Source organism: Marichromatium sp. PS1 (assembly GCF_041155115.1).
Taxonomy (GTDB): Bacteria; Pseudomonadota; Gammaproteobacteria; order Chromatiales; family Chromatiaceae; genus Marichromatium; species Marichromatium gracile.
This window is the reverse complement of record NZ_BAAFHB010000002.1, coordinates 1132937-1189415: the sequence shown is the minus strand read 5'-3', so window position 1 is coordinate 1189415 and position 56479 is coordinate 1132937. Positions and strand designations below refer to the sequence as shown.

The 56479-nt window shown below is 69.9% G+C and carries 53 protein-coding genes and 1 tRNA gene (2 of these 54 cut by a window edge); 25 read left to right on the top strand and 29 right to left on the bottom strand.

Annotation, left to right across the window (positions count from 1 at the left end; all coding sequences use genetic code 11):
• On the top strand, nt 1–1135 hold the 3' portion of the coding sequence (locus ACAM26_RS06730) for a sodium-translocating pyrophosphatase (protein ID WP_369613332.1). 1061 nt of this gene lie to the left of the window's left edge; 1135 of the gene's 2196 nt are visible here — the last part of the coding sequence; its start codon lies off the left edge, out of view; its stop codon occupies nt 1133–1135.
• 42 nt (nt 1136–1177) lie between these two features.
• Here ACAM26_RS06730 and ACAM26_RS06725 read toward each other — a convergent pair whose 3' ends face one another.
• The 9 genes from ACAM26_RS06725 to nifH form a co-directional block, all read right to left on the bottom strand.
• Nucleotides 1178–1477: a hypothetical protein gene (locus tag ACAM26_RS06725; RefSeq protein WP_223806118.1), complete on the bottom strand. Its 300-nt coding sequence runs from the start codon at nt 1475–1477 to the stop codon at nt 1178–1180.
• A 173-nt stretch (nt 1478–1650) separates the two neighbouring features.
• Nucleotides 1651–2595, bottom strand: coding sequence for a hypothetical protein (locus tag ACAM26_RS06720; RefSeq protein WP_369613331.1), 945 nt, complete (start codon nt 2593–2595; stop codon nt 1651–1653).
• A 46-nt stretch (nt 2596–2641) separates the two neighbouring features.
• Nucleotides 2642–2905 carry a DUF6129 family protein gene (locus ACAM26_RS06715; RefSeq protein WP_123142865.1) on the bottom strand — a complete coding sequence of 88 codons (264 nt, stop codon included), beginning with the start codon at nt 2903–2905 and terminating at the stop codon, nt 2642–2644.
• Entirely contained in the window at nt 2902–3588 is a 687-nt protein-coding gene (locus ACAM26_RS06710; RefSeq protein ID WP_123140141.1) for a dinitrogenase iron-molybdenum cofactor biosynthesis protein, read from the bottom strand. The genes ACAM26_RS06715 and ACAM26_RS06710 overlap by 4 nt, the downstream gene beginning before the upstream one ends.
• Before the next feature lie 62 nt (nt 3589–3650).
• Nucleotides 3651–3851 (bottom strand): 4Fe-4S binding protein, encoded by a 201-nt coding sequence (locus ACAM26_RS06705; RefSeq protein WP_062275278.1) that lies wholly within the window; start codon nt 3849–3851, stop codon nt 3651–3653.
• A gap of 24 nt (nt 3852–3875) precedes the next feature.
• A complete protein-coding gene (gene nifT / locus ACAM26_RS06700) occupies nt 3876–4094 on the bottom strand; it encodes a putative nitrogen fixation protein NifT (RefSeq protein ID WP_005224876.1) in 219 nt (72 codons plus the stop codon).
• A gap of 310 nt (nt 4095–4404) precedes the next feature.
• The gene (gene nifK, locus ACAM26_RS06695) at nt 4405–5976 is read right to left on the bottom strand and encodes a nitrogenase molybdenum-iron protein subunit beta (protein ID WP_123140139.1); all 1572 of its coding nucleotides are present in this window, start codon (nt 5974–5976) and stop codon (nt 4405–4407) included.
• 132 nt (nt 5977–6108) lie between these two features.
• Complete coding sequence (nifD, locus tag ACAM26_RS06690) at nt 6109–7590, bottom strand: nitrogenase molybdenum-iron protein alpha chain (protein WP_123140138.1); 1482 nt, start codon at nt 7588–7590, stop codon at nt 6109–6111.
• 115 nt (nt 7591–7705) lie between these two features.
• The gene (gene nifH / locus ACAM26_RS06685; RefSeq protein WP_123140137.1) at nt 7706–8587 is read right to left on the bottom strand and encodes a nitrogenase iron protein; all 882 of its coding nucleotides are present in this window, start codon (nt 8585–8587) and stop codon (nt 7706–7708) included.
• Nucleotides 8588–8767: 180 nt separating this feature from the next.
• Between nifH and ACAM26_RS06680 the strand changes: the two genes are divergently transcribed.
• Nucleotides 8768–9619 carry an NAD(+)--dinitrogen-reductase ADP-D-ribosyltransferase gene (locus ACAM26_RS06680; protein ID WP_123140136.1) on the top strand — a complete coding sequence of 284 codons (852 nt, stop codon included), beginning with the start codon at nt 8768–8770 and terminating at the stop codon, nt 9617–9619.
• Between the two features lie 94 nt (nt 9620–9713).
• Entirely contained in the window at nt 9714–10301 is a 588-nt protein-coding gene (locus ACAM26_RS06675) for a L,D-transpeptidase (protein ID WP_123140135.1), read from the top strand.
• Between the two features lie 358 nt (nt 10302–10659).
• Here the strand turns inward: ACAM26_RS06675 and ACAM26_RS06670 are convergent, their stop codons facing one another.
• Nucleotides 10660–11652, bottom strand: coding sequence for an aldo/keto reductase family protein (locus ACAM26_RS06670; RefSeq protein ID WP_369613330.1), 993 nt, complete (start codon nt 11650–11652; stop codon nt 10660–10662).
• Nucleotides 11653–11743: 91 nt separating this feature from the next.
• Complete coding sequence (locus ACAM26_RS06665) at nt 11744–12316, bottom strand: cytochrome b (protein ID WP_123140133.1); 573 nt, start codon at nt 12314–12316, stop codon at nt 11744–11746.
• Between the two features lie 111 nt (nt 12317–12427).
• On the opposite strand from ACAM26_RS06665, the gene ACAM26_RS06660 reads away from it, so the two are divergent.
• Nucleotides 12428–13369 carry a LysR family transcriptional regulator gene (locus ACAM26_RS06660; protein ID WP_123140132.1) on the top strand — a complete coding sequence of 314 codons (942 nt, stop codon included), beginning with the start codon at nt 12428–12430 and terminating at the stop codon, nt 13367–13369.
• A 15-nt stretch (nt 13370–13384) separates the two neighbouring features.
• Here ACAM26_RS06660 and ACAM26_RS06655 read toward each other — a convergent pair whose 3' ends face one another.
• Entirely contained in the window at nt 13385–13750 is a 366-nt protein-coding gene (locus tag ACAM26_RS06655) for a helix-turn-helix domain-containing protein (RefSeq protein WP_123140131.1), read from the bottom strand.
• An 84-nt stretch (nt 13751–13834) separates the two neighbouring features.
• Here ACAM26_RS06655 and ACAM26_RS06650 point away from each other — a divergent pair, with 84 nt between their 5' ends.
• Nucleotides 13835–14434, top strand: a complete 600-nt coding sequence (locus tag ACAM26_RS06650) for an NAD(P)H-dependent oxidoreductase (protein WP_132230325.1) — start codon at nt 13835–13837, stop codon at nt 14432–14434.
• Nucleotides 14435–14622: 188 nt separating this feature from the next.
• On the opposite strand, the gene ACAM26_RS06645 is transcribed toward ACAM26_RS06650, so the two are convergent.
• Nucleotides 14623–14698, bottom strand: a tRNA-Thr gene (locus tag ACAM26_RS06645).
• A gap of 135 nt (nt 14699–14833) precedes the next feature.
• Here ACAM26_RS06645 and ACAM26_RS06640 point away from each other — a divergent pair.
• From ACAM26_RS06640 to ACAM26_RS06620, 5 genes are all read left to right on the top strand, one after another.
• Nucleotides 14834–16327, top strand: a complete 1494-nt coding sequence (locus tag ACAM26_RS06640) for an FAD-linked oxidase C-terminal domain-containing protein (protein ID WP_369613329.1) — start codon at nt 14834–14836, stop codon at nt 16325–16327.
• A 45-nt stretch (nt 16328–16372) separates the two neighbouring features.
• Nucleotides 16373–17362, top strand: coding sequence for a ribonuclease T(2) (locus tag ACAM26_RS06635; RefSeq protein WP_369613328.1), 990 nt, complete (start codon nt 16373–16375; stop codon nt 17360–17362).
• A gap of 74 nt (nt 17363–17436) precedes the next feature.
• On the top strand, nt 17437–18426 hold the full coding sequence (locus ACAM26_RS06630; RefSeq protein WP_123140127.1) for an adenosine kinase: 990 nt from the start codon (nt 17437–17439) through the stop codon (nt 18424–18426).
• A gap of 91 nt (nt 18427–18517) precedes the next feature.
• Nucleotides 18518–19195: a tRNA (adenosine(37)-N6)-threonylcarbamoyltransferase complex dimerization subunit type 1 TsaB gene (tsaB, locus tag ACAM26_RS06625; RefSeq protein WP_123140126.1), complete on the top strand. Its 678-nt coding sequence runs from the start codon at nt 18518–18520 to the stop codon at nt 19193–19195.
• 8 nt (nt 19196–19203) lie between these two features.
• The gene (locus ACAM26_RS06620; RefSeq protein WP_369613327.1) at nt 19204–20439 is read left to right on the top strand and encodes a glycerate kinase; all 1236 of its coding nucleotides are present in this window, start codon (nt 19204–19206) and stop codon (nt 20437–20439) included.
• A 6-nt stretch (nt 20440–20445) separates the two neighbouring features.
• On the opposite strand, the gene ACAM26_RS06615 is transcribed toward ACAM26_RS06620, so the two are convergent.
• Both ACAM26_RS06615 and ACAM26_RS06610 read right to left on the bottom strand, forming a co-directional pair.
• Nucleotides 20446–21369, bottom strand: a complete 924-nt coding sequence (locus ACAM26_RS06615; protein WP_123142855.1) for an SDR family oxidoreductase — start codon at nt 21367–21369, stop codon at nt 20446–20448.
• Nucleotides 21370–21561: 192 nt separating this feature from the next.
• The gene (locus ACAM26_RS06610; RefSeq protein WP_062275241.1) at nt 21562–21921 is read right to left on the bottom strand and encodes an HPF/RaiA family ribosome-associated protein; all 360 of its coding nucleotides are present in this window, start codon (nt 21919–21921) and stop codon (nt 21562–21564) included.
• Between the two features lie 369 nt (nt 21922–22290).
• Here ACAM26_RS06610 and ACAM26_RS06605 point away from each other — a divergent pair, with 369 nt between their 5' ends.
• Nucleotides 22291–22755 (top strand): EamA family transporter, encoded by a 465-nt coding sequence (locus ACAM26_RS06605; protein WP_369613326.1) that lies wholly within the window; start codon nt 22291–22293, stop codon nt 22753–22755.
• On the top strand, nt 22746–23225 hold the full coding sequence (locus tag ACAM26_RS06600) for an EamA family transporter (RefSeq protein WP_369613325.1): 480 nt from the start codon (nt 22746–22748) through the stop codon (nt 23223–23225). The genes ACAM26_RS06605 and ACAM26_RS06600 overlap by 10 nt, the downstream gene beginning before the upstream one ends.
• Here the strand turns inward: ACAM26_RS06600 and ACAM26_RS06595 are convergent.
• The 6 genes from ACAM26_RS06595 to ACAM26_RS06570 all read right to left on the bottom strand — a co-directional run bounded on the left by ACAM26_RS06595 (nt 23171) and on the right by ACAM26_RS06570 (nt 29538).
• Entirely contained in the window at nt 23171–23737 is a 567-nt protein-coding gene (locus ACAM26_RS06595; RefSeq protein ID WP_123142853.1) for a hypothetical protein, read from the bottom strand. The genes ACAM26_RS06600 and ACAM26_RS06595 overlap by 55 nt on opposite strands.
• A 20-nt stretch (nt 23738–23757) precedes the next feature.
• Entirely contained in the window at nt 23758–25698 is a 1941-nt protein-coding gene (locus tag ACAM26_RS06590) for a hypothetical protein (protein ID WP_369613324.1), read from the bottom strand.
• A 121-nt stretch (nt 25699–25819) separates the two neighbouring features.
• Nucleotides 25820–26953, bottom strand: a complete 1134-nt coding sequence (locus ACAM26_RS06585; RefSeq protein WP_123142203.1) for a RuBisCO large subunit C-terminal-like domain-containing protein — start codon at nt 26951–26953, stop codon at nt 25820–25822.
• Nucleotides 26954–26988: 35 nt separating this feature from the next.
• A complete protein-coding gene (locus tag ACAM26_RS06580) occupies nt 26989–27582 on the bottom strand; it encodes a GNAT family N-acetyltransferase (RefSeq protein ID WP_369613323.1) in 594 nt (197 codons plus the stop codon).
• A gap of 4 nt (nt 27583–27586) precedes the next feature.
• Nucleotides 27587–28594: a transketolase family protein gene (locus tag ACAM26_RS06575; RefSeq protein WP_190287900.1), complete on the bottom strand. Its 1008-nt coding sequence runs from the start codon at nt 28592–28594 to the stop codon at nt 27587–27589.
• Nucleotides 28594–29538, bottom strand: a complete 945-nt coding sequence (locus ACAM26_RS06570) for a transketolase (protein WP_123142204.1) — start codon at nt 29536–29538, stop codon at nt 28594–28596. Before ACAM26_RS06570 ends, ACAM26_RS06575 begins: the two co-directional genes overlap by 1 nt.
• Before the next feature lie 592 nt (nt 29539–30130).
• Between ACAM26_RS06570 and ACAM26_RS06565 the strand changes: the two genes are divergently transcribed.
• The 7 genes from ACAM26_RS06565 (at nt 30131) to nifM (ending at nt 35903) form a co-directional block, all read left to right on the top strand.
• Nucleotides 30131–30547, top strand: coding sequence for a hypothetical protein (locus tag ACAM26_RS06565; protein ID WP_369613322.1), 417 nt, complete (start codon nt 30131–30133; stop codon nt 30545–30547).
• A gap of 203 nt (nt 30548–30750) precedes the next feature.
• Nucleotides 30751–31629, top strand: a complete 879-nt coding sequence (gene nifU, locus ACAM26_RS06560; protein WP_062277399.1) for a Fe-S cluster assembly protein NifU — start codon at nt 30751–30753, stop codon at nt 31627–31629.
• 56 nt (nt 31630–31685) lie between these two features.
• Nucleotides 31686–32909 (top strand): cysteine desulfurase NifS, encoded by a 1224-nt coding sequence (nifS, locus tag ACAM26_RS06555; RefSeq protein WP_369613321.1) that lies wholly within the window; start codon nt 31686–31688, stop codon nt 32907–32909.
• 194 nt (nt 32910–33103) lie between these two features.
• Nucleotides 33104–34255 (top strand): homocitrate synthase, encoded by a 1152-nt coding sequence (gene nifV / locus ACAM26_RS06550; protein WP_123140116.1) that lies wholly within the window; start codon nt 33104–33106, stop codon nt 34253–34255.
• A gap of 13 nt (nt 34256–34268) precedes the next feature.
• The gene (gene nifW / locus ACAM26_RS06545) at nt 34269–34607 is read left to right on the top strand and encodes a nitrogenase-stabilizing/protective protein NifW (protein ID WP_123140115.1); all 339 of its coding nucleotides are present in this window, start codon (nt 34269–34271) and stop codon (nt 34605–34607) included.
• Complete coding sequence (locus tag ACAM26_RS06540) at nt 34591–35058, top strand: nitrogen fixation protein NifZ (RefSeq protein ID WP_123140114.1); 468 nt, start codon at nt 34591–34593, stop codon at nt 35056–35058. The genes nifW and ACAM26_RS06540 overlap by 17 nt, the downstream gene beginning before the upstream one ends.
• Nucleotides 35055–35903: a nitrogen fixation protein NifM gene (gene nifM, locus ACAM26_RS06535; protein ID WP_369613320.1), complete on the top strand. Its 849-nt coding sequence runs from the start codon at nt 35055–35057 to the stop codon at nt 35901–35903. The genes ACAM26_RS06540 and nifM overlap by 4 nt, the downstream gene beginning before the upstream one ends.
• A gap of 10 nt (nt 35904–35913) precedes the next feature.
• Here nifM and ACAM26_RS06530 read toward each other — a convergent pair whose 3' ends face one another.
• Nucleotides 35914–36360 carry a hypothetical protein gene (locus ACAM26_RS06530; protein WP_123140177.1) on the bottom strand — a complete coding sequence of 149 codons (447 nt, stop codon included), beginning with the start codon at nt 36358–36360 and terminating at the stop codon, nt 35914–35916.
• A 374-nt stretch (nt 36361–36734) separates the two neighbouring features.
• The gene (locus ACAM26_RS06525) at nt 36735–38303 is read right to left on the bottom strand and encodes an alpha/beta hydrolase (protein WP_369613319.1); all 1569 of its coding nucleotides are present in this window, start codon (nt 38301–38303) and stop codon (nt 36735–36737) included.
• 690 nt (nt 38304–38993) lie between these two features.
• Here ACAM26_RS06525 and ACAM26_RS06520 point away from each other — a divergent pair.
• The 3 genes from ACAM26_RS06520 to ACAM26_RS06510 are packed head-to-tail and all read left to right on the top strand — an operon-like array spanning nt 38994 to nt 40253.
• Nucleotides 38994–39200, top strand: a complete 207-nt coding sequence (locus ACAM26_RS06520) for a Trm112 family protein (protein ID WP_005222694.1) — start codon at nt 38994–38996, stop codon at nt 39198–39200.
• Nucleotides 39163–39732, top strand: coding sequence for a Slp family lipoprotein (locus ACAM26_RS06515; RefSeq protein WP_369613318.1), 570 nt, complete (start codon nt 39163–39165; stop codon nt 39730–39732). Before ACAM26_RS06520 ends, ACAM26_RS06515 begins: the two co-directional genes overlap by 38 nt.
• A gap of 26 nt (nt 39733–39758) precedes the next feature.
• Nucleotides 39759–40253: a Slp family lipoprotein gene (locus tag ACAM26_RS06510; RefSeq protein ID WP_369613317.1), complete on the top strand. Its 495-nt coding sequence runs from the start codon at nt 39759–39761 to the stop codon at nt 40251–40253.
• Here the strand turns inward: ACAM26_RS06510 and rapA are convergent.
• From rapA to ACAM26_RS06490, 4 genes are all read right to left on the bottom strand, one after another.
• Nucleotides 40250–43033, bottom strand: a complete 2784-nt coding sequence (gene rapA / locus ACAM26_RS06505) for an RNA polymerase-associated protein RapA (RefSeq protein ID WP_369613316.1) — start codon at nt 43031–43033, stop codon at nt 40250–40252. The two genes, ACAM26_RS06510 and rapA, sit on opposite strands and share 4 nt — an antisense overlap.
• Before the next feature lie 207 nt (nt 43034–43240).
• Nucleotides 43241–45085, bottom strand: a complete 1845-nt coding sequence (locus tag ACAM26_RS06500) for a methyl-accepting chemotaxis protein (RefSeq protein ID WP_123142211.1) — start codon at nt 45083–45085, stop codon at nt 43241–43243.
• A gap of 218 nt (nt 45086–45303) precedes the next feature.
• Entirely contained in the window at nt 45304–48786 is a 3483-nt protein-coding gene (locus ACAM26_RS06495) for an efflux RND transporter permease subunit (protein WP_369613315.1), read from the bottom strand.
• 7 nt (nt 48787–48793) lie between these two features.
• Nucleotides 48794–49798 (bottom strand): efflux RND transporter periplasmic adaptor subunit, encoded by a 1005-nt coding sequence (locus ACAM26_RS06490; RefSeq protein WP_369613314.1) that lies wholly within the window; start codon nt 49796–49798, stop codon nt 48794–48796.
• Nucleotides 49799–50008: 210 nt separating this feature from the next.
• Here ACAM26_RS06490 and ACAM26_RS06485 point away from each other — a divergent pair, with 210 nt between their 5' ends.
• The 3 genes from ACAM26_RS06485 to amt all read left to right on the top strand — a co-directional run bounded on the left by ACAM26_RS06485 (nt 50009) and on the right by amt (nt 54009).
• The gene (locus tag ACAM26_RS06485; RefSeq protein ID WP_123142212.1) at nt 50009–50578 is read left to right on the top strand and encodes a LemA family protein; all 570 of its coding nucleotides are present in this window, start codon (nt 50009–50011) and stop codon (nt 50576–50578) included.
• Nucleotides 50579–50588: 10 nt separating this feature from the next.
• Nucleotides 50589–51515, top strand: coding sequence for a GIDE domain-containing protein (locus ACAM26_RS06480; protein ID WP_369613313.1), 927 nt, complete (start codon nt 50589–50591; stop codon nt 51513–51515).
• A gap of 235 nt (nt 51516–51750) precedes the next feature.
• On the top strand, nt 51751–54009 hold the full coding sequence (gene amt, locus ACAM26_RS06475) for an ammonium transporter (RefSeq protein ID WP_369613312.1): 2259 nt from the start codon (nt 51751–51753) through the stop codon (nt 54007–54009).
• On the opposite strand, the gene ccoS is transcribed toward amt, so the two are convergent.
• Nucleotides 53999–54220, bottom strand: coding sequence for a cbb3-type cytochrome oxidase assembly protein CcoS (gene ccoS, locus ACAM26_RS06470; RefSeq protein WP_123140104.1), 222 nt, complete (start codon nt 54218–54220; stop codon nt 53999–54001). The genes amt and ccoS overlap by 11 nt on opposite strands.
• Nucleotides 54221–54237: 17 nt before the next feature.
• On the bottom strand, nt 54238–56479 hold the 3' portion of the coding sequence (locus ACAM26_RS06465; RefSeq protein ID WP_369613311.1) for a heavy metal translocating P-type ATPase. The gene runs 266 nt beyond the window's last position; only the last 2242 of its 2508 coding nucleotides appear in the window; its start codon lies beyond the right edge, outside the window; it ends in the stop codon at nt 54238–54240.

The window sequence follows — 56479 nt, the reverse complement described above, 5'->3', positions numbered from 1 at the left end:
TCGCGCCACCGAGTACTACACCTCGCCGAGCTATGCGCCGACGCTGCACATCGCCCAGCAGGCCGAAGGCGGACCGGCGACGGCGATCATCGCCGGCATCGGGGTGGGGATGCTGTCGACGGCGGTGCCCATCCTCGCCGTCGGCGCCGGCACCCTGGTCGCCTTCCTCTGCGCCTCGGGCTTCGACCCCGGGGCGCTCAACCAGGGGCTCTACGGCGTGGCGATCGCCGCCGTGGGGATGCTCTCGACGCTCGGCATCACCCTGGCGAGCGATGCCTACGGACCGATCGCCGACAATGCCGGCGGCAACGCCGAGATGAGCGGCCTCGGCCCCGAGGTCCGCGCCCGCACCGACGCACTCGACGCCCTCGGCAACACCACCGCCGCCACCGGCAAGGGCTTCGCCATCGGCTCGGCGGCGCTCACCGCGCTGGCGCTGATCGCCTCCTATGTCGAGGTGGTGCGCATCGAGCTGATCCGCACCGGGGTCGTCACCCTCGAACTCGGTCACGAGGTGGTGGTCGCCACCGCCGGGGCGACCCTCGCCGACTTCATGACCTATTTCGACGTCACCCTGCTCAACCCCGCGGTGCTGGTGGCGGTGCTGCTCGGGGCGATGGTCGCCTTCGTCTTCAGCGGGCTGACGGTGCAGGCGGTGGGGCGCGCAGCCGGGCTGATGGTCGAGGAGGTGCGCCGTCAGTTCCGCGCCGACCCCGGCATCCTCGCCGGCACCTCGGAGCCGGACTACGAGCGCTGCGTGGCGATCTCGACGCTCGGTGCCCAGCGCGAGATGCTGGTGCCGGCGCTGATCGCGGTGAGCGCGCCGGTGGCGGTGAGTCTGCTGCTGGGGGTGGCGGGGGTGATCGGGCTGCTGGTCGGGGGGCTGTCGAGCGGTTTCGTGCTGGCGGTGTTCCTGTCGAACTCGGGCGGCGCCTGGGACAACGCCAAGAAATACATCGAGGCCGGTCACCACGGCGGCAAGAACTCACGCGCCCATCGCGCCTCGGTGATCGGCGATACCGTCGGCGATCCCTTCAAGGACACCTCGGGGCCGAGCCTCAACATCCTGGTCAAGCTGATGAGCGTGGTGGCCATCGTGATGGCAGGGGTGAGCACCAGCCACAGCCTGTTGTGAGCGGCGGGGCGCCCGGCCCGAGGGGGGCCGGGCGGGGTCGGTCTAGATGTGGGTCGAGAGCGGAGCCTCGTGGGCCAGCGGCTCGCCCAGCTCGTCCCAGCTGAACAGGTTGAAGGCGCGATGACCGTTGTGATCGAGCACCCGCAGGTCGTCGGTCTCGGTAAAACCGTTGGTGACCTTGCGGAAGTGGCCGCCATAACGCTGTTCGGCCAACTCCAGCGGGATCTCATAGGCGAGAAACTTGGGGATCCCCTTGTTGTTGAGCCGCTCGAGCAGCTTCGGATTCTCGATCGAGTCGTAAGAGGTCAGGATCACGATCGGGCCGTTTCCGGTCAGAAGCATGGCGCATTTCATAACCAACTCCCCTGGTTGACCGCCCGCGCGGGCGCGGTGCGGTGCGGTAATGAAGGCAGGACTGCCTGTCGGGTCGGCATGCGCAAACCGGCATGCCTCCGTGGCCCGATTCTAGCACCGCCTCAAAACCTCGGGGCCGCAGTCGATCGCAAACCTGCGGGTCAGACACCATACGGATCTCGATACCAGTCACGCAGCACTTGCAGGTCACGCGCCGGCAGATAGTCGTAGGCGCCCATCAGATCGGCATGCACCGCCTCGACCAGTTGGTGCGACACCCGCGGGCTGGTCAGCATGTGGAAGTACCAGGCGAAGGGATAGCCCAGGCGGCGGTCGAAGGCGTGGAGCTGGTTGGCCAGCGCCGTGCCGCGCATGCCCTCGCCGACGGTGAGCGGCGGGGCGGCGGCGCAGGCCGCCACCGGTCGGGCGCTGCCGCGTCCTCCGCCATCGCGCACCGCGACAATCCAATGGTGACAGAGCTGCGCCTGTTCACCGGCGGAGCTGCGCGCCCAGTCGGCGAAGAAGCGCCGCAACCCGGTGTCGTGCTCCTCCAGGGTGTCGAGACGCAGCAACCGTCGGAACACCAGTCGCGGCGCCCCCACCGGCTCGGGCTCGACCCTGGGGACATCGACCGGGTCGATGAACTCGCCGAGCCCCTCGGGGAACCAGTCGGGATCGGTCAGTGGGCGCTCGAACACCTCCTGAAGCTCCTCGACCTCGATCTGGATGGCGGCATCGGGGCTGTGCCCGGTGGCAACGGTCAGGTAATGGGTGCGACCCTCGACCCGGGTGGCGAACAGACGCCCCTGCGGCAGCTCGTCGAGCATCTGCTCCAGATCACCGCCGGCGGCGGCGAGCGCCGCCTCGGCCCAGGGGCGGATCTGTTCGGCCACCCGCTCACCGTCGAGATCGACCACGCCGCCGAGCCGATACCAGCCGCCGCGGGTGAGGACGTGGCGCAGCGGCCAGGCCGGGAACAGCCGTTGGAGTGTCCTGACCAGGGACCCGATCCCGCCCTCGGGCGAACAGTCCTGACAGTGCCGTGCGACGGCGAGTTCGAGTTCGGCGACAGGCGGGTGGACGGTGGTGCTGGCGATCATCGTCATCGGACTGGACTCGATTCGGTGACAGGAGCACGGGCCGGCCCCCGGCTCATGCGTGGGTGGCGAGCAGCAACCCGCTGGCCTCGGCCGGATCATCGGTCAGGGCGGCGCAACCCGAGGCGCCGGCGCCGACCAGATAGAGGCTCACCCCGGGCAGCTCGCGATAGGGCTCGCGGACGCCGACCTCATCCTCCAGACAGAGGGTGAAGTGCAGCTCGTCGAAACTCTCGCGCAGCGCCTGCACGGCCTGCGCGTTGACACCGATGCGCGAGACCACGGCAACGACCTGCTCGATCCGCTCGGGCGCAATCATGCCGCAACCCCGCTCCGGGCGCCCGCCTGCCCCATCGCCTTGGCCAGCCACGGCGGGACATGCCCGGCGAGAACGCCCTGCAGCTCGCGCAAGTGCGCACGCGCCTCGCCGCCATCGGCGACGCGGATCGGATGGACGTCGACCTTGACCACCTTGGCCGCGGCCGGTCCCCCGATCGAGGCGACGTAGAGCAGCTGACAGTCGGCGATCAGACCGGCGCGATAGCTGTTGCGATCGTCCTCGGCCTGACTGTCGTCGATCTCACGGACCTCGATCAGCCGCATCGCCTCGGCCGAGACCTGATAGACCAGGAAGCGTCGCGCCGCGCCGAAATGGCCGTCGAGCTGCTCACCCGAGTCCGAGGCGCAGGCGACCCGGATCGAGTCCGGCAGCTCACCCTCGGCATAGGGCTCGGGCAGCGGCGGCGGCTGGGTCTCGCCGGCCTCGCCCTTGAGGATGGCGAGCGCGTCCCTGAGACGCTCGGGCTCGAGGTCGGCGAGCGCGCCGTCGGCACCCTGGCGCAGATCGCGCAATCGCAGACGATCGAGCTTGTCGGCGGTCGGCGGCAGTCCCAGGGTGGTCTCGAGCACGCGCAGCAGGCGCGCGACATCGATCTCGGGGAGGATGCGGGCGGCGAGCCCGATACGCAGCGCGATGTCGTCGGAGAGTGGTACGACGGTCATGAGGGTGACTCCCTGGTGTTGGCGGGGCCCGTCCCGATGCGCCGGGACGGGCCGGATCCGGCTCAGGCCGGGACGATGCAGTCCTCTTCCATGCAGGCGTCGAGACACTGCGGCATCCCCGGTTCGCCCTCGCCATCGCACTCGGTACAGGTCGCGGCGTCGATCCGGTAGACCCCCTTCCAGGGGCTGATCGACTGGTTCGGGCAGGCCTGCTGGCAGTCGCCGCAGGCGGTGCACAGGTCGCGCAGGATTTGATAGGCCATGATTGGGTACCTCCTCAGGGCGGTTCAGTCGTCCACGCGGCGAAAGCGCAGCGTCGTGGGGAAGCTCGGCGGCGGGCTGATCGGGTCGATGTACCAGCGCGAGCCGTCGGTCAACGCCACCTCCCCGCCCCAGCGCTCGGCGCTGTCCTGTTCGACCGAGGCGATGGTCTCCTCCATGTCCTTCTTGGCGACATAGAAGAGCAGCGCCCCGGTTTCATTCTTGCGGATCATCACGTTAGGCATCGGTTTCGCCTTGTCTGCGATGCGGCGGGAAAAACCGCGAAGACGCGAAGAGCACCAAGAGCACCTACCCCGTCCACGGTATTCGGTTTCCAGGCTCTCCGGCCCGCGCGCATCTGATGGATCGGCACACATGGGGTGCTTACAGACCTGCTTCTGTTTCGCTCCGGGCGACCTTGCGAACAGCCTTTGCGTCCACCAAGAGTCGGGCGAGCGATGGTCGGCAGCGCACCCCACGTGCGTGGCTCGACCGCGAAGGCAGCGGGACGCGCCCATCACACCTTTGCGTCCTTGGCGCCTTCGCGGTTCCAGGTCAGCGCACCAGGTCGTAGTTGAAGTCGGTCACGCCCATCTCGCGCGTCTCCTCGTCGAGGCGCTCGAGCACCGCGTTGACCAGGGTGGTGAGGATGTACATCGCGCCCTCGTAGCCCATGGTGGTCATGCGGTGGAGGTGGTGACGGTCGAAGATCGGGAAGCCGATGCGGATCAGCGGCACCTCGGCGTCCTTGCCCTTGTGCAGGGTGTCGCGCTGGATGAACTTGCCGTAGCTGTTGCCGATCAGGAAATCGGGCTTGTCGGTGAAGCACAGCGAACGCAGGTGCCAGAGGTCGTGGTTGACGTAGACCTTGCCGGAGGCGCCGTAGGGCGACTCGGCGAGCAGCTTCTCGACGGCCTTCTTCCAGCGCTTGTTGGCGTGGCTGCAGAGGATGTGGGTCGGCTCGGCGCCCAGCTCCATCAAGAACTGGGTCATGCCCATGACGAAGTCGGCGTCACCGTAGAGCGCGAACTTCTTGCCGTGCAGCCAGGTGTGGCTGTCGGTCATCATGTCGACCAGACGGCCGCGCTCGCGGGTCAGCGACTCGGGGATCGGCTTGCCGGTGAGCTCGGAGACCTTCATCAGGAAGTCGTCGGTCCACGCCAGCCCCATCGGGATGTTGAGCGCCGGGACATCGTGCTTCCAGGTCTGCTGGGTGAACTTCTTGGTCTTGACCAGCTGCCAGGGCTGCAGCAACAGGGTGTCGACGGCGTTGGGCGCATCCTTGACCTCGGCGATCGAGGTGCCGCCGTCGTACATCCGGAATTCACCGTCGGCCGGGGTATCGAGCACCTCGGCGGGATCGCACAGCAGGCTGTAGTCGACCCCCATCTCCTGCATCATCCGGTGCATCACCCGGTAGTTGCCGAGATAGGTCTCGAAGCCCGGCACCAGGTTGATCTTGCCGTTGGAGCCGACGACCTTGTCCTCCATCGCGTTGAGGGTGAAGTAGCGCTGGATGCCCTCGAACATGTTGTCCCAGCCGGTGGTGTGGCTGCCGACGAAGCTCGGGGTGTGGGCAAAGGGCACCGGGAAGTCCTCGGGGACGTGACCTTCCTTGCGCGCGTTGCCGATGAAGGCGTTGAGATCGTCACCGATGACCTCGGCCATGCAGGTGGTGGAGACGGCGATCATCTCCGGCTTGTAGAGCGCGCGGGCGTTCTCCAGCCCGTCGAACATGTTCTTCTGGCCGCCGAACACCGCCGCGTCCTCGGTCATCGAGTCCGAGACACAGGCCACCGGCTCCTTGAAGTGACGGTTGAAGTAGGTGCGGAAGTAGGCCACGCAGCCCTGCGAGCCGTGCACATAGGGCAGCGTCTTCTCGAAGCCGAGCGAGCAGAGCACCGCACCGAGCGGCTGACAGGCCTTGGCCGGGTTGATGGTCAGCGCCTCGCGCTTGAAGTTGAGTTCCTGGTACTCCTCGGTGGTGGTCCAGGCGAAGGTCTCCTCGATCTTCTCGGGCGAGGCGACCTCCTCGACGGTCTCGCGCTTGTTGGCGAGGCTCTCGACATAGTCCGCGTCGCGGAACAGCGGATAACAGGGCTTGATGTTGTCGACGGTCTGGCTCATGGCTTGTGCTCCTGCCGCGCCGCAAATCCGCGGACGACGGCATCTAGGTCTAGGGCGGTCTGCCGTCAGCCCCCAGCCACCAGCCCGGGCGGGCTGGTCGCTGGCTGCTGACCGCTGGGGACTAACGGATCATCAGGCGCTGGCGGCGGTCGCCTCGGTCTCGGCCGCGGCCGGCTTGAGCCAGGGGGCCTGCATGCTGTTCCAGCAGGGGTTGTTGACGGTCATGTCCATGTCGCGGGCGAAGATGGCGAAACCGTCGTAGCCGTGATACGGACCCGAGTAGTCCCAGGAGTGCATCTGACGGAAGGGCACGCCCATCTTCTGGAAGATGTACTTCTCCTTGATGCCGGAGCCGATCAGGTCGGGCTTGACGCGTTTGACGAACTCCTCGAACTCGTAGCCGGTGACGTCGTCGTAGAGCAGGGTCGCGTTGTCGACCTCCTTGATGGTGCGGTCGTAGTCGTCGTTGTGGGCGAACTCGTAACCGGTGCCGACGACCTCCATGCCGAGGTCCTCGTAGGCGCCGATGACGTGACGCGGACGCAGCCCGCCGACATAGAGCATCACCTTCTTGCCCTCGAGGCGCGGACGGTACTTGGCGATCACCGCCTCGTACTCGGCCTGGTACTTCTCGATGACCTTCTCGGCGTTGGCCTGGATGGTCTCGTCGAAGAAGGCGGCGATCTTGCGCAGCGACTCGGCGATCTTGGTCGGACCGAAGAAGTTGTACTCCATCCACGGGATGCTGTACTTCTCCTCCATGTAGCGGCTGATGTAGTTCATCGAGCGGTAGCAGTGGATCAGGTTGAGCTTGACCTTGGGGGTCAGCTCCATCTCCGGCAGGGTGCCGTCGCCCGACCACTGCGCGACCACCCGCAGCCCCATCTCCTCGAGCAGGATGCGCGAGGACCAGGCATCACCGCCGATGTTGTAGTCACCGATGATGGCCACATCGTAGGGGGTCGACTCGAACGCCTGATCGTCGCGATTGCCGAGCACGTGATCGCGGATCGCGTCGTTGGCGATGTGATGGCCGAGCGACTGCGACACGCCGCGGAAGCCCTCGCAGCGCACCGGCACCACCGGCTTGCCGTGCTCCTTGGTCTTCTTCTTGGCCACCGCCTCGATGTCGTCGCCGATCAGGCCGATCGGACACTCCGACTGCACGCTCACGCCCTTGACCAAGGGGAAGAGCTGCTCGATCTCGTCGATCAGCTTCTCGAGCTTCTTGTCCCCGCCGAAGACGATGTCCTTCTCCTGGAAGTCGGAGGTGAAGTTCATCGTGCCGAAGGTGTTCACCCCGGTGTGGCCGGTGTAGTAGTTGCGACGACCGGCGCGCGAATAGGCACCGCACCCGACCGGGCCGTGGGAGATGTGCACCATGTCCTTGATCGGACCCCACACCACGCCCTTGGAGCCGGCGTAGGCACAGCCGCGGATGGTCATCACGCCGGGCTGCGACTTGCGGTTGGAGATGATGCACTTCTTCGACTGCTCGACCGACTGGTCGTTGGCCGCGAGATGCTTGGCGCGATCCTTCCGCGCCTTGTCGGGATAGGCCTCGAGCACCTCTTGGATGAGGGCCTTGGTCTCTTCGAGGGTCATGTTCGACATGCTGTGTCCTCTATACGGCGCCGCGGCCAATCCGCCGACGGTCGCGCGGTGAGAAACGCTGGGGGACAGGACGTCGCCGACGGCGGCGCGTCCGCGCGATGGCTCGGGACTGGGCTCAGGCCACCGCCTCGTCTGCCGCGGTCTTGCCGACGATGCTCTCGTCCTCTTCCTCGAGCACGCCGAACTCCATCAGCAAGTCCTCGAGTTCATCCATCGAGATCGGCGTCGGCACCACGAACATCTGGTTGTCGATGATCTTCTGCGCCAGCGTGCGGTACTCGTCGGCCTGGCCCGACTTGGGGTCGTACTCGATGACCGTCATGCGGCGGATCTCGGCGCGCTGCACGATGTTGTCGCGGGGGACGAAGTGGATCATCTGGGTGCCGAGCTGACGCGCAAGCTCCATGATCAGCTCGTCCTCGCGGGCGGTATTGCGGCTGTTGCAGATCAGCCCGGCGAGACGCACGCCGCCGGAACTGGCGTACTTGACGATGCCCTTGGCGATGTTGTTGGCCGCGTACATGGCCATCATCTCGCCGGAGCAGACGATGTAGATCTCCTGCGCCTTGTTCTCGCGGATCGGCATCGCGAAGCCGCCGCAGACCACGTCGCCGAGCACGTCGTAGAAGACGAAGTCGAGATCCTCCTCGTAGGCGCCCTCTTCCTCGAGGAAGTTGATCGCGGTGATGACGCCGCGACCGGCGCAGCCGACACCCGGCTCGGGACCGCCGGACTCGACGCACTTGATGTCGCCGAAGCCGACCTTGAGCACGTCCTCGAGCTCCAGATCCTCGACCGAGCCGGCGTCGGCGGCCATCTGCATGATGGTCTCCTGGGCCTTGGAGTGCAGGATCAGACGGGTCGAGTCGGCCTTGGGGTCACACCCGACGATCATCACCCGCTTGCCCAGCTCGGCGAGCCCGGCGACCAGGTTCTGGGTGGTGGTCGACTTACCGATGCCGCCCTTGCCGTAGATGGCGCATTGCCGTGTTGCCATGGTAGGTTCCTCTCGTTGGCTCGCTTGGCGAGCGTTGCACGACGTTATCCACACGGAGGCTCAAGCAGCCACCGTGCCAACATCGATAAAACGACCTACCGCATTGATTGGGCTCGATTATTCAACACCCCTCGGGCAGAGACCGGATGGTCGTATCCACGACAAAGCCGCAGGGGCTGTATGGATAGCAACAGACAAACGACCCAGGCGCCCGACCCGCCGCCACCCTCGCTCCCGGCACACGCCAGACTCACGCTCAACCGCTGCAACCTGCCGGCGGTGATCCTCGGCAGCCTCACCTACCAGCAACACCCGGTCGACCTCGAACTCGACGGCATCGCCCCACTCCACACCCCACTGCTGCGCAACCTCGACGCCATCCCCGAGCATCGCGCGCGCGCGCGTCACTTCCAGGACTACATGCGTTGGCGCTTCCTCCTCGACCTCCCCGAGGAGGCCGGGCTCACCCGGGGACGTCGCGGACGCGCCAAGGCCGACTACCAACGCATGGTGCGCGGCTGGTCGTTCGACTCCGACGGGCGCGAGGGCGCGGTGCTGAAGCGTTGGGCGGAGAGCCGCTTCGGCCTGCTCGCACGCCACCACGCCGGCCCGCTGCACGGACGCGGCAGCGAGACCTATCTGCGCTATGTCGCCGCCGGCACCCAGGGGCTCTACGCCACCAACGCGCTCGAGTCCCAACTCGACCTGCTCTATACCTACGGCCAGTACGAGTTGCAGCGCCGCGACCCCGGGCGCACCCACCTGCGGCTCTATCGCGGGATCAACCGCATCGACGAACACGAGGTCCTCGAACGGGTCGGACGCCATCGCTACCGCGTGCTGCTCAACAACCTCAACAGCTTCACCAGCGAGCGCGAGCGCGCCGACGAGTTCGGCGACTACATCCTCGAAACCGAGGTGCCGCGCCCCAAGGTATTTTTCTACAACCGGCTGCTCCCCGACCTGCTCAAGGGCGAGGACGAGTACGTGGTGATCGGCGGGGTCTACGAGGTGCGGATCTCGGTGCTATGAGCCGCCGGGCGGCGCGGACAGGGAGGGCGCGACGCGGATCCACACCGGCGGGCCCCGGCCCCGGAGACGGGCGGGCACGCCGAGGGAGCGAACCATGGAGCAGCCGAGCGACACGGCAACAGACCGAAACCATCCCGCCACCGCCCCGACCATCCTGCTCACCGTGACCCTGCTCGGCAGCGGCTGCGCGGCGCCGCCCGAGCGCCCCGCGCCGGAGCCGGTCGACGCCCCAGTCGCGACCGCACCCGCCACGGTCGCCACCGAGCCACAACCACCCGGAACACCCCCGACCACCGATCCCGGACCGCCGAGCGGGCCGAGCGACGCCGCCAGGCGCGCCATCCGCATCGATCTCGGCGAGCAGCGCTTCACCTATATCGAGGACGGCGAGCCGGTGCACAGCGGCCCGATCTCATCGGGCCGCGCCGGCCACCCCACCCCGCGCGGACGCTTCGCCGTGCTCGCCAAGGACATCGACAAGGTCTCCTCGCGCTACACCAACCAGCTCGGCTGGCAGGCGTGGATGCCCTACGCCATCCAGTTCCACGGCCACTACTTCCTCCACGAGGGCTGGCTCCCCGGCTACCCCGACTCGCACGGCTGCGTGCGCGTCGGCGAGCGCGACGCCCGCTTCCTCTTCGAGCGCCTGCGTCTCGGCGACCGAGTCGAGGTCGTCAACTGATGCCGCTGATGCCGCGGGCGCGGAATCCGTTGCCAGCGGCCAGTCTTCAAGCGGCCAGCCCCCAGCTGTCAGCCTCCAGTGAGGAGAGCCGGCGTTCATGACCGGCGCTGACGGCAAAGACGCGGCGAATCAGCCGCCAGCTCCCAGCTGTCAGCCTCCAGTGAGGTGGACCGGTGTTCATGACCGGCGCTGACGGCAAAGACGCGGCGAATCAGCCTCCAGCTCCCAGATCCCAGCTGTCAGCCTCCAGTGGAAAGGCTGGCGCGGCTGGCGCGGCTGGCGGCTGGCGGCTGGCGGCTGGCGGCTGAAAGCTGGCGGCTGCCGACTGCCGACTGACGGCTGGAAACCCGATCGTCCCTCAGGCGATCGCCGTCGGGTCAGGACAGGTGCGGCGGGGGGTGCCGACGCCGAGCGCGTCGATCGCCCGCATCTCCTCGGCGTCGAGGATGAAGTCGTGGATCGACTGGTTCTCGATCATGCGCTCGGCCCTGGAGGTCTTGGGCAGCGCGGCGCGACCGCGCTGCAGGTGCCAGCGCAACACGACCTGACCGGGGCTCTTGCCGTGACGCCCGGCGATGGCGACCAGGACCGGGTCGCGCAGCAACTCGAAGGCCCCGCTGGCGAAGGGCGCATAGGCGGTGACGACGATGCCCTGCGCGCGGCAGAAGGCCTCCAGCTCGGGGTCCCGGCAATAGGGGTGGATCTCGACCTGATTGACCGCGGGACGGTACGCGGGCTCGGGCACGTCGGCGATCAGCTGGCGCAGATGGTCGATGGTGAAGTTGGAGACACCGATGGCGCGCGCCGCGCCCTTGTCGGCAAGCTCACAAAAGGCGCGCCAGATGGTGGCGCGGGCGCGCCGCGAGACCTCCGGGTCGCCGCCGGGCGGCGCGCTGAAGCTCCCCGGCCAGTGCACCAGCAGCAGGTCGACATAGCCGAGCCCGAGATCATCGAGGCTGTCGACCATGTCGTCGCGGACCCGTTGGGCGATGTCCTCGACCCGGTCGGCGTCCCAGGTCCGCTTGTGCGAGACGTTGAGGTGCGGCGGCGCCGCCGGATGGGCGAGCTTGGTGGTGATGAAGACCGCATCGCGGGTCAGGGCGCCGCTGGCAAAGCGCTGACCGAGCAGGGTGCCGACCATGCGCTCGGTCCCGTAGACATGGGCGCAGTCGAACGCCCGATAGCCGTTGTCCAGCGCCAGATCGACGGCGCGCCAGGCCCGTTCGGGGAGGAAGCCCTGGAAGGCGGTCGCGCCCACCCAGTCACCGAAGGCGGTGCCGAAGGCGAGGGTCGGCATCCGCACGCCGTTGCGCAGGGTGACGGTTCGCAGGTCATGGTGCGCGTCGCGCATGTCTCGCACTCCCAGGGTTGGTCATGTCGAGGCAACACTAGCAGCACGGCGACGACGGACCAACCCGGCCCGTCGCGCCGACCGACCGGCCTCAGCCGTCGACCTGCACCTCGGCGCCGAGCATTCGTCGCAGCGTGCCGTCGCGATCGATCAGATGGTGCTTGAGCGCGCCGACGAGATGCAGCGCCACGGCACCGATCAGCAGATCGCCGCCGAGACCGTGCAGCCAGTGACCGAGCTGCGCCAGCAGCGCGTTGATCGGCACCACCTGCTGCGGGTCGGCCGGGTCCGGGTTCGGCGCCACCAGCTCCAGCCCGAACAGCGACACGCCGTGCCCGCCCAGCGCCGACATCATGAAGCCGGAGACCGGCATCAGCACCGTACCGATGATCAACAGCCAGTGCACCGCCTTGGCCAGCCACTGCTCGATCCGGGTGTAGCGACCGACGTGCGCGGGCCAGCCGTTACGGATGCGCCAGAGCACCCGTAGTGCCACGAAGAGCACGATCAGCACACCGAAGGACTTGTGCCAGGGGTAGAGCGCATAGACACCGGCCTGTTCCATGTAGAGCCCACTGAGGGTCAGTACGATCATCATCACCGCGACGATCCAGTGCAGCGCAATGGTGTTGCCGCTCAGTCTGGTGGGGGTATCTGGACGCATCGTTCAATCTCCGTCTGGCGCCGCGCAGCGGCGGTTGGTTTCGATGTCGCCAGACTAGGGGGTGCACACTCATGCTTCCAATGCATGAGTGCGATAATGCATATTCGCTGAATGAATCTCCGCGACCTCGACCTGAACCTGCTCGTGGTGCTGCGCCAGCTCCTGGAAGAGCGTCACGTCTCGCGCGCCGCCGAGCAGCTCGGGATGAGCCAGCCCGCCGTCAGCCGTGCGCTGCGGCGCTTGCGCGCCCTGTTCGACGACCCGCTGCTGGTGCGCACCCCCAGCGGCTATGTGCCGAGCGCGCGTGCCGAGCGACTGCTGCCGAGGCTGCGCCAGCTGCTTGCCGAGACCGAGCGACTGGTCGCCGGCCCGGACTTCGACCCGGCGACCTCGACCCAGACGGTGCGCTTCCACGGCCCCGAGCCCGAGATCGGCTGGTTCCTGCCACCGCTGTTCGCGCGCATGAGTCGGCTGGCGCCGGGGATGGTGCTGGAGGTCCAGAGCGAGCCGCGCGAGCACTTCGGCCAACTCGAGCGCGGCGAGGTGCACTTCGTGCTCTCCGCGTTCACCCCCGCCGCCGGCACCGGCGAACTCCATCGCACCCCGCTGGCACCACTGACCTTTGCGCTGGTGATGCGCGCCGACCACCCGCTGGCAGCGGGCGAGCTGACCGTCGAGCGCTATGTCGCCGCGCGCCACGGTCTGGTCTCGCTCACCAGTCGCGGCGGCGGCCTACTCGGGCAGGAACTGGTCGAGCAGGGGCTGCTCGCACCCGGCGAACGGCTCAACGAGCCGCTGCGACTGTCGAGCTTCAGCGCCATCGCCGCCTTCTGCGAGCACAGCGACGTCGTCTTCCGCCTGCCGCGACGCTTCGCCGAGACACTCACCCGGGGCAGCGCGCTGGTGGTGCGCGAGGCGCCGACCACCACCACCCTGGATCGCCCGCAGATCCATCTCTACTGGCACGAGCGCTTCCACCGCGACCCGATGTGCCTGTGGATCCGCCAGCAGCTCAAGGCCGCGCATGGGCTGGCGGCGGACGCCGGGGGCTGAGCGGGCATCACATGCTCATACCCCGTGGGCCTCGGCCCACGCCTTGAGCTGCTCCAGCACGCTCAGCAACGAGCGCCCGAAGTCGGTGATCTCGTAGGTCACGGCGATCGGGCGGGTGCTGAGCACGGTGCGCTCCACCAGCCCCATCTCCTCCATCTCCCTGAGCCGCTGCGCGACCATCTTCCTGCTGGCACCGCCGAGCTGGCGCGCCAGGTCGTTGAAGCGCACGGGGCCGTCCTGCAGGTGCCAGAGGATCGAGCCCTTCCACTTGCCACCGATGATCCGCATCCCGCGCTCGATCGGACAGGGCTCGGTACAGGCATCGAGGACGGCCTTACACCCATCCGGCACGGGTTCGAGGGAGGGCTTGGGTGTCTTCATGTGGTTACAAAAAGTATACTGATTGACGAGGGTTACTTGGTGTCACACCATACCACCACAGTCTCACACGGTGGAGCCGCAGCGATGTCGAACATCCTCATCATCAACGCCCATGAGCCCTACCCGTCCTCGCCCGGCCGGCTCAACGCCACGCTCGTCGAACGCGCCCGTACCCTGCTCGGGGACCAAGGTCACGTTATCCGCACCACTGTCGTCCACGATGGTTACAGGCTCGCCGACGAACTCGACAAACACCGGTGGGCCGACATCATCCTGCTGCAGACCCCGGTCTACTGGATGAGCGTGCCCTGGACGTTCAAGCGCTACATGGACGAGGTCTACTCGGCGGGCATGGCGGGCGAGCTGTGCGAGGGCGACGGTCGCACCCGCAGCGACCCCTCCAGACAATACGGCTCCGGCGGCACCCTGACCGGCAAGCGCTACATGCTCTCACTGACCTTCAACGCGCCCCGGGCGGCCTTCGACGACCCCGAGCAAGACCTCTTCCAGGGCCGCTCGGTCGACGACCTGTTCTTTCCCGTGCACATGAACTTCCGCTTCTTCGGCATGACGCCGCTCGCGACCTTCGCCTGCTACGACGTGATGAAGAACCCGGACATCGAGCAGGCCCTGAGCCGTTTCGATGCCCATCTGGCCAGACACATCGAGACGGCCGCCGCATAGCGGACCGATCCCGGCGACAGGGCTGCCAGCGCATCCTATCCGACAGGCAGGGCACGACAGCGACCGTCAACGAGCGGAAGTAGAGCGATGGGGTCCGGGGCCTGCAGCAGGGACATGACGCCCGGATCACAGCAACCGTGATCGTGTCTCGGGACGCGGAGATCGACAGAGACCGGGGAGCGGAGAGATGGAGCTGGCGGACGGATTCGAACCGACGACCTACTGATTACAAATCAGTTGCTCTGCCAACTGAGCTACGCCAGCCTTGAGGTAGGGGTGCCGGCACCCAAGAAGGGTGCTGGGGGAGGCGATTCTAGCGCGAAGCGCACCCGATGCTCAAATGCCGTCGTTCGTCCCGACCGACGGCACACCACGAGACCAGCGCCGAGGAGACCGCCGATGAGTCGGATCCAGCCACCCGGACGTCCGTTCGACGACCCCGAGCTGTGCGCCAGCCGTGCCGAACTGGCGCGCGCCCTGCGCACCTTCCTCCCCGCCGAGGCGGTACTCGCGCGCGAAGAAGAGGTGCGCCCCTACGAGTGCGACGGGCTCTCGGTCTATCGCCAGACGCCACTGCTGGTGGTCCTGCCGCGCGATGTCGCCGAGGTGCAGCAGGTGATGCGGCTGTGTCACCAGCGTCGGGTGCCGGTGGTCGCGCGCGGCGCCGGCACCGGACTCTCGGGCGGCGCCCTGCCCTGCGGCGAGGGCATCGTGCTCAGCCTGGCGCGGCTCGACCGCATCCTCGCACTCGACCCCGAGGCGCGGCTGGCGCGGGTCCAGCCCGGGGTGCGCAACCTCGCCATCAGCGAGGCGGCCGCCGCCCACGGGCTCTACTACGCCCCCGATCCCTCCAGCCAGATCGCCTGCACCATCGGCGGCAACGTCGCCGAGAACTCGGGCGGGGTGCACTGCCTGAAATACGGCCTGACGGTGCACAACGTGCTCGCGCTCAAGCTGGTCAGCGCCGAGGGCGAGCTGATCGAACTCGGCGGCGAGGCGCTCGACGGCCCCGGCTACGACCTGCTCGCGCTCTATATCGGCTCCGAGGGGATGCTCGGGATCACCGTCGAGGTGACGGTACGGCTGCTGCCCCGCCCGCCGCTGGCGCGCGCGCTGCTCGCCGCCTTCGACGACGTCGGTCGGGCCGGCGCGGCGGTGGGCGAGATCATCGCCGCCGGCATCCTCCCGGCGGGGCTGGAGATGATGGACGGCCCGGCGATCCGCGCCGCCGAGGACTTCATCGGTGCCGGCTACCCGGTCGAGGCCGCCGCCATCCTGCTCTGCGAGCTCGACGGCACCGAGGCCGAGGTCGCCGCCCAGGTCGAGGCGGTCGAGACCCTGCTCGCGCGCGCCGGCGCCACCGAGGTGCGGGTCTCGCGCGATGAGGCCGAACGCGCGCGCTTCTGGCAGGGGCGCAAGTCGGCCTTCCCCGCCGTCGGTCGGATCTCCCCCGACTACTACTGCATGGACGGCACCATCCCACGCCGCGCCCTGCCCGAGGTGCTGCGCCGCACCGCCGAGCTGGCCGCGGAACACGACCTGGCGGTGGCCAACGTGTTTCACGCCGGCGATGGCAACCTGCACCCATTGATCCTGTTCGATGCCAACCGTCCCGGCGAACTCGAACGCACCGAGGCGCTCGGCGCCCGTCTGCTCGAGCTGTGCGTCGAGGTCGGCGGCACCATCACCGGCGAGCACGGGGTCGGGGTGGAGAAGCTCGGACAGATGTGCGTACAGTTCAGCGCCCGCGAACTAGCCCAGTTCCACGCGGTAAAATCGGCCTTCGACCCCGCGGGACAGCTCAACCCCGGCAAGGGCGTGCCGACGCCACGACGCTGCTCGGAATACCGTCAGCTGCCCTCGCCCGCGCACCCGCACCCGCACCCACATTGATCGGCCCGGCACGCGCCGGGCCCGCGCCAGCGAGGACGTGACCGTATGACCCGAACCCCATCGATCAGACCGCTGCCGACATGGCGCGCGACGGCGGCGCTGCTGCTCGCGCTCGGCGCGCTCGCGCCGCTGCGCGCCGCGCCGCTCTCGGCGACCCTGATCGCCGAACGCGCCTGCCCGGCCACCGTCGCCATCCGTCACGACGCCAACCCGGGGGCGATCCATCTCGACCCGGGCGCGCGCTACCCGGTGGTCGGTGCCAACCGCCCCGACCAGCCCAGCCACTATCTGCTGCGTCTGCAGGGCGTCGAGCCGTCCCAGCGTTGGGTGGCGCACGACTGCGGTCGGCTGGTCGAGGTCGCCGACACGGCCACGCCGCCCGCCCCAACCGGCGAACCGCGCTATCTGCTCGCGGTGAGCTGGCAGCCGGCCTTCTGCGAGCGCCGTGGCCGTGCACCGGAGTGCCGCGACCAGACCCCGCAACGCTTCGATGCCCGCGCCTTCTCGCTCCACGGACTATGGCCGCAACCGCGCGACAACGTCTATTGCGATGTCCCGGCGAAGGCACGGGCGCTGTCGCGCGACGGCGACTGGCAGCGTCTGCCGGCGCTCGCACTCGCGCCCGACACCCGACGCGAACTCGACCGGGTGATGCCGGGCACGCGCTCGGCCCTGCACCGTCACGAGTGGGTCAAGCACGGCAGCTGCTACGGCGACGACCCCGAGGGCTATTTCGCCGACTCGCTGCGACTCCTGGCCGCGCTCAACGCTTCGCCGGTCCGCGACCTCTTCGTCTCGCGCATCGGCCAGCACCTGCGCGCGAGCGAGGTACGCGCGGCCTTCGACAGGGCCTTCGGCAAGGGCGCGGGCGAGCGGGTGCAGCTGGTCTGTCACGACGGCCTGATCAGCGAGCTGCGCCTCGCCCTCAAGGGGCCGATCGAGGCCGGACGCGGACTCGACGCACTGCTGCGCGCCGCACCGCCGCGCGCGGCTGGCTGCAAGGGCGGACGCGTCGACCGCGCCGGTCGCGACTGAGCACATCGCCGCCCTGCACCCCCGAGCGACATCTGTACAATGTGCCCCCTCGACTTCAGGAGCACGGAGACACTATGGCCAAGTACGACATCTATGGGATCGGTAACGCACTCGTCGACATGGAGTTCGAGGTCGACCCCAACGACCTCGGCATCCTCGGCATCGACAAGGGCGTGATGACCCTGGTCGACGAGCAGCAGCAGGCAGCGATCATGGACCACCTCCGTGAGCGTCACCATCAGCGCGGCTCGGGCGGGTCGGCGGCCAACTCCGTGATCGCGGTCGGTCAGTTCGGCGGCAGCGGTTTCTATTCCTGCAAGGTCGCCGACGACGAACTCGGGCACTTCTACATGCAGGACCTGGTCGAGGGCGGTATCGACACCAACCTCCACACCAAGAAGGAGGCCGGCGACACCGGTCGCTGCGTGGTGCTGGTCACCCCCGACAGCGATCGCACCATGTGTACCTTCCTCGGCATCAGCCAGGGGCTGTCGACCAACGAACTGGTCGAGGAGGCGCTGCGCGACTCGGGCTGGTTCTACACCGAGGGCTATCTGGTCACCTCCGACAGCGCCCGCGAGGCGGCCAAGGCGGCCAAGCGCATCGCCGACGAGGCCGGCGTCAAGACCGCCTTCTCGCTCTCCGACCCCAACATGGTGAAGTTCTTCAAGGACGGCCTGCTGGAGATGATCGGCTCGGGCGTCGACCTGCTGTTCGCCAACGAGTTCGAGGCCATGGGCATGGCCGGCAGCGAGGACCTCGGCGACGCCATCACCTATCTCAAGACCCTCAGCCGCAGCTTCGCCATCACCCGCGGCCCGCAGGGCGCGCTGGTGTGGGACGGCGCACAGATGCTCGAGATCGCTCCGGTGCCGGTCAAGGCGGTCGACACCGTCGGCGCCGGCGACATGTTCGCCGGTGCCTTCCTCTATGGTCTCAGCCAGGGCTGGGATCATCAGCGCGCCGGCGATCTGGCCTCGGCGGCCTCGGCGCGACTGGTCACCAGCCTCGGCCCGCGCCTGACCACGGAGCAAACCCAGGCGGTGCTGCGCGACTTCGCCTGATCCCGCCCGCCCCGGCCCGCCGGGGCCCCGGCCCCGGCGTCATCGCCCGTCCTCGACGGGCACCATCGATCACCCCGGTAATCCCACCATCATGAAGCTCCTCGCGATCGACACCTCAGGTGAGACCTGTTCAGCCGCCCTGTTGCAGGACGGGACCCTGACCCAGCGCCTCGAGACCGCTCCCAGACGCCACGCCGAACTCATCCTGCCGATGATGCAGCAGCTCGTCGACGAGGCCGGGCTGCGGCTCACCGATCTCGACGCGCTCGCCTTCGCGCGCGGGCCGGGGTCCTTCACCGGGGTGCGGATCGCCGCCTCGGTGATCCAGGGCGTGGCCTTCGGCGTCGACCAGCCGGTGATCCCGGTCTCGACCCTGGCGGCGATCGCCCAGGGCGCCTACCGGCGCAGCGGTCACACCCGGCTGCTGGTGGCGCTCGATGCGCGCATGGACGAGGTCTACTGGGGGGCCTTCGAGATCAACGAAGCCGGGCTGGCCGAGGCGCGCGGCAGCGAGCGCGTCTGTGCCCCCGAAGCGGTGCCAGCACCCGAGGGCGAGGGTTGGTACGGGGTCGGTCCCGGCTGGGCGGCCTATGCGGAACGGCTGCGCCCGCAGATCGGCACGGCACTCGCCGGGGTGCTCGAGGAAGGGGTCTGCGAGGCGCGTGACCTGGCGGTGCTCGCCGAGGCCGAGCACCGGCTCGGTCACGAGGTGGTGCCGGAGCTGGCCATCCCCGTCTATCTGCGCGATCAGGTCACCCGCAAGGGCTGATCCCGGGAATGACCGACGAGCGGCGCCTGCTCATCGACTGCTTCATGGCGGCGATCGCAGCCGTCGGCGGCACCCGGGCGGTCACCCGCGCACTGGAGGCGCGCGCGCCGCCTCACCCGGTCGAGCTGTTCGCCATCGGCAAGGCCGCGGCCGCCATGGCCCGAGGCGCCTGTGACGCCCTCGGCGAGGAGAGGATCACCGGCGGCCTGCTGATCACCAAGGCGGGCCATGTCGACCCGGCCGACTTCCCCCGACTCGATTGCCGTTGCGGCGGCCACCCGCTGCCCGATGCCGGCAGCCTCGATGCCGGGCGCGCGCTGATCGCGCGGCTCGCCGCGTTGCCCGCCGGGGTCGAGCCACTCTTGCTGATCTCCGGCGGGGCCTCGAGCCTGGTCGAGGTACCGGTCGCCGGGGTCGATCTCGACACCCTGGTGCGGGTCAACGACTGGCTGCTCGCCAGCGGCCAACCGATCGCGACGATGAATCTGGTGCGCAAGGCGCTGTCGCGGATCAAGGCCGGCGGACTGCTCGCCGTCTGCCCGCCGGAGCACACCCCCCGGGTGCTGGCGATCTCCGACGTCCCCGGCGACGACCCCGGGGTGATCGGCTCCGGGCTCTTGGTGCCCGAACCGGAGCTGGCAGCCCGCTGCAGCGGGCTGCACGGACTGCCCGACTGGCTCGACCGGCTGGTCCGCCACGGACTGGCCGCGCGCCCCGCGCCCACCGGCCCCGGCCCGGAGATCGAGTTGGTGGCCACCGCCGCCCACGCCCGCGCCGCCGCGCTCGCACACGCCCGTGCGCAGGGACTCGCCACCTGGCCGCACCCCCAGCCGCTCACCGGAGAGGCCGCCGTCGCCGGTCAGCGCCTGGCCACCCGGCTCGCCGCCACGACCACGCCGGGGCTCTATCTGTGGAGCGGCGAGACCACGGTCAGGCTACCGCCCCGCCCCGGACGCGGCGGTCGCAACCAGCACCTCGCGCTGGCCGCGGCCATCGCCCTCGACGACCGCGACGACGTCACCCTGCTCAGCGCCGGCAGCGACGGCAGCGACGGGCCCACCGAGGACGCCGGGGCGCTGATCGACGGGGCGAGCTGCACGCGGGCACGTCGGCTCGGACTCGACCCCGCCGAGCATCTCGCCGGCGCCGACGCCGGCAGCCTGTTCGCCGCCACCGGCGAGCTGCTGCGCACCGGCCCCACCGGCACCAACGTCATGGACCTGGTGCTGGCGATCAGGCGCTGAGCCGGGTCAGCCGTTGAGATAGCCGAGCTGATCGACGTTGAACGGGGTCGGGGTCAGACCGAGCCGGGCGAAGCTGTCGTTCTCGCTGCAGACGTTGCTCTCGAGCAGCATCTGGATCTGGTCGCGACTGATCGGGAACCAGGGATAGCGATCGAACAGCCCGGCCATCGCCCGGACCGCGAACACCGGCGCCGGCACCATCGCCTTCTGCTTGCCGACGGCCGCGGCGATGGTGCCGAGGATCGCCTTCCAGCTCAGCCGCTGCGGGCCACACAGGCTGTAGGTCTGGGACTCGGTGCGCGGCTCGCCGAGCGCCAGGGTGAAGGCGCGGGCGACATCGTCGATATGCACCGGCGCCAGCTCGAAGGCCCCGGCCTGCTGCGGCAGCAGCCCGTCGTAGAACAGCGGCGCCGGGATCGGCGCGGCGATGATGTCCTTGTTGAGCTGCGAGCAGAACTCCATGCGCCCGCGCGGGTCGCCGAAGATCACCGAGGGGCGGAAGATGGTCCAGGCCAGCCCCGAGGTCTTGAGTGCCTCCTCGGCGGCGAACTTGGTGCGTTGGTAGGCAGTCCCATCGGGTCGCACCCCATTGGCGCTCATGAGCAGGAAGCGACCCACGCCGGCGGCCTGGGCCGCGGCGATGGTGTCGACCACGCCCTGATGCTGCAGCGCCTCGAAGGTGATGCCGCGCGCCGGGAACTCGCGCAGGATGCCGATCAGATAGATCACCGCATCGGCGCCGCGCACGCAGGCATCGAGCGCGCCGCGCTCGGCCACGGTGCCGGGCACCAGCTCGCACTCGACGCCACGCTCGACCTTGGACTCGCTGCCCGGGCGCACCAGCAGCCGGGGCACATGACCGGCGGCGAGCAGATGATCGATCAGATGGGCACCGACGAAGCCGGTCCCGCCAATGATTGCAACCTTCATGTTCGAGTAACTCCTGTTCTACGGTCGCGACCACCGCGCACGACGATCGCTCGAAGTCGACGCGGACGCCGGATACGCATACCCGCGTCCGCCCATGGCGAAGGATGTGGGGACGGTGAGGGACAGAGCGAAGCCCGGGCGGGGTGGCGGGAGCGGCCGGGATGGCGGCGCTCATCCCGGCACGAGGCCGGTTCAGTGACCAGCCATCTCGGTGGCGTGCTCGCCGGACTGACCGGCCGGTGTCCGCTCGAGCACACCCTGCCAGCGCACCCGACGCACGCTGCGCCGCGCCGCGCCGAACACCCCGGTGATCGCCTCGACGGCGGTCTTGCTGGCATCGCGCACCACCAACTGGCGACCCTGCGCGAGTTTGATGCGGAGTTCACAGCGCACGCGATGACCGTGCAACCGGTCGAACTCCTCCTGGATGGTGGCCTGCGTCTCGATCCGCTCATCGGTGAAGCGATCCTCGAGCTTCTTGGCCTCGGATTCAATCTGACGACGAATATCGGCATCGAGCGCGAGAGTGTCGCCGCCTATCTTAATGGACATACTTGATCTTCTCCCAAGACTCGGTCCAGGCGGAAGATACAGACCGCGATGTCGGCGACCGAGTGGATTCGCTATGAGGGCTACCGCATCGACTGTGATGGCGTCTCAGGAGCTTCTCCGGGGAGGAGAACGGACGCGGTGCGATGGACTGCGGCAGTGCCGTGGATCATGATGCCGGGACCGGCGAAAAGCAAGGGCAAAACCCCCAACCACAACCGTTGCAATGGATTTGCACGCTCCGACAATGACCCGGATCAGCGATTGCGAGCATCGCCCGTGCCCCATCGGCCCCGAAATGGGGCGACGCGCGCCCGAGCCCGCACCATGACATACCGCCCCCCTTGATCGAACCGCCCAGGCTCCTGCCCCATGCACCACCGCCCGACCGACTGGCTGCTGCTCCTCGCGCTCACCGCACTCTGGGGCTCGGCCTTCGCGCTCACCGGGATCGGCGTCGAGGCGCTGCCGGTTCAGCTGGTGGTCGCCGCCCGGCTGCTGATCGCCTGCGCCCTGCTGCTCCCGGCGGCGCTGCTGTTCGCCCGCCGTCCGGCGCACAGCGCACGGCTGTGGGGCGCCTATGTGCTGATCGCGCTGTTCGGCAACGCCCTGCCCTATTCGCTGGTGACCTGGGGACAGCAGACGATCGCCAGCGCCCAGGCCGGCATCCTGATGGCGACGATGCCGCTGGCCACCCTCGGCATGGCGCACTATCTCGTACCCGGCGAGCGCATCACCCGACACCGCGCAGGCGGCTTCCTCGTCGGCTTCTGTGGGGTCGTGGTGCTGCGGCCTGGGGCGATGTCGACCCGGCGCGACTGCCGGCGATGGGGGTGATCCTGCTCGGCGTCTGCTGCTATGCCGTGGCCGCCATCCTGGCGCGACTGCGGCCTCCGAGCGACGCCCTCTACAGCGCCGCGGCGACCACCACCCTGGCGACCCTGATGTTGCTGCCGACACTGCTCGCGCTGCCGGCGACACCGACCGCAATCCACCCCGAGGAGCGCCACCTGCTGGCACTGCTCGCCCTCGGCGGCGGTTCGACCGCGCTCGCAGCGATCCTCTACATGCGACTGGTCAAGCGCGCCGGCGCGGCCTTCGTCTCACAGCTCAACTATCTGATCCCGCTGTGGGCGCTGGGGGTGGGGGTGGGACTGCTCGGCGAGCCGCTCGCCTCCCGCCACCTGCTCGCCCTGGCGCTGATCCTCGGCGGCATGGCGCTGGCGCGCCGCGAGCGCGACGCCGGAGCGGATCAGACGGGGTCGGACTCGAACAGGTCAGCGAAGGCGCGATCGAAGCGGCGGTAGGCCTCCCAGCCGTCCTGGTCCATCACCTGATCGATCACCCAGCGATTCTCCTGCCCCTCGCCCATCAGTCGCTGGATCTCGAAGCCGAGGTGACGCAGCAGCGCATAGCTCGGTCCCTCGTCGGTGAAGCCGTACTCGGCATACTCCCCGGAGCGGGCGTTGAGCCGCTCGATGAAGGCCGCGCCGTGCGCCCCCGGCCCGAGCAGGTCGGTGGCGTTGTCCTGGACGTGATCGAAGACCCGACGCGCGAACCCGGTGATCAGGTCGCGCCGCCGGTCCTCGTCGAGACGGGCATGGGCGAGCCGATCGGCGATCTGGATGAGGAACACCAGATACTCCTCGATCACCGCCAGACGCTGGGCGTCGTCGCGATAGACGAAGCGCTCGCAGTGCAGGTTGATCGCGCGATCGAGGGCGATGCGCCAGGCGATGAAGGCCAGCGCGCCGGCGACCTCGTCGAGCGAGCGCGCACGGTCCGGGTCCGACCAGTGACTCTTGATCCTCAGTGCCATCTCCAACCCTCCATCGATTGTCAGTCACGCAAGACCGGATGGACCCAGTCGATCCCCTCGCCGCGCTCACCGGCCACCATGAACTTGCGCAACGCCGAGCGCAGCTCCGGGGCCAGCGGACCGACCCGACGCTGCAACCACTCGAAATCGGCGCCCTGGTGCGCCAGATACACCAGATAACTGTGCCACAGCGCCTGGGCGTCGACCCCACGCCGCTCAGGCAACATCGAGGCCCCGGCGGCCTTGCCCAGCGCACGGTCGAGTCGCTCGGCGGCGAGTGGCCCGATACCGCGTCTCAGACCATCGAGCAGCGGTTCGAGCCGGCCCCAGGCCCCGGGCGCGAGCGCCAGCTCGCGCCGCCCCGCGCCCGGCACCGAGAGCGTGCCCGCGACCGGGTCGAAGCAGTCGCGATCGAGCAGCATCAGCTCCGCCGGGGTGACCCCCGAGAGCAAGAGCGCGCAGTGACCACGCACCTCGGTATCGACATCACGCAACAGCAGCTCGATCTCGGCCGGCTCGAGCAGCCGTGGCAACCGCGGCAGGTCGATCACCGCCGCGCGCGCGCGCGGCGCCTCGAGCATCGCCGACTGCCCGGCACCGTCCTCGGGCGCCGGCGCTGCGGATTCGACCAGGCGCACCCCGTCACCGTCCTCGCCACGCTCGATGCGCACCCCGAGATAGGAGACCCGCGGCGCCGTGGAGCGCTCGCCGAGATAGTCGGTCAGCCAGGTCAGGAAGAGCGCGGCGAGGAGCGCGGCGGCGAGTGCGATCGGCAGGTCGCGGGCATAGTCGGGGCGAATCGGCGCGCTCGGCGCATAGGCCCACTCGACCACCTGGATCGGCGGATACTGCTCGAAGTCGCGCAGCGCGATCTCGGCGAGTCGCTGGGCGTTCTCGGCAAAACGCGTCTCGAGCCCGTCGAGTCCCTCGCGCAGCCCCTCGAAGGTGGCGAAGTGGCGCGAGAAGGTCTGCACCGCGCGCTGCTGACGATCGAGATCGTCCTCGAGCAGGGCGACGGTCTCGCGTGCCGCCTCCAGCTCCTGACGGGCCTCGTCGCGGACGGTGATGCGCGCGACCAGCAGCGCGCGCTCCAACGACTGCTCGAGCGCGGCCTGCTCGCCGGGCAGATCGCGCAACGCCGGGTCGCGATCGATATAGGCCTGGGTGTAGCGGGCATAGAGCTGATCGAGCCGCTCGCGGCCACGCTCGACATAGCGTTGCAGCCGGGCGATGTCGTTCTGCTGCTCGCGCGGGATCAGTCGCTCGCCGCGCGCCACCGCCTCGTCGAGCGCACGCAGCCGGGCGAGTGCCTCGACCTCGCGGTTGCGCGCCTTGCCGAGTGCGTCGTTGAGATCCTCGAGCTCGGCGAGCGCGCGACTCTCGGCGCGCTCGATGCCGACGATGTCGTGCTCGGCGGCGAAGGTCTCGAGTTCGGCGCGCGCCGACTCGATGCGCCGCTCCAGCCGCGCCTGTTCCTCTTCGAGCTCGGTGGTGGTGCGCCCGGCGCTGGCCGAGACCTGCTCGGCGCGCAGCCGTTCGTAGGCCCGCACCCAGTGATTGACGATCGCCGCCAAACGCTCCGGGTCACCGCCCTCGGCGCGCAGTTCGAGCAGGTTGGTCTCGGGGATCGGCTCGACGGCGAGCCGCGTGCGCAGCGCCGCCACATCGACCGCCAGCCCGGCCTCGGCCAGATCGATGGCGAGCCGACCGAGCAGCGACTCGCCGAGCAGCAGCCGACGCTGGATCATCACGTGTTCGGGATCGGCGGTAGCGCTCGGTGCATCGACCGCCTTGGGCTTGACCGTGAGCACCGAAGCGGTGGCGCGATAGACCGGTTCGCGCCCGTAGACGATGCCCAGCGCCAGCGTCAGACAGAGGGCGCTGGCCAGGGCGAAGACCAGGGCGCGCCGACCGAGCAGCGGATGTGTTCGAGTCGACCGGCTCGGGAACCAGCGTATCACGGGCAATCACCTCCGGGCAGGGCATGCGCAGGGGCGCACGCCGGATGACGACAACGGAGCGGACGGCGGTGGGTCTCCGTTCCCTCGTGCATGGTCGTCGTGCCCGTCCCCGGCACCGGCCTCAGGCCGTCGCGGCGGCGACGAACCTGGCGCAGTTGGCGCTCAGGTCTCCGCGATGCAGATCGCCCCCGATCAAGAGAATGGCGTCGCGACCATAGAATTCGAGTAGTTCGCCGACCCGATCGAGCCGCATCCCGCCGGCCGGGACCGGGAGGATCGGGCGCAGCCCGGCGAAGGGACGGCTGGCACCGGCGACCAGCGCACGACATTCCTCCGCGGTATAGGCGAAACGCCCGCCCCAGCTCGGGAAGATGGTCGCATCGGCCCCGGCCAGCCGGTTGAACAGGCCATAGAGCACGCCGTGGGCGAGCCCGCCGTCGGGGTTGGCGCAGTGCGCGCCCTGGAAGGCGGGATGGGCGAGGATCGGCAGCCCCAGGGTGTCGTCATCGGCCAGCGCGCGCATGGCATCGAACCCGACCAGCCCGGGACAGACCAGCAACCCGCCGGCACCGACCGCACGCGCCAGCTGCGCGCGCGCCCTCAGCTCGCCGGCCGGGGCGGTGACATTGGGCAGATAGCGGGTGTGACCGCCGCACTCGCGGTTGGCGCGGGCCACCGCCTCGGCGCACAGCCGCACCCGGGGCTCGAAGCGACAGAAGGACTGATCGGTGAGCCCGTGGTCGTCCTTGATCAGGTCGATGCCGCCGCGCGCCAGCCGGTAGGCCAGCTCGGCCAGCTCGGCGGGCGAGCGCCCCATCGGCTTGAGCGCGGTGCAGAGCAGCGGGCGCGCCGGATCGCCGCAACAGGCACGCAGCCCCTCGCGCCCGAAGCGCGGACCGCGATAACCGGCGGCGAGCCCCGGCGGCAACTCGAGATCGACCAGCCGCACCCCGGGCTGGATGCTGATGTTGCCGAACAGCAGATTGATCAGCTGGGTCAGCTCGGCCCCCGCCGCTTCCACCGGATAGGCCACCACCAGCTCGAAGCGCCCCGGCGCGAGCGGGCGCAGAGCGCGCACCTCACCGATGACCTGATCATGGATCGCGGTCTCGGCGATCAGCTCGGGGGGGAACTCGACGGTCTGCTCGACGCAGATCGCCCGCGCGCGCGCCTCGGCCTCGGCGGCGCTCGCGCGCAGGTGATAGGTGGCGGTCAGTCGCTCGCCGCTCAGCGCGAGCCGGGTGCTGTCCTGCATGACGATGGGGTCCGGTGACGATCGAGGGCCATAGACTAGCCGATCCCGCCCCGATGGTCGCGCGCCGGGTCGGACGCCGCCGTGTCGCGCCAGTCGGCGCGCGCCAGACGACACAGCCGGTGCGCGCGCAGGCGGTGTCCCGGCGGCAGCGCCGGGTGCTCGAAGGGTTGGGGATCGGCGCGCATGCCGAGACGCGCCATCAGCGCCAGCGAGCGCTGGTTGTGGAGACTGGTGAAGGCGACGATCTCGTCGAGCCCGAGACGCGTGAAGCCGAAGCCCAGCGCCGCGCGCGCCGCCTCGCCGGCATAGCCCTGGCCCCAGGCGTGACGGGCCAGACGCCAGCCGATCTCGACGGCGGGTGCGAAAGGCAGCTCGGCGCCACAGCGATGCAGCCCGACGAGCCCGAGAAAAGCACCCTCGGCGCGCGTCTCCACGGCCCAGAAGCCCCAGCCCTGGACGGCGATCAAGCGCCGGCAGCGCGCCGCCATGGCCGCGCTCTCGGCGCGACTGAGCGGACGCGGCAGCCAGGCCATCACCCGGGGATCGGCGTTGAGCGCGGCGAAGGAGGCGAGGTCGCGCCCGTGCCACTGACGCAGCCGCAGCCGCGCGGTCTCGAGCACGGGCGCCACGACCTCAGAGGTCCTCGGTCCGCTCGGCGCGCCCCATGGTCTCCAGGCGCACCGCGGCGAGTGCGTCCTCGTCGATGCCCAGCGGCTCACCGACCAGCCGCTCGGCGGCGCGCACCAGGGCCATGGCGTCGAGCCCGTACTCGCGCATCAGGTACTGACGACTGGCGCCGTGGGCATAGGTGTCGCGCAGCCCGAGACGGATCAGCCGGGCGCCGATGCCGCGCTCGGCCATGAGCTCGGCCACCGCCGAGCCGAGCCCGCCGACGATGCTGTGGTTCTCCAGGGTGATGACCCCGAGCCGGGCGCTGGCGAGCGCCGCGCGCACCCGGGGGTCGTCGAACGGCTTGAGGGTGGAGACGTGCAGATGACCGACCGAGAGCCCGTGGGCGCGCAACGCGCCGGTGGCGCGCAGCGCCTCCTCGGTGCAGATCCCGGAGGAGAGCACGATCAGGTCCTCGCCCTCGCCGAGCAGCCGCGCCCGCCCCAGCACCATCGGCTCGGCGGGGTCGAACAGCCGCGGCACCTCGCCGCGCAGCATGCGCACATAGACCGGCCCCGGCACCGCCTGGGCGAGGTCGAGCACCTGCTCGACCTCGGTGGCGTCCCCGCACTCGAGCACCGTCATGTTCGGCAGCAGGCGCATCAGCCCGATGTCGTCGACCGCCTGGTGGGTGACGCCGCCCGGGGTGGTGATCCCCGGCAGGAAGCCGATCAGTCGCACCGGCAGATTCGGGTAGGCGATCGACATCGCCACCTGGTCGAAGGGGCGGCGCGAGACGAAGACCGCGAAGGTGTGGACATAGGGGAAGAAGCCCTCGCGCGCCAACCCGGCGGCGAAGCCCATCATGTTCTGCTCGGCCATGCCCATCGAGAAGAAGCGCTCGGGATAGGCGTCGCGGAAGCCGTCGGCCTCGCACGAGCTGGTCAGGTCGGCCGAGAGCACCAGCACCTCGGGCCGCTGCTCGGCCCAGCGCACCAGGTTGTCGCGGTGCGGCCGCTGCACGATCTCCATCAGGCATCCCCCTCGGACAGGCCCGCGAGCAGGCCGCGATACAGATTGAACTCCGCCTCGTTCTTGAAGCGCACGTAGTGGAGCTTGGGCCAGCGCTCGCGCAACCGGTCGATGCCGCGACAGGGATCGGTGCGGGCGATCACCACCCGCGGGACGCCGTCCTCCCCGACCCCCTCCCCGGCCTCGGCCAGCGCCACGGGGTCGTGACCGTCGACCTCGCGCACCTCGGCGCCGAAGGCGCGCAGCCGCGCGGCCAGCGGCTCGGTGGTCATCACCGTGTCCATCGGGCCGTCGCACTGCTGGGCGTTGGCGTCGACATAGACCCCGATGTTGCCGAGCCGGTGATGCGCCAGCGCGGCGAAGGCCTCCCAGGTCTGTCCCTCCTGGAACTCGCCGTCGGACATGAACACCCACACCCGACCGGTGTCGCCGCGCAGCCGACGCGCCAGCGCGATCCCGCCGGCCTGACTCAACGCCTGACCCAGCGACCCGGCGGTGACCTCGTGACCCGGCGAGTGCTCGGCACCGATCAGCTCGACGGTGCTGCCGTCGCGGTTGAACGCATCGAGCGCATCCGGCCCCAGTCGACCGAGTTCGATCAACAGCGAGTAGAGCACCAGCGCATAGTGCACCGGGGAGAAGATGAAGCGATCGAGCTCGGGCGCGGGCGCGCCGTTGTAGTCGGCGCCGGTGAAGGCGTGCGGATTGTCCGCACCGGGCACCCCGGCGAAGGGCCGCGGGGTGGGCGGGGCCGTGCTCGGCCCGAGCCGCATCACCCCGAGATAGAGGGTGGCGAGGATCTCGGCCGAGGAACAGGCCTGGCTGAGATAGCCGCCGTTGTTCTCGAGGGTGTGTTCGAGCACCCGTCGCCGGATCGCGGTGGCGACACGACGGATGTCGCCCGGCGCGGTCGCGGCACCGGGGCGCGCTGGGATGGATTCCATAGATATGATCGTCTCGACTGCCTGCCTCAAATCAAGCCGCGCGCGGACCAGGCCGGACCGCCGCCCCGGACGACCCCCGCCCGGCGGCGAAATCCTAGCATGAGCGGACGGCCGTCGCGGGGATGATGCGCGGCCAGCGGCCAGCGGCCAGCGGCCAGCGGCCAGCGGCCAGCGGCCAGCGGCCAGCGGCCAGCGGCCAGCGGCCAGAAGATTGAACCGCCAAGCCGCAAAGACCGCAAAGGGATTCAAGCGCCCGGCCATCCGTGAGTGTGCGGCCGCGACGACGGCGTGACGTCCCATCAACTGTCGGCACCGGTCAGCGAGCGTTCTCGGCGTCAACGCTCTAGGACAGGCCGCGACTGGTGGCTGGCGGCTGGCGGCCGGTGGCTGACGGCTGACGGCTGACGGCTGGTCGCTGGTGGCTGACGGCTGACGGCTGACGGCTGGTCGCTGGCGACTGGCGACTGGCGACTGGTGGCTGATCGCTGGCGACTGGCGACTGGCGACTGGCGGCTGGCGCCTGCTCGCTGGTCCCGGCACGCCCCGTGCAATACCGCACGGATCACCCTGAGCCATCCAGGAGGGCCGTGCCATGAGCGATCCCCACCTCATCCTCTATCACCAACACCCGGTCAGTGCCCGAACGCGCTTCCTGCGTCTCGGCCATGGCGGTATCTGCGCCCCCGGGCCGCTGCCGCCGGGGAGCCGGATCATCGAGTCGGGAGCGACGCCTCAGGTCGTCGTCCACCCCGGCGCGCTGCTGCGCGCGCTCGAGCGCGAGCTGGCGCTGGCCCAGGGCGCGCTGGCCATCACCCTGCGCTTCCCGGTGCAGCTCGCCGTCGACGAGACCACCGCGCCGGTCTTCCTCGCCCGCTTCGTCGACCACGACCCACCCATCGCCGAGGTCGGCGCCCAGGGCGCGCGCTTCATCGCGCTGACCCAGGCGAGCGCCCTCCCCCCGGTCGAACTCGACCTGCTGCGGCATGCCTACGAGGCGCTGCTCGGTTGAGACGCCGCTGTCGGGTTTGCCACCACCGGGGCGCGCACCACTTGTCCAGGACCCGACAACCCGCCTCATGCAACCGTGTCGCAGCCCGCTCAACCCGCGCCCTCCGGCCTTCTTCAAAGACTGGCGCGGAGCTTGCTTTTTTGACTCGACAAGCCCCGGGCAGCACGCGCCGGCCCCAGCCAAATGACACGGGAGAGCAATCCATGTGGGACTATTCCGAGCAGGTCCAGGACCACTTCTTCAACCCTCGCAACGCCGGCCCGGTCCAGGACGCCAACGGCGTCGGTGAGGTCGGCTCGCTCGCCTGCGGCGACGCCCTGCGGCTCTCGCTCCGGGTCGACCCCGAGCGCGAGGTGATCCTCGAGGCCGGTTTCCAGACCTTCGGCTGCGGCTCGGCGATCGCCTCGAGTTCGGCGCTGACCGAGATCATCAAGGGCATGACCCTGGATCAGGCGCTGACGGTCACCAACCAGGACATCGCCGATGTCCTCGGCGGCCTGCCCGCCGAGAAGATGCACTGCTCGGTGATGGGGCGTGAGGCGCTGCAGGCGGCGATCGCCAACTATCGCGGCGAGCGCTGGGAGGACGACGACCACGCCGAGGGCGCGCTGGTGTGCAAGTGCTTCGGGGTCGACGCCGGGATGATCGAGGAGACGGTACGCGCCAACGGGCTCGACTCGGTGACCGCCGTCACCCATTACACCAAGGCCGGCGGCGGCTGCTCGGCCTGTCACGAGGAGATCGAGGAGATCATCGCCCGGGTCAATCCCACCGCCGTGGCGGTCCAGGCGCCGCGCGCCCCCGAACCCCCGCAACCCGCCGCGCCCCGCGTCAACACCCTGCAGCGCATCCGCCGCATCGAGCGGCTGATCGACACCCTGCGCCCCGAGCTGCAGCGCGACCACGGCGACCTCGAACTGGTCGACGTCGACGGCCGCACGGTCTACGTCAGCCTCAAGGGCGCCTGCGCCGGCTGTCAGATGGCCTCGCTCACCCTCTCCGGCATCCAGGAGCGGCTCAGCGCCGAACTCGGCGAACCGCTGCGGGTGATCCCCGCCGCGCCCCAGCAGATCGCCTGCTGACGTCCCACGGCGCGACGCGATCGCCAACCATCCCCATCCGCAGCGAGGAGCCACCGATGAGCGAACAGACCCCCGGCATCTATCTCGACAACAACGCCACCACCATGGTCGCCCCCGAGGTGGTGGAGGCGATGCTGCCCTTCTTCACCGAGCAGTTCGGCAACCCCTCCTCGATCCATCGCTACGGCGATCGCGTCGGGCGCGCGCTGCGCACCGCACGCGCCCAGGTCGCCGCCCTGCTCGGCGCGACGCACGACTCCGAGATCATCTTCACCTCCTGCGGCACCGAGTCCGACGCCACCGCCATCCTCTCGGCGCTGCGCGCCCAGCCCGAGCGGCGCGAGATCATCACCACCGAGGTCGAACACCCGGCGGTGCTGAGCCTGTGCGACCAGCTCGCCAAGGAGGGTTATGTGATCCATCGTCTCGGCGTCGACGGCTACGGGCGACTCGATCTCGATGCCTATCGCGCGCTGCTCACCGAGCGGGTCGCCATCGTCTCGGTGATGTGGGCCAACAACGAGACCGGCACCCTGTTCCCGGTCGAGGAGATGGCCGAGATGGCGCGCGCGGCGGGCGTGATGTTCCACACCGACGCGGTGCAGGCGGTGGGCAAGCTGCCGATCGCGCTCGCCGACAGCGCCATCGACATGCTCTCGCTCTCCGGGCACAAGCTCCACGCCGCCAAGGGCGTCGGCGTGCTCTACGTGCGTCGCAACACCCGCTTCCGACCGCTGCTGCGCGGCGGTCACCAGGAACGCGGTCGCCGCGCCGGCACCGAGAACAGCGCCGGCATCGTCGGGCTCGGGCTCGCCTGCGAGCTGGCCGGCGCCGCGCTCGAGCACGAGCGCACCACGGTGCGCGCGCTGCGCGACCGGCTCGAGCGCGGCATCCTCGCCGCCGTGCCCCACTGCTTCGTCACCGGCGATCCCGACAACCGTCTGCCCAACACCAGCAACATCGCCTTCGAGTTCATCGAGGGCGAGTCGATCCTGCTGTTGCTCAACCGTCACGGCATCGCCGCCTCCAGCGGCTCGGCCTGCAGCTCGGGCTCGCTCGAGCCCTCGCACGTGATGCGCGCCATGGGCATCCCGCTCACCGCCGCCCACGGCACCATCCGTTTCTCGCTCTCACGCTACAACAGCGCCGCCGAGATCGATCGCGCGGTGGACACCCTCGTCCCGGTGATCGAACAGCTGCGCCGACTCTCGCCCTACTGGGGCGAGGACGGTCCGCTCGGCGACGCGCAAACGCCCGGCTTCTCGCCGGCCTACGCCTGACCCGACGCGCGGCACCGGCGCACCATGCCGGTGCCGCGACGCGTCGGCTCTGCGACACGCCCGCCCTCTCCACCCTGTCGCAAACCCTGCAACGCCCCGGTCTCCTGGCGCGCAACCCGCTGAACCCACGTCATCGACGACGCTGGCACTTCCTTTGCTAACAAGTCTCGTCAAGTGCTGTACGGAGCCCACAGATGAAGGATTCAGTCCGCCCGATCACCATCAACGACACCACCCTGCGCGACGGCGAGCAGTCGGCCGGGGTCGCCTTCTCGCTCGCCGAGAAGCTCGCCATCGCCCGCGCGCTCGACGCCCTCGGCGTCCCCGAGCTCGAGATCGGCATCCCGGCGATGGGCGCCGACGAGCGTGACGCGATCCAGGCCATCGCCCGACTCGGGCTCGCCGCGCGGCTGATGCTGTGGTGCCGGATGCGCGCGGACGACATCGCCCGCTGCGCCGGGCTCGACGCCGATCTCGTCGACCTCTCGATCCCGCTCTCCGACCAGCAGCTGGCGTGCAAGCTCGGCCGTGATCGCGACTGGGCGCTGCGCCAGATCGCGCGCTGCGTGCCCGAGGCGCGCGCGCTCGGGCTGGAGGTCTGCGTCGGCGCCGAGGACGCCTCGCGCGCCGATCCCGAGTTCCTCGCCCGCGCCGCCGAGGTCGCCCAGGCAGCCGGTGCGCGCCGCATCCGCTTCGCCGACACCGTCGGCTTGATGGAGCCCTTCGGCGTCTATTCACGCATCGCCACGCTGCGTGCCGCCTGCGACCTGGAGATCGAGATGCACGCCCACGACGACCTCGGGCTGGCTACCGCCAACACCCTGGCCGCGGCCCGTGCCGGGGCGACCCACCTCAACACCACGGTGCACGGACTCGGCGAGCGCGCCGGCAACGCCGCGCTGGAGGAGGTGGTGATGGGACTCAGACACACCCAGGGGATCGACCCCGGGGTCGACCTGCACGCCTTCGAGCAGGTCTCGACCCTGGTCGCCCAGGCCTCGGGACGCCCGGTGGCCTGGCACAAGAGCCTGGTCGGCGACGGTGCCTTCACCCACGAGGCCGGGATCCACGTCGACGGCCTGCTCAAGGACCCGCTCAACTACCAGGGCATCGACCCGGCCGAACTCGGGCGCCATCACCGCCTGGTGCTCGGCAAGCACTCGGGCCGCCAGGCGGTGCGCCAGGCCTATGCCGAGCTGCTGCACCAGGAGGTCGGACTCGATCAGGCCGAGCGACTGCTGCCGCTGGTGCGCCGCTTCGTCACCGCGACCAAGCGCGCCCCGGTCGCCGCCGACCTGCAGCGCTTCCTCTGCGAACTGCCCACTGCAACCGCCCACACCGCCTGAACCGGAGCCGCCGATGAACGACGACAGCGACCTGCACGACCTGGTCAGCGCCGAGGACTTCCTCGAGCACTTCGAGATCGACTACGACCCGGCCGTGGTCCGGGTCAACCGGCTGCACATCCTGCAGCGCTTCCACGACTATCTGGCCGACGCCGAGCCCCTGCCCGAACAGGCCGAGGCTCGTCACCGGCGGCGCGCCGAGCTGCTCACCCGCGCCTATCACGACTTCGTCGCGTCCGACGCGCGCACCGAGCGCGTGTTCCGGGTCTTCCATCTGCACGGACCGCGCAGCGGCGTGCGGGTCGATCTCCAACTCGACCCGGCGGGAGGTGACCATGCGCCCCAACTTTGAGTTCGGCGATGCGGTGCGGGTGATCCGCAACCTGCGCAACGACGGCACCTTCCCCGAGGGCGCGCGCGGCGATCTGCTGGTACGTCGCGGCGCCGTCGGCCACGTGCGTGACGTCGGTACCTTCCTCCAGGACCAGATCATCTACGCGGTGCACTTCATCGAAGAGGGCCGCGTGGTCGGCTGTCGCGAGGAGGAGCTGCAGGCGGCCGACGCGCCCTGGACCCCGAGCCGCTTCGAGGCGCGCGAGCGGGTCGCCGCCGCCCGCCGACTGGCGCTGCGCGGCGAGGTACTGGTCGAGCCCGGGGAGGTCGGCGAGGTGCTGCGGGTCGAGCGCGATCACCCGCAGGGGGTGTGCTATCAGGTGTTGTTCGCCGGGCGTACGCCGCTGCTGGTGCCCGAGTCGGCGCTGGACCAACCCGAAGACCAACCCGAACCCCAGGAGGCCGGATGAAGGCGCGCATCGACCCCTACCACCTGATCCGCGCCTCGGCCAGTCGCTTCCAGTGTCCACCGACCCAGCTCGACGCCGTCCAGCGCGCCGAGGCCGAGCGTCTGGCCAAGCGCAGTCAGCAGCTCGAGGCACTGGTGCTCGCCACCGCCGAGGCGGCGGCCACGCAGATCACCGACCAACAGCTCGACGCGAGCCTTGCCGAGCTGCTCGAGCGCTACGAGGATGAGGTCGCCTTCGAGGCGGCGCTCGCCGATGGCGGACTGGATGTCGCCGCGCTGCGCCGCGCCCTGGAGCGCGAGCTGCGCTTCGACGCCGTGCTGCGTCGCATCGGCGCCCAGGCCCCGGCACCGAGCGAGGACGAGTTGGCCGCCTTCTATCAGCGCCACCGCGAGCGCTTCGTCCAGCCCGAGCGTCGCGAGGCCCGCCACCTGCTCATCACCATCAACCCCGATTACGCGGAGAACCGCCCCGAGACTGCGCGCGCGCGCATCGCGGTGCTGGCCGAGCGGCTCACCGCCGACCCGGATGCCTTCGGCGCGCTCGCCAAGCGTCACTCGGAGTGCCCGACCGCGCTCGAGGAGGGTCGGCTCGGCACCCTGACTGCCGGCCAGCTCTACCCCGCACTCGACGCCGCGCTGTTCGCGCTCGCCCGCGGTGAGATCAGCACCGTGGTCGAGAGCCCGCTGGGCCTGCACCTGCTGCGCTGCGAGCGTATCCACCCGGCCGAGACGATCCCGCTCGACGCGGTCCGCGAACGGCTGCGCGCGCAGCTCGGCGAGCAGGCCGCGCGGCGACGCCAGCGCGACTGGATCGCCGCGCTGCATGAAGCCGGCGCGGTGGCCTGAGTCGGTTGGCTCAGGCCACTTCCTTGTCGTTGCCCTGGACCTGACGGATCAGCGGATAGAGGTGCTCGGTCTCGCGTTGGATACGGTCCATCACCAGCGCCATCATCTGCTCGGTGTCCTGGAGGAAGGCGGCATGATCGCCGATGGTGAGGCTGTGACGCTGCTGCGAACACCATTGCTTCACATAGGCGGCGAAGATGCGCTTGATCTCGATCGAGCCCGAGAGGAAGCGGTTGGCGGTGTTCTTCACCTGCTGCTCGGGGCGGGCGATGAGCCGACCGCAGAGTTCGCGATCGACCAGCTCCATATGCTCGCGGATGCGCGTGGTGAGATCGAAGAAGAGATCGCAGGCGACCTCGGTGTCACACATCGAACGCTCTCGCACCAGATACAGAAAGACGTTCGAGAGCTCGATGATCTTGTGGTTCTGGGCATGCAGTTGGGCAAACGCGACCATGGCCATGCTCCTCCGGCTCGATTGGTGGTAAGCGCGATCGTTGTCGTGAACAGACAACCGGCGTGGCCGCGTTTGTGTGGGGGCGCGGCTCATCATCCTGTCCGCCGGCGTTCGGTCAGTCTACATCCAGAGCGACCGAGGTGCGAAGCGCGTAACAGCGGCCAGCGGCCAGCGGCCAGCGGCCAGCGGCCAGCGGCCAGCGAAAGTTTGAACCACAAAGGCGCCAAGGGCGCAAAGGGGGGAAGAGCCTCCAGCGGTCAGCCGCCAGCCACCAGTGGCGGCCTCCCCTCGCCAGACACCTGCGCGACGGCTGATGACTGGCGGCTGATGACTGGCGGCTGATGACTGGCGGCTGGCGGCTGGTGGCTGCCCCCTCACCCCACGACCGGGAAGGTCACCGCCACCGCCGAGGCGAAGGCCAGGGCGTTGGCCAGGGCGCCGGCGAGCGGATGGTTGACGCGACGATAGACCCAGCCGCTCAGTAGCCCGTAGACCAGGAAGAAGACCAGGATCGCCGGGATGATGATCACCAGGAAGAACAGCTCGGCGAGGTTGAGCGCCACGGCCAGCGCCAGCGACAGCAGAAACAGCAGTTTGGTCGCGGCATAGGCGCCGCGCCCGGCGCCCTGTCCCCGGGTCACCCACTCGTCGGCAGCGAAATAGAGCGCGGTGCCACAGAGGATCGCCAGCACCAGCGGCAGACGGTGGGCGTCGGGCACCAGGGTGGTGACGAAGCGATCGACCGGCAGGGTCAGCGCCACCCCGAAGTAGAGCATCACCGCGAGCGTGGCCAACGCCAGCCGCGACCAGTCGACCGGCGGCAACGCGGGCGTCTCGCCGCACCCGCCGCGCCGACGCACCCACCACAACCCGGCTAGGGTGAGCAGCCCGTAGAGCCCGAAGTGCAGCGACAGATAATCACCGAGCAGGATCGGCAGCCAGCCGGTGGGCAGCGGCCACAGCAGCAGCGGGGTCAGGATCGCGGGGGCCACCGCAACCGGCCACAGCCGCCGCCAGCCGAGCCCGGCGCCGCGCGGCGTCGCGGCCGCACGCGGCAGCAGCGCCGCCAGCGGCCAGGCGAGCGCCACCAGCCCGAGAAAGAGCAGCGCCAGCGCGCCGCCGCGCCGATCGACACCGCCCTGGCTGACATGGCCGAAGCTGCGATCGAGCCAGTCGAGCGCCAGGCGCTGGCCTCCCTCGGCATAGAGCACACCGATGTGCTCGGCGCCCTCGACCAACATCAGCCCGCGCCCGTCGCCCGTCTCCGGCGCGCCGTAGACCTCGCCCGGCGCCACCTCGGTGTCGAGCACCGCCGCAAGCCGCTCGAGTCCCTGCGCGTGGAGCATCTCGGGTTCGAGCGCGCCGTAGACCAGCAACAGGTTGCGGATCGGCGCCACCTCGGTCTCGGGCGAGAGATAGGGCGAGAGCAGCACGCTCGCCACCACCGTCTCGGGGTGGGCCGCGGCATGGCGCGCGAGCACGTCACCGGCCATCGAATGACCGAGCAGCGCCACCCGCCCGCTCGGGTCGGCGTGTTCGAGGGCGAGCGCCACCGCCGGGGTGAGCCCCGCGGTGAGGATCGCGAGACGCCGCTGCTGATCCTCGAGCGAGGCGACGAAGGGCGCCGGGTTGCGCCCGTGACCGGCGAAGTCGAAGGTGACGGCGACATAGCCGTTACGCGCCAGGGTCAGGGCATAGGGCTGCATCATCCGCTGCGAGCCGGCGAAGCCGTGGGCGATCACCACCGCCGGGGCGCGCTCGACCCCGGCGGGCCGGTACAGGGTCAGCGGCACCCCGTCGATGCGCTGGGTGCTGATCTCGACCCCGGCGCTGGCCGCATGCAGCCGCCACAGTGAACCGAGGATGGCGACCAGGGCGATGACGGCGACGAGCAGGCGCAGCAGACAGCGCCCCCGACAACGGGCAAGCGATGGCATGGACATGGGCGATGCGGAGGATCCCAGTGGTTGCAGGGGCCGCCCCGACACCCGAAGTCCCGGGACGAACACATTGGAGAGGCATTCTAAGACGACGCCGGGCGCGATCTCCACCGCCAGCGGCCAGCGGCCAGCGGCCAGCGGCCAGCGGCCAGCGGCCAGCGGCCAGCGGCCAGCGGCCAGCGGCCAGCGGCCAGCGGATTGAACCGCCAAGCCGCAAAGAACGCAAAGAGGTGTTCAGGTTGCCAGCGATCAGCCGGCCGGTGGCCGCCTGTCCTCAAGCACGGACGTCAAGGACGTGCGCGACGGCTGATGGCACGCCGTGCTGTTGTCGAGAGCGCCTACCCACTGGCGACTGGCGACTGGCGACTGGTGGCTGGCGACTGGCGGCTGGTGGCTGGCGGCTGGCGACTGGTGGCTGGCGACTGGTGGCTGGTAGCTGGTAGCTGGCGGCTGGCGACTGGCGACTGGCGACTGGCGACTGGTGGCTGGTAGCTGGTAGCTGGCGACTGGCGACTGGTGGCTGGTGGCTGGTAGCTGGCGACCCGCCAGTCGCCCCCTGCAACCCGATCACGCCCTGCGACGCTCGTCCCCGTCCGCCCGGCGCGCTCGCCAGCGCAACCGTCGGGCGGGTAAACTCAGCCCAACCTGGGGCAGCGGCGCGGCCAGCCCCCATCCATTGCTGAGGAGAACAGAATGCTCGACAAGAAACTGCTCGATATCCTGGTATGCCCGGTGACCAAGGGTCCACTCATCTTCGACAAGGCGCGCAACGAGCTGATCTCGGTCTCGGCCCAGCTCGCCTACCCGATCCGCGACGACATCCCGGTGATGCTCGAGGACGAGGCACGCAGGCTCTCCGCCGATGAACTCGACACCTACCGCGAAGCCAAGGCGGGCTGAACCGGCCCGCCGGCTCGGCGCCATCCTCGCGCTCGGCCTGCCGCTATGGCTCGCCGGCTGCGCCAACGGTGTGCCCGAGGCCATCCGCCACGCCACCGGGGTGGCCACCACCCCGGCCGCGGCACAGCAGGCCCCGACGGCCCATCTCGGCGAGCGGGTCCGCTGGGGCGGCACCATCCTCGCGGTGCACAACCACGCGGAGCACACGACCATCGAGCTGCTCGCCCGAGCACTCGACAGCAGCGGCGAACCCAACCCGGACACCCCCGGCCAAGGACGCTTCCTCGCCGAGTTCCCGGGCTTCGTCGACCCTGCAGGCTATCCCGAGGAGCGCACCCTGACCGTCGTCGGCATCCTGCTGCCGCCCCGTACCCGCCCGGTCGGCGACTATCCCTATCGCTACCCGGTGGTCGCGGTCGAGCAGTCGCACCTGTGGCCGGAGCCGATCCCGGTGCCGCGCTATCCCGCCGGTGTCTATGCGCCCTACCCTTGGTACGGCCCCTGGCGAGGCCCTTGGTACGGTCCGTGGTGATGCGCCTCGGGAGATCTGCGGGGCTCTTGCTCGGGAGCTTGCTGCTACAGGGTTGCGCCGGGACGCCCGAGCACTGTCATCACCCCGTCGGCGACACCGCGCTCGCCCCACAGACGGCACGCGCCAGCGATCAGGGCACGGTGGTAAGCTGGGGCGGCGTGTTGCTCAGCACCCGCAACCTCGCCACCACCACCGAGCTGATGGTCGAGGCCCACCCGCTCGACGATTGCGGTCGTCCACGCACCAGCCTCCCCGCGCGCGGGCACTTCCTGATCCGTCGACCGGGGTTCCTCGATCCGGCCGAATATCGTCCGGGGCAGACGCTCACCGCCTCCGGACGGGTCACCCTGGTCACGGACGACCCGCCACGGCTCGATCAGGCATCGCTACAACTCTGGCCGACAGCCGACGCGCAGCGCCCCGCCAGCCGGCCGGTGACCCGTCCCTGGATCAGTATCGGCATCGGCAGTGGCGGCTTCCACGGGGTCGGCGGCGGCATCGGTATCGGTATCGGCTTCTAGGCGATCACCACCACCCGCACCGCGTCGAGTCGCAGGTGGGTCTTGCCGAGATAGCGCTCGAGCTGCGCGCGCCGCGCCGCCAGCCCCTCGAGCTCATCGGCACGCACATTGGGGTTGACCTCGGCGAGCGCGGCAAGCCGCGCCAGTTCGCCATCGAGACCCTCGCGCATCCGCGCCCGCGCCGCCACCTCGAGACGCTCGCACGCCTGCTGGGCCAGCGTCTCGGCGCGCAGCAGCATCGCCGCCAGTCTCGGGGTCTGCGACTTGATCACCGAGCGCGCGAGCTTGATGTTGCGGGTGAGGCACTCGCCGACGAGGGTGTCGTGGGCGAGCGTATCGGCCAGATCATTGCCCTCGGGGTCGATCAGCAGGCGCAACGGGGTCGGCGGCAGGAAGCGCCCGACATCGAACTCGCGCGGCGCCACGCACTCGGCGACATAGAGCACCTCGAGCAGCATGGTGGTGCGCTCGAAGCGCGAGTCGCGCATCAGCGTCACCGCCGAGGTGCCGAGATCGGAGTCGCACAGCAGCTCCATCGCCTCGCGCACCATCGGGTGCTCCCAGGTGAGAAACTCGCGATCCTCGTGGGCGAGCGCGTCGGTGCGATCGAAGGTGGCGGTCAGCCCCTCGGCGTCGAGCCTGGGGAAGTGCTCCTGGAGCATCTTCTGCCCCGGGCGCACGATCACCGAGCCACCGCTGCCGGGCTCGTACTCGACCCCGAAGGCATCCCAGAAACGGCCGATGTAGTCGGCCACCTCGCGACCGCCGTCCTCGGACTCGATCGCCTCGACCAGCGCGGCGGAGCGCTCGGGACGGTGCGAGTGCAGCTCGAGCAGGCGATCGCGACCACCGGCCAGATCCTGCTCCAGCGCCGTGCTGCGCGCGCGCGCCGCGTCGATCAGTGCCGGCAGGTCCTCGGGGTCGCGCAGGACCTGGAGCAGTTGATCGGAGAGCGACTCGAACACCGTGGTGGCCGCCGGTCGCGGCTGCTCGAAGGCACCCAGCCCCTCGGCATACCAGCGATACAGGGTCTCGCCCGGACCGCCGGCGAGATAGGGGACGTGGATGCGGATGGTCTCGGTCTGACCGATACGATCGAGCCGACCGATACGCTGCTCGAGCAGATCGGGCTCGAGCGGCAGATCGAACAGCACCAGATGATGGACGAACTGGAAGTTGCGCCCCTCGCTGCCGATCTCCGAACACATCAGCAGCTGGGTGCCGTCCTCGTCGGCAGCGGCGAAATAGGCCGCGGCGCGATCACGCTCGACGATCGACATGCCCTCGTGGAACACCGCGGCATGGATCCCGGCGCGTCGCTGCAGGGCCTCGCGCAGGGTCAGCACGGTCGCGGCATCGGCGCAGATCAGCAACACCTTGGCCGGGCGCTGCGCGCGCAGGGTCTCGATCAGCCAGTCCACCCTGGGGTCGTGTGTCTCCCAGTCGGGCCCGAAGCCACGCTCCGGGTTGAGCCGCGCGCCGGTGCCCGGGATCGCGGCGAAGGCCGGGGGCTCGGGCAGGGGGTGCGGGATCAGCTCGCGCGCGGGGAAGCCTTCGATCGCCGCGCGGGTGTTGCGAAACAGCACCCGCCCGGTGCCGTGACGGTCGACCAGACGCTCGATCAGCTCGGCGCGATCGACCCCTTCGGTGTCACCGACCAGCCCGGCGAGCAGCGCCGCCTGGTCCGGCTCGAGCGGGGCCTCGTCGAGCAACCGCGCGGCCAGCTCGGCGACCGGCGCGTACTCGGCCTCCTCGGCCTGGAAGCTGGCATAGTCGTGGAAGCGCGCCGGGTCGAGCAGCCGCAGCCGCGCGAAGTGCCCGGCCCGCCCGAGCTGCTCGGGGGTGGCGGTGAGCAGCAGCACCGCGGGGGTGATCTCGGCGAGCGCGGCGATCAGCTCGTACTCGAGGCTCGCGTCTTCCTCGTCCCAGGTCAGGTGGTGGGCCTCGTCGACCACCAGCAGGTCCCACTGCCCGTCGAGCACCGCACGCGCGGCATCGGGTTCCCCGGCGATCAGATCGAGGCTGCAGAGCACCTGCTGTTCGGCATGGAAGGGGTTGTCCTCCTCGATGGCGTCGAAGCGCGCGCGGTCGAACAGCGCGAAGCGCAGGTTGAAGCGTCGACGCATCTCCACCAGCCACTGGTTGAGCAGTGGCTCCGGGGTCACCACCAGCACCCGACGCGCACGCCCGGTGAGCAACATGCGGTGCAGGATCAGGCCCGCCTCGATGGTCTTGCCCAACCCCACCTCGTCGGCGAGCAACACCCGCGGGGCCTCGCGCTCGGCGACCTCGGCGGCGATATGGAGCTGGTGCGGCACCGGCGCGACCCGTGCGCCGAGCAGACCGAATACCTCGGAGTCGGCCTCGCGCTGTCCGCGCAGCCAGGTCTGATAGCGCAGACTGAACCAGCGGTCGCTGTCGATGCGCCCGGCGAGCAGCCGCTGCTGCGGCCGGTTGAAGCGCTGGCGGTCGTCGAGTTCGAGTTCGGGCAGCTCGCAGCGCGCCCCCTCACAGTCCTCGCAGACATAGTTGATCAGTCCACCCTGGGTGCGGGTATCGACCACCACCAACTCGCGCCCGGCACGGTCGCGGATCCGCTCACCGGGGGCGAGTTCGACCCGGACCAGGGGCGCGCTCTGGCGCGCATAGAGCCGCGTCTCGCCCACCGCAGGAAAGGCGATCTGCACGCAACGCGCGTCAACGGTGGAGACGATGCCCAGACCCAGTTCACCCTGGGTCTCGCTCAGCCAGCGCTGGCCGGGTACGAAATCATCCATCATGCTCGATTCAAAGTCGTCGGAGAAAAGCGCGCTATGCTACACCGACGCACCCGGCAACCCCAGGGGCGAAAACGCGCTCGGCCACCAGCATCCAGCGATCAGCCGCCAGTGGCTAGCATAGTCCGGCCGGCGACCGGTGGCTGACGACCGGCGGCTGGCGACTGGCGACTGGCGGCTGACCGCTGCCGCCTGCTGACCGCTGCCGCCTCACGTCTCGAAGCGCGCGATGTTGCGCGCCAGGACCTCGGCCTGGGCGGCGACCTGCCCGGCGGTGCGGGCGTCGTCCTCGGCGCGCGCGGCGGTCTCCTCGGTGAGGTCGCGGATGGTCACCAGGTTGGCATCGAGCGCGCGACCGACCTGACTCTGCTGCTCCACGGCGGTGGCGATCTGGGTGGTCATGTCGAGCATCCGCTCCATCTCCACGGCGATGCGTTCGAGCAGCTCACCGGCCTCGCGGGCCTTGGCGACGCTCCCTCGCCCCTGCTCCAGACTGGCATCCATCTCGCCCATCATCGCGCGCGCCTCGGCACGCACCCGTTCGAGCGTCTCGCCGATCTCGCGGGTCGAGCCCTGGGTGCGATCGGCGAGCGCGCGCACCTCGTCGGCGACCACCGCGAAACCGCGCCCGGCCTCGCCGGCGCGCGCCGCCTCGATCGCGGCGTTGAGCGCGAGCAGATTGGTCTGCTCGGCGATGGCGCCGATCACCGCCAGCACCGAGTCGACCTGCTCGGCGTGCTCGACCAGGGTCGCACCGATTCGCGCCGACTCGGCGAGCCGCTCGGTGAGCGCCTCGATCCGCGCCACCGTCTCACCGACCGCTCGCTGCCCGGCCTGGGCATTGCCGCTGGCCTCGCGTGCCTGCTCCGCGGTGGCGTCGGTATTGCGCGCGATCTCCTCGATGGTGGCGGCCATCTCGGTGACCGCGCTGGCCACCTGCTCGGTCTCGGCGCGCTGGGTGCGCAGCCCGGCGATGGTGCTCGCCGAACTCTCGCTGAGCGTCGCGGTCGCCCCGCGCAGCGCGGCGCTCGCCTCCCCGCCCTGCTGGAGCAACTCGCGCAGCAGCTGGATCATGGCGTCGAAATAACGCCCCATCTGCGCCAGCTCGTCACGCCCGGCGAGGGCGATGGTCTGGGTGAGATCGCGCTGTTCGGCAATCCGCTGCATCACCCGGGCGCTGTGCCCGAGGCCTCGATCGAGCTGGCGGGCCAGTCCCAACACCAGCGCCACCACCAGCACGGAGACCGTCGTCACAAGCCCGATCAGGGCGAGCGCGGTGCGCTGGCGCGCCCCCCCCAGCAACGCGTCGACCTCATCGACGACCCTGGTGAGCCGACTCTGGCTCTCGGCGAGTCGCGTCTCGAAGGTACCGCGCAGCCCGGCGTCGGGCGCGAGTCCGATCCGCTCGCGCCCCTCGACCAGGGCGAGGAAATCACGCCGGTAACGCTCCAGGGCGGCACGGGTCGTCGTCTCCGCGCCCCCCAGGTCGGCGAGCAGCCGGGCATGGTTGTCCTCGAAACGGGCGACATAGTCGCGCACGTCGCGCAGCATGAAGTCTTTCTCGTTGCGCCTGAGCTGGAGGATGCCGACCAGCAGATCGTCACGCCCCAGCGCCTCGACCGCCGCCTCGGCCTGATGCACCGCCTCGCGCAGACTGCCGTAGAGCCCCGAGCGTGGATCCAGCCCGACCTCGCGGTAGGTCGCCACCAGGCGTTCGAAGGCGTCGGTGGCCTGGTCGAACGCGCCGGTAAAGGGCTCCAGGACCTCCCCTCCGAGCCCCTGCCGATCGAGCCGCGCGCGCAGCGCGGCACGCAAACGCACGAGCGATTGCGCTCGCGCCTGGAAGCGATCGATGGAGGCCGGATCGAGTTGGTCGATGAAGAGACGGGCCTCGCGTTCGAGACCGGTCAGTTCGAGCGCGAGTTCGAGCAACTGCTCCTTCGACTCGTCGAGCGAGGCGGCCCGCTGCCAGGCCCACCAGGTGGCGCCCAGCACCGTCGTCAACGCCAGCAAGACGACGACGGCCAGGGCGATGAGCTTGAGACGAATGCGCATACTACGGCTCCTCACCAGGAGATCATGCATCATCGCGCTCGGTGGCAGGGGGAGCGCGCCCAGCCCGCTTGCCCGGTCGGGTCGCCGAGGGCACATGCGCCGCTCGAGACCCTTCGATTGCACCGTCGCGCACCCCCTTCGGCGTCAACAGCACGCAGCCGCTTCAATCGGGTCATACACCAAAGAGTATAGGCTATCCGAGCATGGATGATGACCGCTCAGGCCGCGCTCTCGGTCTCGAAACCGCGCAGCACGCGTTCGAGTTCGAGCAGGTGACGGGCCTGGGGGTCGAGCCGGCGAGCACGCGCGAGATAACGCCGGGCGCGCTCGACATAACCGGCATCGCCACCCAGACGGTGGAGATAGAGCAACAGCGCCTGCACCAGCGCGGAGGCGAACAGGGTCGACTCCGGGGCCTGGTCGGCAAGCCACTGCAGCTCGCGGATCGCCGGCTCCAGCTCGCCGGCGTCGACCGCGGCGACCGCGGCGCGATAGCGCTCGCGCCACTCCAGGTCGGGGATGCGCGCGGCCGCGACGCGCGCGCGGCGGGCCCCGCCACCGAGCCGCTCCGACCACCGCGCCCAGGGCCCGGGCTCGCCCTCGACGAGCAGCGGCAGCAGTGCCAGGCGCTGCAGCGGCGAGGGCGGCGGGCGGGTGAAGACGAGATAGAGCGCGGGGATGAAGAACAGCGTCAGCAGGGTCGAGAAGCCGAGCCCCCAGACGATCGCGGTGGCCACCGGCCCCCACATCAACGACTCGCCGGCGAGCCCGGTGGCCAGCGACACCAGCCCGGCGATGGTGGTCAGCGAGGTGATGATGATCGGCACCACCCGGCGGCGCGCGGCGGCAACGACGGCGCGCGCCACCCCCAGCCCGTTGGCGAGATAGCGGTTGGCGGTGCTGATCAGCACGATACAGTCGTTGGCCGCGATCCCGGCCAGCGCCACCACCCCGTAGAGGGTGTAGAGGCTCAGCGGATTGGCGCTGGCGAACAGTCCCACCACCACGCCGATGAAGGCCATCGGCACGGTGGCGAGCACCAGCAGCGGCTGGCGGTAGCTGACGAACTGGGCGCCGAGGATGAGATAGATCAGCCCGAGACCGACGACGAACAGCACCAGGATGGCATTGAGACTCTCCTCGATGTCGTCGTTCTGCCCGGTGAGATCGATGTCGACGCCGGGGTAGCGATCACGGGTCTCGGCCCAAAAGGCGCGGATGGCGAGATTGGCGCTGACGGTGTCGGTCCGGGTGCTGTCGATGTCGGCCTCGACGGTGATCGCGCGCCGGAAATCGTAGTGACGGATGTTACTGGTGGTGCGCTGGGTCTCGACCCGCAGCAGCTTGCCGAGGGCGATCTCGCTGCCGTCGGGCAGCCCCACCGGATGATCGAGGAAGGAGCGGGTGTCGAGCAGCGCGCGCGGCGCGCCGCGCACCCGCACCTCGAGCCGCTCGCCCTGGTGCTGCATGCTCGCCACCACCTCGCCGTCGGCATAGAGGCGCACCATCCGCACCACCTCGGCCGGGCTCAACCCGGCGCGAACGATGGCATCGGGGTCGAGACGCACCTCCAGCTCCATGCGCCCGCGGGTGTCGTCGTCGCTGATGTCGACCACCCCCGGGGTGGCGGCGAGGAAGCGCTTGATCTCGGCGCTGGCCGCGCGCAGCTCGGCGACGTCGTCGCCACGCACCTTGACGTTGATCGCCTTGAGCGTCGGCGGCCCGATCTTGCGCCGCAGGAAGGAGACCTCGAGCGGTCCCGGCACCGCCTCGACCGCCGCGCGCACCGCCGAGATCAGCGCCTCGACCCCGCGCCGTCCGGGCGCGGCCGGTTCGAGGCTGACGAACACCTGCCCCTTCTCCTCGCCGAACATCGGCTCGGTCTCGGTGAAGCGCTGCCCGGCATAGCTGATCAGCGCCCGCGCCTCGCCCTCACGCAGCTCGGCGCGCACCCGCTGCTCGATCGTCTCGAGGGTGGCGAGGGTCTTCTCGACCTTGGTGCCGGGCGGCATCTCGACGTTGATGTAGAACAGCCGATAGAGATCGGTGGCGAAATAGTCGACCCGCACCAGCCCGCCGGCGACCATCGCCACCGCACCGCCGAGCAGCACCGCACCGAGCGGCGCGATCCACCAGCGCAGCCCGAGGAAACGCACCAGCGCCCGCGCGAAGCGCCGCCGCAACCAGTCGGTGGCGCGCAACCGGGCGCGTTGCACCTTGCCGGGATGAGCGGGGTCGACGCGCGCCTCGAGCATATGGCTCGGCAGCATCCAGTAGGCCTCGACCAGGCTGATCAACAGCGCCAGGGTGACCACCGCCGGGACGAACTTCATGTAATCGCCGAGCACCCCGGGAATCAGCATCAACGGCAGGAAGGCGGCGATGGTGGTGAGCACCGCCGAGCCCACCGGCACCGCCACCTCCTGCAACCCGGCAACGGCCGCGGCCACCCCCTCGTAGCCCTCGCGCAGCTTGTAGTAGATCGCCTCGACCACCACCACCGCATCGTCGACCAGCATCCCCAGGCTGATCACCACCGCCAGCAGGGTGGTCGAGTTGAGCGTCTGGCCGAACAACGCGAGCAGGATGAACACCCCGCCAAGCACGAAGGGGATGCCGATGCTGGTGAGCACCGCCACCCGCAGGCCGAGAAACAGCCACACCATCACCAGCACCAGCGCCAGCCCGACCAGGGCGTTGCGCTCCATCACCCGCACCGCGTGCTGGGTGGCCAGGGTCTGATCCTCGAGCAGCACCAACTCCAGGCCCAGGGTGGCGAACCCGGCGTTGGCCCCGTCCATGTAGTCGCGGATGCGCGCGAGCAGCTCGATGTTGTTGACCTGGTCGGCCTTGAACACCGACAGCAACACCGCCGGATGCCCGCCGTAGCGCACCAGTTCGTCGGGCTCGTCATGACCGCGCACGATCTCGGCCACCGAGCGCAGCGGCAACTCACCCAAGGCGGTGACGATCGGCAGGTCCTCGAGATAGCGCGGATCGTCGCTGGTACCGACCACGCGCACGAACCACTGCTGATCGCCCAGCGAGATACTGCCGGCGGCGAGATCGCGAAAATAGGCGGTGACGGTATCGGCGAGATCGACCGGCGAGACGCCGAGCCCGACCAGGTGCTCGGGGGAGAAGTCGACCTGCAGCTCGGGGTCGGTCTGACCGATGCTTTCGACCCGGTCGACCCCGGACATCCGCTGCAGGTCCTTGCGCACCTGCACCGCTGAGCGGCGCAGCTGCTCGTCGGCGGCGCGCCCGACCAGCGCCAGGGTGGCGGTGGGGAAGGCGTTGGCGCTACTGACCTCAACGATCTCGGGCTGGCGCGCATCGGCCGGCAGCTCGCGCAGCTGGCTCTGGATCTCGCGCCTGAGGTCGTCCATGCGCTTGTCGAAGGCCGCGGGACCGATGTCCTCGAAGCGCACCAGGATCGAGGCGATCCCCTGGCGGCTGTTGCTGCTGACGAACTTGGTGTCGTCGACCCGCTCGATGCCCTCCTCCAGCGGTTCGGTCACCCGGGTCTCGACGTCCTCGGCCGAGGCCCCGGGCCAGATCACCCGCACCGTCACCCAATTGAAGTTGACGCTCGGGTCCTGCTCGCGCGGCAGCTGCAGATAGGCGATGGCGCCGAGCACCACCACCAGCAGAAAGGTCAGGTTGGTGAGGACGTGGTTGCGGATCAGCAGCGCGAACATGGCCGTCTCAATCCACCCTCACCGCCTGACCGTCCTCGACCCGGAAGCGCCCGTCGACGATCAGCCGGGTGGCCGGTGTCAGACTGGTGGCCGCCGGGTGGCCCGCACGCGCCTCGGGCAGCGGCAGGAAGCGTGCGTGGCCGTCGGCGAGCACGAACACCCCGAGACCGCCATCGCGCTGCACCAACAGATCGGCGGGGATGCGCCCGCCGCCGACCCGCCAGCGCAACCGCCCGGTGGCACCCGGTGGCGCCGGTTCGGCGGCGAAGCGCAGCCGGACCTCGTAGGTACGCAGCCGCCGCTCGAGGAGCGGCAGCACGGTGCGCAGCCGCACCGGATGGTCGCGCAACCGACCGGCGAAGCGCATCTCGGCAGCGGCCTCCAGACCGTCGAGATCCTGCTCCTGGACCTTGGCGCTGACCTCCACGTTCTCGTCGTCGAGCAGACGCAGGATCTGGGTACCGGGCACCGCATAGTCGCCGACGCTGGCGATGCGCTCGATCACCACCGCATTGAGTGGCGCGGCGATGGTGCACTTGGAGGCGGTGTACTCGGCGGCGTCGAGCGCGGCCTGGAGCCGGTCGAGTTCGGCCTTGCGGGTGCGCGCGTCGGCCTCGCGCTTGTCGAGTTCCTCCTGCGAGATGCTGCGTCGCTCCGAGAGCCGGCGCGCGTTGTCGAGCTGCAGCTCGCTGAACTCCAGGGTGGCACGCCCGGCATCGAGCGCGGCGCGGGCGCGGGCGACCTCGATGCGGTGCGGGGTGCAGTCGACCCGGGCGAGGACCTGACCGCGCTCGACCCGATCGCCGACGGCCACATCGATCGCGGCGATCACCCCGTTGATCTCGGCACCGAGCCGGGTGTCGTTGAGTGCCACCGCCTCGGCCGGCGCCTCGCGCACCGGATGCACCAGCACCGCCCCCAGCTCGACCGTGGTCACCGGCAGGGGCGACTCGGCGCCGACCAGTTCCGGCAGCAGCAACAGTACCCCAGTGATGAACATCCGCAGCATCATTAAGCATCCCTGTCCCGCCCCTGCCGTGACGACCGACGACCGTCTCAGCAAGGGGCTCGTGCCCTTATCACGGAATCGACCGACACCGACGTGACGATCCCCCCAAAGCATAGACCGGATCCGGGACAGGGTCGGGAGGGGCGTGTAGCATGGCGTGCGTGCCGGACGCGGATGCACACGGCCTGACGGACACCACACGAGGTCACAGCCATGAGCCTGACGCTTGTCATCCTGCTGGTCGCCCTGGCGCTGCTCGCCATCTACGCGATCGCCGTCTACAACGCCCTGGTGCGGCTCAAGCATCAGGTGGCCAAGAACTGGTCGAACATCGATGTCGTGCTCAAGCAGCGTCACGATGAGCTGCCCAAGCTGGTCAGCGTCTGTCGTCAGTACATGCGCTATGAACAGGAGACCCTGCAGCGCGTGGTCGAGGCGCGCGGGGCGGTGTTCGCCGCCCGCGAGCGCGGCGACCTGCGCCAGCTCGGCACCGCCGAGACCGCGCTGCGCGCCGGACTCGGTCAGCTGCTGGCGATCGCCGAGTCCTACCCCGAGCTGCAGGCCGACCGCGCCTTCCGCGACCTCGGGGCGCGGATCAGCCAGCTCGAGGACACCATCGCCGACCGTCGCGAGCTCTACAACGAGAGCGTCAATCTGCTCAACGTCCGGCTCGCGCAGTTCCCCGATCTGCTGATCGCGCGCCGGCTCGGCTTCACCCCGGCGAGCCTCCTCGAGTTCAGCGAGGCGCGCGCCGACGTCGATCTCGACGCCCTGTTCGGCTGAGCCGGCGACCATGCTCGAGACGCTCGCCGATGCCCTGGCGCAGCCCCCGGCCGAGCAGTTCTGGATCGGCTGGACGATCGTCACCGCCGCGGCGCTGTTCGCGCTGCGCTGGACCCTCGGCCGCTACCACGACCTGCGCCGGGTCACCGACACCCCGACGGCACGGATCCGCTCCGCCGCCCAGGGACAGGTCGAGCTGCAGGGACTGGCCGCGCCCCACCAGGCGCCCCTGCTGGCACCGCTCACCGGCGCCCCCTGTCTGTGGTATCGCTACCGTATCGAGGAGCGCCGCGACAGCGGCCGGCAGCAGCGCTGGGTCAAGGTCGAGGCGGACAGCTCCGAGGCCCCCTTCCTGATCGACGACGGCAGCGGGCAGTGTCTGGTCGACCCACGCGGCGCCCAGATACGCTGTCATCGCGCGCGGGTCTGGTATGGCCCACACCGCGGCGCGCCCCCCGGCACCGCGCCGAGCGCCTGGCAGCAACTGTTCGGCGGCGCGCGGCGCTGGCGGATGCACGAGGAGCGCATCGAGCACCACGACCTGCTCTATATCCTCGGTCATCTCGAGACCCCGCGACGCGGCCCCGAGGCGCGCGATCGCCTCACCCGCGCGCTGCTCAACCGCTGGAAACGCGATCCCGAGCGGATGCGTGCGCTCGATCGCAACGGCGACGGCGAGATCGATCTCGATGAGTGGGAGCGGGCGCGCACCAAGGCTGCACAGCTTGCCGAGCACGCCGAGCGCCAGCTCGCCGCGACCCCGCCGCGACCACGCGTGGGACGCGGCCCCGACCCCCGACTGCGCCCACTGATCGCCAGCGGCGACGAGGCCACCCTGATCGACCAACTGCAATGGCGCACCGCCGCCGGCGCCATCCTCACCGGCCTGCTCGCGCTCGGCAGCGCCCTGGCCCCGGCGCTGCGGCTCGGCGCCTGAGGGCTGCACCCGCTCCTCCCGCCACACCACATGGCCCCTCGCCGCACACCAGACCACTCGTCCGCCGTCCATCAACCCCGACTTGACCTCACCGGCAACGACAGCATCTTGCCCTGATAAGGGCAGGACAAACACCAGATTGGCATATCCCATGCTTTAAAAAGGGGCATCGAGGTGACGCCCGATCGACATGCACCAATATCGATCAGTCACTCATCAAGGATCGGACCCGGACATGCACAAAGCCCTTATTATTCTTTCCCTTGCCTTCTGCCCCAATGTGTTCGCCGCACCACCAGAAGCGCTCGATGTCGGTGCACGACTCGATCTCATCTGGGTACTGATCGCCGCCGGACTGGTGTTCCTGATGCAGGCCGGGTTCACCGCGCTCGAGTCCGGCCTGGTGCGCGCCAAGAACAGCTACAACGTCGCGATCAAGAACATCAGCGACTTCCTGGTCGCGGTGATCCTGTTCTGGCTGATCGGCTTCGCGCTGATGTTCGGCACCAGCCAGAACGGCTGGATCGGGCTGCACGGCTTCAACGGCTCGTTGCTCGACGCGCCCGGCGACTATGCCTTCTTCCTCTTCCAGGCGACCTTCGTCGGCACCGCCGCGACCATCGTCGCCGGCGCCGTGGCCGAGCGGATGAAGTTCAACGCCTATCTGATCATCTCGGCGATGATCAGCCTGCTGATCTATCCGGTCTCGGGACACTGGGCCTGGGGCAGCGCCTTCGCCGACACCACCCCCGGCTGGCTCGAGGCAATGGGCTTCATGGACTTCGCCGGCTCCACCGTGGTGCACTCGGTCGGCGGCTGGGTGGCGCTCGCCGGGGTGATCGTGCTCGGCCCCCGCCGCGGGCGCTTCGACGTGCAGGGCGAGCCGCAGCCCATCCCCGGTCACAACCTGCTGCTGGCCACGCTCGGCATCTTCATCCTCTGGTTCGGCTGGTTCGGCTTCAACGGCGGCAGCGCGCTCGCCGCCGATGCCTCGGTGCCCAAGATCATCCTCAACACCGTGCTCTCGGCGTGCGCCGGCGGCCTCGCCAGCCTGCTGCTCGCGCTCACCCTCAATCAGGGGCAGGTCCCGGTCGAGCGGGTGCTCAACGGCACCCTCGCCGGGCTGGTCTCGATCACCGCCGGCTGCGCCTTCGTCGAGCCGGGCAACGCGCTGTGGATCGGTGCGATCGGCGGTCTGCTGGTCTATGGCATCGAATCGGCGCTGCTCCATCTCGCGCGGCTCGACGACCCGGTCGGGGCGATCGCCGCGCACGGCTTCGGCGGGGTCTGGGGGACGCTGGCGCTCGCCCTCTTCGCCCCCGCCGACCAGCTCGCCACCGGCGGCCACCTCAGTCAGCTCGGGGTGCAGCTGATCGGGGTGGCGGCGGTGTTCGTCTGGGCCTTCGGCAGCGGCCTGGTGGTGTTCCTCGGGCTGCGGCTGTTCCACGACCTGCGGGTCAGCCCGGAGGAGGAGGACGAGGGGCTCAACGTGGTCGAGCACGGTGCCCGCACGGTCTGGCTCGACACCATGCGCACCATGCAACAGATCGTCGAGAGCGGCGACCTGCGGTTGCGCGCGCCGGTGGAGAACGCCACCGAGGCCGGCGAGACGGCGCTCGCCTTCAACCGCATGCTCGATCGCTTCCAGGAAAGCATCCGGGTGATGACCGAGGTCGCCGGTCGGGTCCAGCTCGACAGCGACCAGCTCGCCGCCCTCGCCCACCAGACCCGCGACGGCGCGCGGCGTCAGCGCCAGGACGCCGAGGAGGCGCGACGCTTCGTCGAGCAGATGCTCGGCCACGCCGGACACACCCTGGCGAGCGCCCAGCGCGGGCTGGCCTCGGGACACAGCGCCGAGCAACGGGTGGAGCACGGCAGCGGCCAGATCGGCCGGCTCAACACCCTGGTCAGCCAGCTCGCCGGCCAGCTCGACGGCGCCTCGGAGCAGGCCGGATCGCTCTCGGCGCAGAGCCAGTCGATCGGCGAGGTGGTCGACCTGATCCGCGAGATCGCCGATCAGACCAATCTGCTCGCGCTCAACGCCGCAATCGAGGCGGCGCGCGCCGGCGAGCACGGGCGTGGCTTCGCCGTGGTCTCGGGCGAGATCCGTCAGCTCGCCACCAAGACCCGGCTGGCCACCGACGACATCCGCGAGCGTATCGAGCAGTTGCAGAGCGAGAGCCAGCGCACCGCCGAAACGCTCAGACGCGGCATGACCGAGGCCAACCAGAGCGCCGAGCAGGCCGCGGCGACGATGCAGGCGCTCGGTGAGATCGTCGAGTCGGTGGCCGAGATCAGCGCGGTCAACCGCGAGATCGTCGAGGCGGTCGAGCAGCAGCACGCGCTCTCCGAGCAGGTCGACACCCGCATCCGCGCGATCCACGACGTCTCCGAGGAGAGCAGTCAGGGCAGCGCGCTGATCGCCGAGAGCGCCACCGGGCTGCGCACCCAGGTCGGCACCCTCAACACCCAGGTCGCCGGCTTCAGTACCTAAGCCTATCCTCCGACGCCGACCCCGACGACTCCTCGTCGGGGTCGGCGTCGGGGAGGCGGCGCGGGTCGATCTCGTCCTCGTCCATGAGGATGCGCCGCCCGTCGCCGTCGAGGTCGTCGAACTGGCCGTTGCGCGCGGCCCAGAACAGCACCGCGACCGCGGCCAGGCCGAGCACCAGCATGCCCGGGATCAGTGCATAGATGACGTCCATCGGTCGGTCTCCGCGAATCAGCGAGGTGCGCGCGCCGGTCCCGGTGAGTCGTCGAGACCGGGGCGGATACGCGCAGAGTTGGCGATCACCGCCAGCGAGCTGAGCGGCATCGACACCGCGGCGATCAGCGGGGTGATGATACCGGCCATCGCCAGCGGCACCATGATCAGGTTGTAGGTCATCGAGATGGCGATGTTCTGGCGGATCGCGCGCAGGGTGCGCCGCGCCAGCACCACGGCCTCCGCCACGCGTTCGAGTTCGCCCGCCATCAGCACGATGTCGGCGCACTCGATCGAGACATCGGTGCCGCTGCCCATGGCGATGCCGACATCGGCGGCCACCAGCGCCGGGGCGTCGTTGACGCCATCGCCGACCATGGCCACCGCCGCACCCTCGGCGCGCAGCCGCTCGACCACCCGCGCCTTGTCCTCGGGCAACACCTCGGCGATGGTCGCCATGCCGCCGAGACGCTCGGCCACGGCGCGCGCGCGCGCTGCGCGATCGCCGCTGAGCAGGGTCAGGCGCAGCCCCGCGGCGCGTAACCGCGCCAACGCCTGCACGGCATCGGCGCGCAGCCGGTCCTCGATACGCAGCGCCAGCACCAGTTCGCCGTCGATCGCGCAACAGACCTCGCCGGGCTCGTCCTCGGGCAGCGCCACACCCGCCCCGGCCAGCCACTCGGCGCTGCCGGCGAGCACCTCCCGCCCTGCCACCCGCCCCCGTACCCCGCGACCGGGCAGCGCGACGAACCCCGTGACCGGCAGCCCGCCGTGCGCCACGCCGAGCGCCGCGCAACAGGCGACCACGGCGCGCGCCAGCGGGTGCTCGGAGTGCTGCTCGAGCGCGCCGAGCGCGGCCAGGGCCGCGCGCTGCGCCTCGGTCAGCCCGGTCTCGGGTGCGCGCCAGTCCTCATCGGGGGCACGCAACGCCACCACCCGCGCCCGGCCCTCGGTGAGGGTGCCGGTCTTATCGAAGACCAGATGACGGATCGCCGAGAGCCGTTCGAGCACCGCGCCGTGCTTGATCAGGATGCCGCGCGCCGCCCCCCGCCCCGAGGCCACCGCCACGGCCATCGGCGTGGCCAGCCCGAAGGCGCAGGGACAGGTGACGATCAGCACCGCGGTCGCCGCCATCAGCGCCGACTCGAGGTCGTGACGCACCCAGATCATGAAGGTGACGAGCGCCAGCCCCAGGGTGGCGGCGACGAACCAGGGCACCACCCGGTCGGCGAGACGCTGGATCGGTGCGCGCGAACTCTGCGCCGACTCGACCAGGGCGATGATCCGCCCCAGCGCGGTCTCGGCGAGCACCCCGCCGACGCGCAACCGCAACGCGCCGGCGCCGTTGAGGGTACCGGCGGCGACCGTCGCGCCCGGCCCCTTGGCGACCGGGCGCGACTCGCCGCTGAGCATCGATTCATCGACGCCGCTCTCGCCGGCGATGACCTCGCCGTCGACGGCGATGCGCTCGCCGGGACGCACCAGCACCGTCATCCCCGGGGTGATCGCGCGCACCGCAACCAGGCACGGCTCGCCGTGCGCGTCGAGCACCGTCGCCACCCGGGGCTGGAGGTCGAACAGACGTTGGGTCGAGGCCACCGCGCGTCGTCGCGAGAGCGCCTCGAGATAACGCCCGAGCAGGATCACGAAGAGGAAGTTGACCACGGTGTCCCAGTAGACGTGACCTTGGTCGCCCAACCCCAGGGTGACGGCGAGCGAATAGCCGTAGGTGACGCTGACCCCGATGGCGATCGGCAGGTCCATGCCCAGTCGGGCGTGGCGCAGCCCGGCCCAGGCGCCACGGAAGAAGGGTGCGCCCGAATAGAGCAGGGTCGGGGTGGCCAGGGCGAACCCGAGCCAGTGGAAGAGCCCGCGGAACTCGCCCTGATCGGCGCCGCTGTAGAGCGCGATCGAGATCCACAGCAGGTTCATCATCGCGAACCCGGCCCAGGCGAGACGGAACAGCAGGTCGCGGTTCTCACGCGCCAGCGCACCCTCGGCGGCCTCCGGGTCGAAGGGGACGGCGGCATAGCCGAGCGCGGCGAGCCGCGCGAGCACCCGCGACAGGCGCAGCCGCTCGCTGTCCCAGCGCAGTCGCAGCCGCCGTCCGGTGAGGTTGACCCGCGCCTCCTCGACCCCGGGCAGCGACTGCAGACCGTTCTCGATCAGCCACACGCAGGCGGCGCAGTGGATGCCCTCGACCTGGAGCTGGATGTCGCGGCAGCGCGCGCTGGTGTCGGTGAAGGCCTGCTGCACCGCG

Coding starts and splice junctions, on each gene's coding strand:
- ACAM26_RS06725 (WP_223806118.1), bottom strand. CDS start 1,477: ATGCTTCTGACCGGAAACGGCCCGATCGTGATCCTGACCTCTTACGAC.
- ACAM26_RS06720 (WP_369613331.1), bottom strand. CDS start 2,595: ATGACGATGATCGCCAGCACCACCGTCCACCCGCCTGTCGCCGAACTC.
- ACAM26_RS06715 (WP_123142865.1), bottom strand. CDS start 2,905: ATGATTGCGCCCGAGCGGATCGAGCAGGTCGTTGCCGTGGTCTCGCGC.
- ACAM26_RS06710 (WP_123140141.1), bottom strand. CDS start 3,588: ATGACCGTCGTACCACTCTCCGACGACATCGCGCTGCGTATCGGGCTC.
- ACAM26_RS06705 (WP_062275278.1), bottom strand. CDS start 3,851: ATGGCCTATCAAATCCTGCGCGACCTGTGCACCGCCTGCGGCGACTGC.
- nifT (WP_005224876.1), bottom strand. CDS start 4,094: ATGCCTAACGTGATGATCCGCAAGAATGAAACCGGGGCGCTGCTCTTC.
- nifK (WP_123140139.1), bottom strand. CDS start 5,976: ATGAGCCAGACCGTCGACAACATCAAGCCCTGTTATCCGCTGTTCCGC.
- nifD (WP_123140138.1), bottom strand. CDS start 7,590: ATGTCGAACATGACCCTCGAAGAGACCAAGGCCCTCATCCAAGAGGTG.
- nifH (WP_123140137.1), bottom strand. CDS start 8,587: ATGGCAACACGGCAATGCGCCATCTACGGCAAGGGCGGCATCGGTAAG.
- ACAM26_RS06680 (WP_123140136.1), top strand. CDS start 8,768: ATGGATAGCAACAGACAAACGACCCAGGCGCCCGACCCGCCGCCACCC.
- ACAM26_RS06675 (WP_123140135.1), top strand. CDS start 9,714: ATGGAGCAGCCGAGCGACACGGCAACAGACCGAAACCATCCCGCCACC.
- ACAM26_RS06670 (WP_369613330.1), bottom strand. CDS start 11,652: ATGCGCGACGCGCACCATGACCTGCGAACCGTCACCCTGCGCAACGGC.
- ACAM26_RS06665 (WP_123140133.1), bottom strand. CDS start 12,316: ATGCGTCCAGATACCCCCACCAGACTGAGCGGCAACACCATTGCGCTG.
- ACAM26_RS06660 (WP_123140132.1), top strand. CDS start 12,428: ATGAATCTCCGCGACCTCGACCTGAACCTGCTCGTGGTGCTGCGCCAG.
- ACAM26_RS06655 (WP_123140131.1), bottom strand. CDS start 13,750: ATGAAGACACCCAAGCCCTCCCTCGAACCCGTGCCGGATGGGTGTAAG.
- ACAM26_RS06650 (WP_132230325.1), top strand. CDS start 13,835: ATGTCGAACATCCTCATCATCAACGCCCATGAGCCCTACCCGTCCTCG.
- ACAM26_RS06640 (WP_369613329.1), top strand. CDS start 14,834: ATGAGTCGGATCCAGCCACCCGGACGTCCGTTCGACGACCCCGAGCTG.
- ACAM26_RS06635 (WP_369613328.1), top strand. CDS start 16,373: ATGACCCGAACCCCATCGATCAGACCGCTGCCGACATGGCGCGCGACG.
- ACAM26_RS06630 (WP_123140127.1), top strand. CDS start 17,437: ATGGCCAAGTACGACATCTATGGGATCGGTAACGCACTCGTCGACATG.
- tsaB (WP_123140126.1), top strand. CDS start 18,518: ATGAAGCTCCTCGCGATCGACACCTCAGGTGAGACCTGTTCAGCCGCC.
- ACAM26_RS06620 (WP_369613327.1), top strand. CDS start 19,204: ATGACCGACGAGCGGCGCCTGCTCATCGACTGCTTCATGGCGGCGATC.
- ACAM26_RS06615 (WP_123142855.1), bottom strand. CDS start 21,369: ATGAAGGTTGCAATCATTGGCGGGACCGGCTTCGTCGGTGCCCATCTG.
- ACAM26_RS06610 (WP_062275241.1), bottom strand. CDS start 21,921: ATGTCCATTAAGATAGGCGGCGACACTCTCGCGCTCGATGCCGATATT.
- ACAM26_RS06605 (WP_369613326.1), top strand. CDS start 22,291: ATGCACCACCGCCCGACCGACTGGCTGCTGCTCCTCGCGCTCACCGCA.
- ACAM26_RS06600 (WP_369613325.1), top strand. CDS start 22,746: ATGGGGGTGATCCTGCTCGGCGTCTGCTGCTATGCCGTGGCCGCCATC.
- ACAM26_RS06595 (WP_123142853.1), bottom strand. CDS start 23,737: ATGGCACTGAGGATCAAGAGTCACTGGTCGGACCCGGACCGTGCGCGC.
- ACAM26_RS06585 (WP_123142203.1), bottom strand. CDS start 26,953: ATGCAGGACAGCACCCGGCTCGCGCTGAGCGGCGAGCGACTGACCGCC.
- ACAM26_RS06575 (WP_190287900.1), bottom strand. CDS start 28,594: ATGGAGATCGTGCAGCGGCCGCACCGCGACAACCTGGTGCGCTGGGCC.
- ACAM26_RS06570 (WP_123142204.1), bottom strand. CDS start 29,538: ATGGAATCCATCCCAGCGCGCCCCGGTGCCGCGACCGCGCCGGGCGAC.
- ACAM26_RS06565 (WP_369613322.1), top strand. CDS start 30,131: ATGAGCGATCCCCACCTCATCCTCTATCACCAACACCCGGTCAGTGCC.
- nifU (WP_062277399.1), top strand. CDS start 30,751: ATGTGGGACTATTCCGAGCAGGTCCAGGACCACTTCTTCAACCCTCGC.
- nifS (WP_369613321.1), top strand. CDS start 31,686: ATGAGCGAACAGACCCCCGGCATCTATCTCGACAACAACGCCACCACC.
- nifV (WP_123140116.1), top strand. CDS start 33,104: ATGAAGGATTCAGTCCGCCCGATCACCATCAACGACACCACCCTGCGC.
- nifW (WP_123140115.1), top strand. CDS start 34,269: ATGAACGACGACAGCGACCTGCACGACCTGGTCAGCGCCGAGGACTTC.
- ACAM26_RS06540 (WP_123140114.1), top strand. CDS start 34,591: ATGCGCCCCAACTTTGAGTTCGGCGATGCGGTGCGGGTGATCCGCAAC.
- nifM (WP_369613320.1), top strand. CDS start 35,055: ATGAAGGCGCGCATCGACCCCTACCACCTGATCCGCGCCTCGGCCAGT.
- ACAM26_RS06530 (WP_123140177.1), bottom strand. CDS start 36,360: ATGGTCGCGTTTGCCCAACTGCATGCCCAGAACCACAAGATCATCGAG.
- ACAM26_RS06525 (WP_369613319.1), bottom strand. CDS start 38,303: ATGTCCATGCCATCGCTTGCCCGTTGTCGGGGGCGCTGTCTGCTGCGC.
- ACAM26_RS06520 (WP_005222694.1), top strand. CDS start 38,994: ATGCTCGACAAGAAACTGCTCGATATCCTGGTATGCCCGGTGACCAAG.
- ACAM26_RS06515 (WP_369613318.1), top strand. CDS start 39,163: ATGAACTCGACACCTACCGCGAAGCCAAGGCGGGCTGAACCGGCCCGC.
- rapA (WP_369613316.1), bottom strand. CDS start 43,033: ATGATGGATGATTTCGTACCCGGCCAGCGCTGGCTGAGCGAGACCCAG.
- ACAM26_RS06500 (WP_123142211.1), bottom strand. CDS start 45,085: ATGCGCATTCGTCTCAAGCTCATCGCCCTGGCCGTCGTCGTCTTGCTG.
- ACAM26_RS06495 (WP_369613315.1), bottom strand. CDS start 48,786: ATGTTCGCGCTGCTGATCCGCAACCACGTCCTCACCAACCTGACCTTT.
- ACAM26_RS06490 (WP_369613314.1), bottom strand. CDS start 49,798: ATGATGCTGCGGATGTTCATCACTGGGGTACTGTTGCTGCTGCCGGAA.
- ACAM26_RS06485 (WP_123142212.1), top strand. CDS start 50,009: ATGAGCCTGACGCTTGTCATCCTGCTGGTCGCCCTGGCGCTGCTCGCC.
- ACAM26_RS06480 (WP_369613313.1), top strand. CDS start 50,589: ATGCTCGAGACGCTCGCCGATGCCCTGGCGCAGCCCCCGGCCGAGCAG.
- amt (WP_369613312.1), top strand. CDS start 51,751: ATGCACAAAGCCCTTATTATTCTTTCCCTTGCCTTCTGCCCCAATGTG.
- ccoS (WP_123140104.1), bottom strand. CDS start 54,220: ATGGACGTCATCTATGCACTGATCCCGGGCATGCTGGTGCTCGGCCTG.